Below are 57,671 nucleotides of genomic sequence, written 5' to 3'. Positions count from 1 at the left end.
GAAGACATTGTTCAAAGTGGTAATACCAGTTTCATGTTATGGAAAATCGATGAGTTGATAGAATATGTGTCAAAATATTTTACTTTAAAGATTGGAGATATTATCTTTACGGGCACTCCGGCAGGAGTTGGCAAAGTAATAACTAATGATAAACTAAAAGGATTTATAGAAAACAAAGAAATGTTTTCAATAACAATAAAATAAATGGAGCAACATTACAAACTATTTAGAGTAAGAGAGTTAGCAGATAATGACGAAGATTTTATAAAAACTTTAGCAGAGACTTTTTTAGAGGAAGTTCCAGAAGATGCCGAACGATTAAAAAAAGCAGTAGCTGAAGAAGATTATTATAACGCTTATCAAGCTGCTCATAAAATGAAACCAACAATTGACTTATTCGAATTAGGGATTCTTGATATTTTAATAGAAGTACAAGATTGGGGTAAATTTGAAAAAAGAGATTTAGATATAACGGCTCAATTAAATACCGTAATTACTGCAGTAGATCATGCTATTGCAGAATTAAAGGCAGATTTTAACTTATAATGCAGGCAGAAATAATCACTATTGGTGATGAGCTTCTTATTGGTCAGGTTATAGATACGAATTCAGCATTCATTGCAAAACAGCTTAATAAAATAGGGATATCCGTTTATCAAATAACATCAGTTCAAGATGATAAAAGACATATCCTAAAAGCATTAAAAGAAGCCGAAAGCAATGTAGATGTTGTTATTCTTACCGGTGGTCTAGGACCAACAAAAGACGATATTACTAAAAAAACCATAGCAGAATACTTTAATGATACTTTAGTTAAAGATGATGCCGTGTTAAAAAATATTGAATACATCTGGAGGAATTATGTAGGAGGAACACTTTTACAAGTAAATAAAGATCAGGCTCTGGTACCATCAATGGCGCAAATCTTAATGAATGAGCTTGGCACGGCGCCGGGTATGTGGTTAGAAAAAGATGATAAAACGTTTATATCGCTTCCGGGAGTACCTTATGAGATGAATGCCTTGATAGAAGAACAGGTTATTCCTAAGTTAAAGGAAAAATATAACTGTCCCTATATCTTACATAAAACATTATTGGTGTATGGTCTGGGGGAAAGCGCATTGGCAGATAGGATTGAATCTTGGGAAGAAGCTTTACCAGAACATATTAAACTCGCATATTTACCAAATTTAGGTAAAATGAGATTACGCTTATCGGCAAAAGGAAGTAATGAGCAACAAGTTAAAGACGATGTTCAAAACGAGATCGATAAAGTAATCCCTTTAATAAAAGATGAATTTTTTGGTTTAGAAGATGAAGAAGGATCAGTTGAAATAATTATTTCCAAGCACTTAACCAAAATAGGTAAAACATTAGCTATTGCCGAAAGCTGTACAGGCGGTACGGTAGCAGAACGATTCACTGTAAATTCTGGAGCCTCAGCCTATTTTAATGGAGGTGTAGTAACCTATTCTACAGAATCTAAGATAAACGTATTAGGAGTTCCAAGAAATGAAATAGAAACAAACTCTGTAGTTAGTTCTCAGGTGGCAGAGTCTATGGCGAAAAATGCTTTGCAATTGTTTCATTCAGATTTTGCTGTAGCAACAACAGGAAACGCAGGGCCTACAAAAGGAGATTCGGACGAAGAAATAGGAACAGTTTTCATTGCTATAGCTACAAAAACGGGAGTTTATTCCGAAAAATTTAATTTCGGAAACCATCGCATAAAAGTGATAAATAAAGCCGTAAATAAAGCATTGGAGATGTTGCTAAAAGAAATTTTTAAAAATTGATTCGAATTAGGTTGCTGTAAACTAAAGAATTTGTATATTTGCACCTCGATTTTAAGCAACAAAAAAATTAAAGTTATATATCATGTCAAGAGTTTGTGAACTTACCGGGAAGAAGGCAATGGTTGGAAACAATGTTTCTCACGCATTAAACAGAACAAAACGTAAATTTAATGCGAATTTGTTAAAGAAACGTTTTTACATTCCAGAAGAAGACAAGTGGGTAACTTTAAAAGTTTCTGCATCTGCTTTAAAGACTATTAATAAAATAGGTATATCTGCAGCAATTAAAGAAGCAAAATCTAAAGGATTTTTAAAATAATAGCTGTACTTAAAAAGTAAAGAAATGGCAAAGAAAGGTAACAGAATACAAGTAATTTTAGAGTGTACAGAGCATAAAGAGTCTGGACAACCAGGAACTTCTAGATACATTACTACTAAGAATAAAAAGAATACGCCAGATAGAATGGAGATTAAAAAATTTAATCCTATTCTTAAACGTATGACAGTTCATAAAGAGATAAAATAATAAGTCATGGCAAAGAAAGCAGTAGCATCATTACAAACTGGATCTAAGAGATTAACAAAAGCTATTAAAATGGTGAAATCACCAAAAACAGGAGCTTATATGTTTGTTGAATCCATTATGAGTCCAGATCAAGTTAACGACTTTTTTAATAAAAAATAAAACAGTAACGTTTCACAATATTATAAGCTGCTTTCTTTTTAGAAAGCAGCTTTTTTATGTTTATATTTGAAAGGATTTCTGCCATAATTGCAGTAAAAATTTGTGGTGCGAAAATTGTCATGAATAAATTCGAGTCATGTTACTGTCTTTATACAAGAATAAGACAGGACATTAAAATTAAGCAATCATAGAATTAACTTAAAATATGAGTTTTTTTAAAAAAATATTTTCTTCAGAAAAAAAAGAGACCTTAGATAAAGGTTTAGAAAAATCAAAATCCAGTTTTTTTGGAAAACTAAGCAAAGCCGTAGCAGGAAAATCCAAGGTGGATGATGATGTTTTAGACGACCTTGAAGAAATATTGGTATCTAGCGACGTGGGTGTTAACACAACACTTAAAATTATAGAGCGTATAGAAGAACGCGTATCAAAAGATAAATATCTGGGAACAGAAGAACTTAATGTTATTCTTCGTGAAGAAATTGCAGGGCTATTAAGTGAAACCAACTTAGGAGAAGAAACAGACTTTGTTGTTCCGCAAGATAAAAAACCTCATGTTATTATGGTTGTAGGTGTTAATGGCGTAGGTAAAACAACGACCATTGGTAAATTAGCCTACCAGTTAAAAAAACAAGGTTTAAAAGTCGTTTTAGGTGCAGCAGATACGTTTAGAGCCGCAGCTATAGATCAGTTACAAGTTTGGGCAGATAGAGTAGATGTGCCTATTGTGAAGCAATCTATGGGGAGTGACCCAGCATCGGTGGCATTCGATACTTTAAAAAGTGCCGTGTCACAAGATGCAGATGTAGTTATTATAGATACAGCAGGTCGTTTGCACAATAAAGTAAACTTAATGAACGAGCTTACTAAGGTAAAGCGTGTTATGCAAAAAGTAGTGGACGATACGCCTAACGATGTGTTGTTGGTATTGGATGGATCCACAGGTCAAAACGCATTCGAACAAGCCAAACAATTTACTGCAGCCACAGAAGTAACATCATTAGCAGTTACAAAATTAGACGGAACTGCAAAAGGAGGTGTTGTAATAGGCATTTCAGACCAATTTCAGATTCCGGTAAAATATATAGGCGTAGGAGAAGGTATTGAGGATTTACAAGTGTTTAATAAATACGAGTTTGTGGATTCTTTTTTTAAATAAATATTAGTTATTCCCGCGGCATGTGCTGAACTGGTTTCAGTAAGACAGGAATCTTTACGTAATTACTTTGGATTTAACCAATAAGAAGACGCTTCGAATTTTTGTTATAATATCTGCAGTATATGCAGTGATGAGAATTCTAAGTTATTCAAGTACTCTTGTTCAATCATATTTTAAGCCAAATAACCCACTAATACCAAATTATCTAAATGATTATGTGAGGTTCCCTTTGTATTTCTTTATTCCAATATTTGGCTTGATTTTATGGTATTGTATTCAAAGCCTGATAAGTAAGAAATATGATAAAAACTTAGTTTACATCATTTTTTCATTTGTGATAATCTGTTATTTCTTTGAGCCTTATATTTTTAGTTTCGTTCAAAGTTTTAATCCCTATGGTAAATAATTAGTATATTTAGTCATATGAGCTACAATATCTACCATAACCTAATAATCAAAGTGTCTTCAAAAGCAGTTTTCGATGCCGTTTCATTACCAGAGCATCTAAATAATTGGTGGACACTAAAAAGTTCTGGAATCCCTGAGTTACATTCAGAATACAACTTAAACTTCACCGATGCCTATAATTGGTTTTGCAAAGTATCTGAAGTAAAAAAGAATAAATCCTTTTATTTAAAGATGACAAATTCAGACAAAGATTGGAACCCTACTACCTTTGGGTTTGATCTGGAGGCAAAAGAATCGAGTACCTTAGTTAAGTTTAGTCATGTTAATTGGAAAGAAGACAATCACGAATTTAGGAATTCTTCATTTTGCTGGGCCATGTTACTTAATGACTTAAAAAACTATCTGGAAAAAGGAACTATAGTTCCTTTCGATGAGCGAAACTAAGCAATCAAAAACAATCCTTTTTAATTAAACCATAACAAGTTATGGTATATAATTACCTGTTAAGCTAGGCTTAAATATGACACCTTTTTGTTAAGAAATCTTTATTAATCTAAGTTTTCTTTACAGTAATCTAATGTTTTGTTAATTGTAAGAATAAACCGTGTTTAATCATTAACTTTAAGTTTAATACCACTTTAAACCTAAAAAATATGAGACACATTTATTCGACAAAGAAGTATTTCTTTGTCATTGCAATTTCTTTTTTGTGCACTTTAGTCGCAAATTCACAGATTATTATTACCGGCGTTTTTGATGGCCCCTTGCCTGGAGGTTTACCGAAAGGCGTAGAACTTTATGTTACGGAAAATGTTCCAGATTTAAGTATTTATAGTATCGGATCTGCTAATAATGGAGGCGGAACAGATGGTGAAGAGTTTACCTTCCCGACTGTAGCAGCTAATTCAGGAGATTTTATTTATGTAGCATCGGAAGCAACAGCGTTTTTAAACTTTTTTGGATTCTCACCAGATTATACCAATAGTGCAGCTAATATTAATGGCGATGATGCCGTTGAGCTATTTAAATCTGGAGCAGTTATAGACGTTTTCGGAGATATAAATGTAGATGGATCTGGACAGCCATGGGAGTATTTAGATGGCTGGGCGTATAGAAATAATACAACAGGGCCAGACGGTATTACTTTTGTATTAGCCAATTGGTCTTTTAGCGGCACTAATGCGTTAGATGGGGAAACATCCAATACAGGCGCAACAATCCCTTTCCCCATAGGAAGCTATGGAGGTGGGGGAACAGGTGATACAGAAGCCCCTTCAACTCCTACAAACTTAACAGTTTCAAATACTACAACAACTTCTACAGATTTATCATGGTCTGCATCAACAGATAATGTTGGAGTATCAGGGTACCAAATTTTTAGTGGAGCAACTTTGGTAGCGTCTTCAACAGGAACAACCTTTACAGTTATAAATTTAACACCAAATACAGGCTATACCTTTTCAGTAAGAGCAGTAGATGCGGCAGGAAATGTATCATTAGCAAGTAACAGCGCTAATGTTACCACTTTAGTAGATGTAACACCACCGGCAACATCAGATTTAATAATATCGGGAGTTATTGACGGACCACTTTCTGGAGGCGTACCAAAGGCTATAGAGTTTTTTGCAGTTAACGATATAGCCGATTTAAGCATATACGGTTTCGGATCTGCAAATAATGGAGGTGGTACAGATGGACAAGAGTTTACATTTTCAGGTTCGGCTAGTGCCGGAGATTTTATATATGTAGCTTCCGAAGAAACTGGGTTTACAAACTTTTTTGGTTTTGCCCCTAATTTTACAAATAGTACCGCTGGTATAAACGGTGATGATGCTATTGAGTTGTTTTTAAACGGTACTGTAGTAGATGTTTTTGGAGATATAAATACAGACGGTTCAGGTCAACCATGGGAGTATTTAGATGGCTGGGCTTATAGGAATGACGATACTGGAGCAGATGGTAGTACATTTGTTATTGGTAATTGGACGTTTAGTGGTCCTAATGCTTTAGATGGTGCCATGACAAACAATACGGCCACAACACCTTTTCCATTAAAAGCTTATGGGCCAGATTTGGTTATTACTGGTGTTATTGACGGTCCTCTTTCTGGCGGTGTACCAAAAGCTATTGAGTTTTATGCAAAACAAGATATTGCAGATTTAAGTGCGTATGGTTTTGGATCGGCTAACAATGGCGGTGGTACCGATGGACAAGAGTTCGCATTTTCAGGATCGGCGAATAAAGGAGATTATATTTATGTAGCATCAGAAGCTGTCGGGTTTAATAGCTTCTTTGGGTTAGCACCTAATTTTACATCTGGTGCAGCCAACGTAAATGGTGACGATGCTGTAGAATTGTTTTTTAATGGGGACGTTATAGATGTTTTTGGAGATATAAACACCGATGGTTCTGGGCAACCGTGGGAGTATTTAGATGGATGGGCTTACAGGAATGATAACACTGGAGGAGATGGTAGTACATTTATAATAGGTAACTGGACTTTTAGTGGCCCTAACGCCTTAGATGGTACAACAGTAAATACAACATTTCCGATAGGTACTTATGGTACTGGTACTGGTGGTGGAAGTCAGCCGTCAGAGTTAATATCAATATTAGCAGCTCGAGGAGCAGACCAATTAGGAAAGCAAGTGAAAGTAACTGGAGTGCTTACGGTTTCAGATGAATTTTCAGGATCTGCATATTTACAAGATGCTACAGGTGCTATTGCTATTTTTGATGAACTGGTTCATGGCGATGGGGTATTTAATATAGGAGATTCAATAACTGTAACGGGAACAAGGAATGTTTTTAGAGATCAAGTTCAAATAAGTCCGGTGACAGAAGTTGTAAATAACGGGATTCCTAATCAGCCTATCCAGCCATTAGTTATAACCTTGAATGAATTGCCTAATCATCCGGCAGAATTGGTTAAGATTTTAAACCCTGCTTTCCCAAAGCCCGGCGATATTCTTTTTGGAGGTTCTAATTATATTTTAACCGATTTAAGCGGTACCGGAGAATTAAGAATAGATAATAATGTTGAAGCCATAGTTGGCTTGGGGCAACCTGAAACCTGTGGTGAGGTAATAGGTGTTGTAGGAAAGTATTTTGCATTATTTCAATTACTGCCTAGAATGGCTACCGATATGAGTTGTGCGGGACCATATATGCCTCCCGTGGCTCCAATAAACATCCCAAAGGAGCAAACTTTAGATGTTGTTACATGGAATATCGAATGGTTTGGAGATGAGAGCAATTCTCCAGCAGCAGGAAATCCAATGTCTGATGCTATTCAAAAGGATAGCGTTAAAACCGTTATAAATGCTTTAAAAGCAGATGTATTAGCCGTTCAGGAGATTGCAGACGATGCTCTGTTTGCACAAATGGTAAGTGAAATTCCTGGGTATGATTATATCCTTTCGCCAGCCGTATCAAGACCCAATGATCCTGGTGTTAAACAAAAAGTTGGATTTATATATAATACAGCGACGGTAAACGTAACAAATACTAAGGTATTACTTGAATCTATTCATCCTTTGTATAACGGCGGGGACGATTCGGCACTCGTTAATTACCCAAGTACCACAGATCGTTTTTACGCCAGCGGACGTTTACCTTTTTTAATGACGGCTGATGTTACTATTGATGGAAATACAGAACCATATAATTTTGTTGCCCTGCATGCTAGAGCCAACAGTGGTTCTGATGCTCAAGGTAGGTATGACATGAGAAAGTACGATGTAGAAGTGCTTAAAGATAGTTTAGATACTCATTATGCAGCAGCAAATATTGTATTGTTGGGAGATTATAATGACGATGTAGATGTTACTGTGGCAGATGTTTCAACTACTTTATCAAGTTATGATGACTACGTAACAGATACAACCAATTATAACATAGTTACAAGTGCTTTAAGTGCTGCTGGATTCAGATCATTTGTATCTAGAGAAAATATGATAGACCATATTGCTATTTCCAATGAGTTGAACGATAATTATATAAATCAATCGGAACGTGTGCATTACGAATTTTACGATAATGATTATACCAGAACAGCATCAGATCATTTTCCGGTATCTGCCAGACTACAATTAATACCATTAAGTGTAAATGCCATGACACAAACCGATGTTAGTTGTTTTGGAGCAACAGATGGTACGGCAACCATATCTGTTTCAGGAGGTATAGCACCTTATAGTTATGAATGGGATGGAAGTATTGGTTCTTCAAGTACCATGAGTGGTTTAAACAGCGGAAACCATACTGTAAAAATAACAGATGTTTTAGGGAATGCTATAACCAAAGCGTTTACCATTTTAGAATCACCAGCCTTAGAGCTTACCAGTACAGGTAACAAAACGGTATATTTAGGATATTCGTTAAAGGCTTGTACATTATTGGAAGTTACAGGTGTAACGGGAGGTGTGGCACCCTATACTTACGAGTGGAGTGCGGGTGAAACACAAGAAAGTATTGAGGTTTGTCCTGAAGAAACTACCAGATACAGCGTTACCGTTATGGATGCTAATGGTTGTACACAAACATCAACAATAGAAGTTGCGGTAACCGATGTGGTTTGTAAACCAAAAACAAACCCTAACAATAATTGGTGGGGACAGAGGCATGCCAATAAAGTGCAAGTTTGTTTTAAAGGGAGATCATTATGTATAAGTCAATATGCTGTAAAGACTCTTTTGGCTACAGGTGCTTATTTAGGGGCATGTAATGACCAAGATACTCTGCCGAAAGTTAGACTTAGGGTTTCACCAAATCCTTTTATAGATCATACCAATGTGACATTGGATAGTAATATTGAAGCCAATGTAGAATTAAATATTTACGATTTCTATGGTCAGCTTTTAAAAGCTTCATCACATCAAATTAATGCAGGGAAATCTAATATTCGATTAGAATTAAACGATTTAAGGTGCGGATTTTATTATTTAAAGGCTAAGGTTAATGGAAAGCAGTTTAAAACCAAGATCTTGGTAAAACGCTATTAGTGTTAGTAAATAACATAATACCCTGATATGATTTAAAACCGAGGAAAGCATTTCCTCGGTTTTTGTTTAAATGGTTCATTCCTGTGAATGCAGGAATCCTTTTTTCGAATAAATCAGTTCAGCACATGTCGTAAGAATGACACTAGCAATAAAATATGGCTGAATCGTTCTTGTTTGAGTTCTTGGGGACTATTCAATTAAAGCATTTATTTTCTCCCATAAATCATTATCGAAAGACGATAAGGCAAAATTTTCACTTTCCGCTGCATTACCCATTCTTACTACAACCAGTTTTTTACTGGGAACAACATAAATTTTTTGGTCGTTTTTACCAAGGGCTGCATACATATCTGCCGGAGCATTTGGGACTAGCTCACCGTTTAATTCTATTTGGCTACCGGGCAAACGGTAAGTCGATTTGCCGTTTAACCACCACAAATAACCATAAGAAGGATTTATATTTTGAGAGGAATTAGTGGCTTCATTTAAAAAGTTCTCAGGAATTATTTGGTCATTCTTCCATGCGCCATTAGCATAAATTAATAATCCGAAACGTGCCATACTTCTGGCATTACTCCAATAAACATTAAAATCGTTTGTATTTACCCAAATGCCACCCATGCCAATCCTGTCTCTTAACTTTGAATTAAAATAAACAGGCCATGTTTGGTTACTAGCTTCAGCAACGACATCTTGCATTTTTTTATAAACGTTATGGTAAGCCCATCGGGTACCAGCATCTGCGGTGTATTGCAGATTTTCTGGAGAAACATTGTCACCAATGCTGTCATCTAAGCCGGAACTCATGGATAACAGATGTTTGCAAGTAATCAGGTTTTCCTTCTCTAAGGTTGCACTTGTCCAACCTGTTCCTAAGTAATCCGAGACTTTATTATCAATATTAATTAAGCCTTCTTCTTGTGCAATGCCCGAAATGGCAGTAGTTAATGTTTTACCAGCACTGGCCCAGTACCATGCCGTAGTTGAGGTATGATTATCGAAATAAAGTTCAACAACAATTTTTCCCTCGTGGAGAATCATAAAACTTTTAGTGTTTTTAGCTTCTAAATAATCTACTAAGGGTCGCAGAGCAGTATTGTTCCATCCTAAATCGCCAATAGATTTGGTTTCCCATTCATTAGAATTTATTGGTGGAAAATAAAGGGTATCGTTTGAAAAATCATCAGGTGCCGGTGATTCATCACTAGAGCAACTAAAGAAAATCGCCAGAACAAAAAACGAAAGATAAGTTATGGTTTTCATAATGTAGGTTTAGTAATTTTAGACTTTCAAATATATGAAAGGTTTAATAAATATCTAAAATTCAAGCAAAAAGCAACGTTTTACAATTCATAAACCAACACGCATTTATCATAAATGATTCCTTATCTTTGCGCCCTAAATTAGTTATTGGTATTAATAAATAAGCCCTGTTTTCATGGGGAAATAGTATGCGCACAAAAACTCTTAAGAAAAACAAAATTAATGTTGTAACCCTAGGTTGCAGTAAAAATGTTTACGATAGTGAAGTGTTAATGGGACAGCTTAAAGCCAGTGGTAAAGACGTGGTGCATGAAGAGGAAGGGAACATTGTTGTTGTTAATACCTGTGGTTTTATTAATAATGCCAAGGAAGAAAGCGTGAATACGATTTTAGAATTCATGCAAAAGAAGGAGGCAGGGGAAGTTGATAAGGTATTTGTTACCGGCTGTTTAAGTGAACGTTACAAACCGGATTTGCAAAAGGAAATCCCTAATGTAGATGAGTATTTTGGAACTACCGAATTACCTCAATTGCTTAAAGCTCTAGGAGCTGATTATAAGCATGAATTAATAGGAGAGCGATTAACAACCACGCCAAAAAACTATGCCTATTTAAAGATTGCTGAAGGATGCGACAGACCTTGTAGTTTCTGCGCCATCCCTATTATGAGAGGGAAACATAGGAGTACGCCTATTGAAGAAATTGTTATCGAAGCAGAAAAACTAGCGGCTAAAGGTGTTAAAGAGCTTATTTTAATTGCACAGGATTTAACATATTACGGACTCGATATTTACAAAAAGCGAAACTTGGCAGAGTTACTGGAGGCTTTAGTAAAAGTTGATGGTGTAGAATGGATTCGTTTGCATTATGCATTTCCAACAGGTTTTCCAATGGATGTATTGGAGGTGATGAATCGTGAGCCGAAAATTTGTAATTATTTAGATATTCCGTTGCAACATATCTCAGACGCTATTTTAAAAAGCATGCGTCGTGGCACTACTAAAGAGAAAACAACCAAATTGCTTAAAGAGTTTAGAGCCGCTGTTCCGGAAATGACTATAAGAACAACGCTAATTGTTGGATACCCCGGAGAAACAGAAGAAGATTTTCAAACATTGAAACAATGGGTAACCGATATGCGTTTTGAGCGTTTAGGATGCTTTACATATTCTCATGAAGAAAATACACATGCCTACAATTTAGAAGATGATGTGCCGGAAGATGTTAAGATTGATAGAGCCAACCAGATTATGGAAATACAATCGCAGATTTCGTGGGAACTCAATCAAGAAAAAATAGGGAAGACTTTTAAAGTCGTTATCGATAGAAAGGAAGGAAACTATTTTGTTGGACGTACAGAATACGATTCTCCAGATGTTGATAACGAAGTACTTATTGATGCTACAAAAACTTATTTAAAAACGGGCGAATTTACTACCGTAAAAATTACTGAGGCCGAAGATTTTGATCTTTACGGCGAGGTGGTTGCTTAAGGTTGATAAGCGCTTTAAGTAAAAAATGCACCAGAGTTATATAAAAAACAAACTCTGGAATGTCTTTATGTTGTCAAACTTAAAATAAAAACCTCTACAGATAGTTTTATTTTTTAATCACTTTTTTAGTGAAATATGTTCCTTTATCGGTTAAAAATTTCATAATGTAAGGGCCATTTGCTAAACGGCTTAGGTTAATTTTTTTCACATCCTTATTATTAGTTTTTGACTCTAAAATAAATCTATTTGAGAAATCGAAAACCTGAATTGATGAGATTTTTATGCCGGACCGTTTGTTTATGTAGACATTATCCTTAGTTATACTTGGGTAAATATTAATATCGTTAATAGAATTGTTTTCTTCAATGTTAAGACCAGTGTCGTATTCAAAGTGCAAATCATCAATTACAGTTATAGATTGTGCTTGTTTAAGATAATAATCGGAGTCGATTACAAATTGTATGACCGCATAATCATAATCGATTCCGGAGGTAGCATATGCTTCTAGATCTATTTCAAAATCTGTGAAATTGGCTTTTGGCACTATTGTTTTAAATATTTTAGCATGAGTTGGGTAACTGTCTTTTTTGAAGAAATGAAACTTTTTAATTGGTAAAGTGTCCTTAGTTTTAGAAAAATGAGCTATAATACGAAGCGTATCTGTTATAGCAGAACTGCTTGATCCAGAAAACTTGTATCTGCCTTTTAACTTATAAGGTACAGAATTACACTTAAACCTAATAAACCCATTATTTTTATTGGTGTTAGCTTTTCTTAGAATAACGGCACTGTTATTGGCATCAGATCCACTGTATTTATAAAAAAAACCATGATTGTTGCCCGTTCGAAAAAAAACATTTACAACACTTTCCACCCAATCTTCAGGAAAATCATAAATTCTAGGATTACCTTCAATATCGGTACCGTTATCAATGACTTTCCAATTGTCAAAATTACCGTTCGGTATTTTGCATTGCGCTTCTAAAATTACTATTCCAAGTAGTAGAAAAGTGATTGTAATTATTTCTTTTTTCATTTTATGATATTTAGTGTGCTTTTCCGTTATCTATAATACATTGTTGTAATCTGTTTACTTTTTAATCACTTTTTGGGTGAAATGTTTTCCGTTTTCGGTTAAGAGTTTTATGATGTAATACCCGTTCGCCAGTTGGCTGAGGCTTATTTTTGTAGCTAAATAATTAGGGAAATATTTAATAGTCATAGGGTTGGGGTTTTAGACAAAACGAATAAGTAATTAAAAACCCTCTCAATTTTAAACCTTTTTATTTTATACCTTTTCAGGATTTAAAACATTATTTGAAGAAAAATGATAACCGTATGAGTAAATAATTATAGAAGCAGAATATTTATAAAATAAATGTTTTCTACTTTTGAAAAGACATCTTTAGTTTATGGCTTCAAATAATTTTTCAGATTTTCTTTCTTCTATTAGTAAAGAACCGCTTCAAGTATTGGATGCATCTATTCCAAAATCCAAATACGTGCTTTTAGACTTATCAGAATCTAATAAAGCACTACATAGTATCGATGTATCGTCATCATCAAAATTGGATACATATATTAATAATCACATTAAAAAACATAATGCCTCTGTGGCATATGGCGGGTATTTAGAGGTTAGAAATATATACAAGCGCAGTTTGCATTTTAACAAACAGGCTAATGATGGACGTAATATTCATATAGGAATCGATTTGTGGTGTCCAGCCAACACACCAATTTATACACCTCTTAATGCTGAGGTACACAGTTTTAAAAATAATACCAACTATGGCGATTATGGCCCGACCATTATTTTAAAACATACAATAAACAAGATTACGTTTTATACGCTTTATGGCCATTTAAGTTTGGCATCAATTAAAGATTTAAAAGTTAATCAGGTTTTTAAACAAGGAGAACCAATAGCTACTTTAGGAGATAGTAATGTAAATGGTGATTATCCGCCACATTTACATTTTCAAATTATAAGAGATTTGCAAAATTATGAGGGCGATTATCCCGGTGTTTGTAGTAAAAAGGATTTAAATTTCTATACTGGAAATTGTCCAGGTCCTAATACTTTGCTGAAGTATGAAGGATTTTGATGAAAAAAGAATAATTTATCACCTCTAAAAGAACTAAGAGTGCCTTAGCAGCAAATTCTATATGTTTAAATTGCAATTTCATTTATTCATATAAAACAGTATAACGTAATGTTTATTATCAAATCGGGTCGTTTTATTACAACCATTGCCTCTTTAGTTTTATTGATCGCATGTACCCAAAAAAAGGATACTGCGGTAATCTCTGAAAATTTAGAAAACACTTCAAAATATGATCCTACTTGGGAATCATTAGCAAAACATCAAGCTGTTCCGGAATGGTTACAAGATGCCAAATTGGGAATTTATTTTCATTGGGGAGTATATACGGTACCTGCGCACCATAGCGAATGGTATCCTTTTTATATGTATAGAGAAGGACATCATCATGGACCAGATGTAGCAAAATGGCATAGAGAAAAATATGGTAAAGATTTCAATTATCATGATTTCGTTCCTATGTTTAAAGCCGAGAAATTTGATGCGAAAGATTGGGCGAAATTATTTAAAGCATCTGGAGCTAAGTTTTCTGGGCCTGTTGCACAACATCACGATGGTTTTGCTATGTGGGATAGTAAAGTGAATCCATGGAATACAGTGGCTAAAGGACCTAAAAAGGACATTACCGGTTTACTTGCTAAAGAGATAAAAGCCAATGGGATGAAATTAATAACAACTTTTCATCACGCACGTAATTTGCAAAGAAATGCAGATAATCCAGAAAAGTGGAGGGCATACGATAGTCATTTTGCTTATCACCCCGATTTTGCAACATCATCTACAGATACCGTGATTTCAAAATTGTATGGTAATATGTCTGCAAAAGCGTTTAATACATATTGGTATGCACAATTAAAAGAAGTTATAGATCAATACTCACCAGATATAATATGGTTTGACTCTTGGTTAAATGCTATTCCGGAGCAGTATAGAAAAGAATTCGCAGCGTATTATTTAAATGAAGCAAAAAAGAAAAATCAGGATGTAGCGATCGTTATAAAGCAATATGATTTACCTCATAATATGGCTATGCTAGATATTGAGCAAGGAGGGAAAAGAGATTTATCTGAATCTCCTTGGATGACCGACGTTACTATAAGTCGAGGATCATGGTCTTATACAGATAATTTAAAGTATAAAGATGCAGCACTGGTATTGCGTAATATGATTGATGTTTGGAGTAAAAATGGTACTGTTTTACTAAATGTTTCCCCTACAAAAGAAGGAATAATTCCTAAAGAACAACGAGATGTTCTTTTAGAAATAGGAGGTTGGATGTCTAAATATGGCGAGGCTGTTTACAATACACGTCCATTTATTAAGTACGGTTTTGGAACTTCTAAAGCAGGAGCTGGTCATTTTGGAGGACAATCGGCAACAGTACAGTATTCAGCTGATGATGTACGTTTTACAATGTCTAAAGACAAAAAAGCGCTTTATATGTTTTTCTTGGGAGCTCCTGAAAAAGGAAGAGTGTTAGATCTGAAAAGTTTTGGTTTACACCGTTATCCAACACCAAGCCCTATTAAAAATATTACCGTTTTAGGAACTAATACGCCTGTTAAATTCGAACAAACAGAGAATGAGTTATTATTGACCATTCCTGATACGGATATGAATGAAATTGCAACTATATTTAAAATGGAATTGGAGTAAATGAATTATGTTAGCTTGTTTAATAAGGACTTTAGTTTGTAATCGCTTCTAGTTAAATAAAACCTTCATGAAAATTATAAAATTAGTTTTAATCATACCATTTCTATTGCTCTCTTGTAAGAACAAAGAAGCTAACACAGAAAAAAAATCGGCTATTGATATACAATTAGAAGCTGTAGAAAAACAGTTATCTTTATTATTAGACAAAGCAGTAGAAGAAAATAGAATTCCTAGAACAACCAACAAAGACGGAAGTATTTATTGGGCACCTTTAAAGTTTGATTGGACTGAAGGCTTTTTTCCTGGGACTTGTTGGTATTTGTATGAAGTTACAAAAGATGAAAAGTGGAAAAATGGAGCAGAGCAATTTCAAAAATTAATAGAAAGCCATAAAACGATTACCAGCAACCATGATCTTGGATTTATTTTTAACTGTTCTTTTGGAAATGGTTATCGATTAACGAAAAATAAAACATTTAAAGAGGTTTTGATTGCTTCTGGTAATTCTTTAATTACACGGTTTAATGAAAAGGTAGGTTGTATTCAAAGTTGGGATGTAGGACCGAATCACCGTTGGAGGTTTCCTGTAATTATTGATAATATGATGAATTTAGAACTCTTGTTTGAATTAACAGAGTTAACGGGCGATACGAAATATAAAGACATAGCCATTATTCATGCCGATACAACCATGAAGTATCATTTTAGAGATAATTACAGTTCTTACCATGTTATCGATTACGACCCAGAAACAGGCGAGGTAAGAAATAGAAATACGGCTCAAGGTTTTTCAGATGATAGCTCTTGGGCACGTGGACAGGCATGGGGTTTATATGGTTATACAGTCTGTTACAGGTATACTAAGGATGAAAAATATTTAGAGCAGGCACAAAAAATAGCAAATTACATAATAAATTCTATGCCAGAAGATGGTATTCCTTATTGGGATTATAACGCGCCAGACATTCCTAATGAAAAAAGGGATGTTTCGGCAGCTGCCATTGCTACATCTGCTTTAATTGAATTAGGTTGTTATACAGGAGAATCTTATATGTCTTTTATTAATAAATCTATTAAGGCTTTAGGGTCTGAGGCCTACAGTGCTAAATTTGGAGAAAATAACAATTTTGCATTGATGCATAGTGTAGGGAGTATTCCGCATAATGCAGAAGTGGATGTGCCTTTAAATTATGCAGATTATTACTATGTTGAAGCTTTACTTCGATTGAAGAGTTTAGAGTAAATAAGATACATACTAATCCCATACAAATTTCCAGCTACCGTCTTCTTGTCTTTTCCAAACCGTATGGAAAACCCCAGTGCTTTCTTTTCTGTTTCCTAACGAATCTGGATAGGTTAATATGAAATCTCCGTAAGTGTAAGCCATGTCCCCAGATTTACTTACATCAACAAAAGTTGGAGACCAGATTAGGGATTCATTTGGTCTAAAGTCGTTTTCGTACCATTTTTTAATAGCTCTTTTCCCTTCAATAACTTTTCTATTTCGTTTTATAACACCATCATTGGCAGCATAGAATTCGAAAGCCTTGGCGAGTCCCTCTTTTTGAGCCATGTCGTTAAAGGCCTTTTCTGCTTGAAAAACTTCCGATTTCCATGCGTCCATTTTTTTATCATTAAAGTCTTTGCATGCAAAAAATAGTAGGTATATAATTATAATATAGTTTGAATATTTTTTCATGATTTAATGTGTTTTTTTAGAATATACTTTAGTATAGTTTAGGCTTAGCTATTATCAGTTTGTTTAATTGACTAATTCTTGCCATGTGATGATCGTCGTGTTCTGCTACAAAAAGAAATAAATCCATTACCCGCATAGGAATTCTTAATCTCGGATGCAGTGCATGTTTGTATATTTCAGTTTCATTAAGTTTAATGAGACTATATAGGGTCTTTTGCCTAAGGCTTAAAAAGTCTGTTAAAAGTTTTTTAATTTTCTTTTCGTTATAACTTGCTAAATCAGTTTTATGATTTTCCAAATCTGCAGTCCTTCTCATAATCTCTGCATCATTCAAAATATCTTCAAGCCTACCAAGCCAGAGTGGTTCAAGATCGATTAGGTGACCAATGTTTTCTTGAATAGACCATTTTCCCTCAAACTTTAGGGTTAAATGTTCTTTTGCTATTTGGCTTACTTTATAATTGAGCCTGATGGAGGTACCTTCGAGCCTTTCTAATATGGATGGAAATATATTTTGTTCGAATGGGAATCTAAATTTTCGATCAAGCCATTTTGTCTGTTCCATTTTAATGTAACATTTTCAATTAGTAACAATACCCTGCAAATGCAGTTTTTCTTCTATAAATTATCGGAAGAAATAAGTCGGGGTTAGTAATTGATTGTAATGACTTGTTATTTAACTAAGTTAATTAGTTTTTTTGCTAAATCAAATTAATTTATAAAAAAAAACTGACATTTTTATGTCAGGTTTTTATGAGATTGATCTAAAATTGTATTTATATAATCGCTTCTTTGCCTCTGGTTCTGGTTCTTATTCTTATAGCATCTTCTACATCGTAAATAAAGATTTTACCATCACCAACTTGACCTTCTGAAGCGTTGTCTAATATAGTATCAATACATTTTTCTAAATTAGAGTTACTTACTATACACATAATCATAATACGGGTTTGCAAAATCATAGACTGTTCTGTACCTCTATAGCGTTCTGAGTAACTTTTTTGTAGCCCAGATCCTTTTACAGGAATTACTGTAAGACAAGGAATATCTGCTTCTTTTAACCCTTTTTGTACAGCTTTTAATTTTGAGGGTCTTATTATGGCTTCTATTTTTTTCATAAGAATATGTTTAATGTTTTTATTTATGTTTGATTATTCGAATGTAGTGTAAGCTTCTACACCAAATGATACGGCATCTATACCAGCAGTTTCTTCTCTACGAGATACTCGAACACCGATGGTTTTCTTCATAATTGTCATTATTATAAAAGTAATTAAAAAAGAAAACGAACCAATAACTAATACGCCTAATGCTTGTGTAATAAGTAAATCGCTTCCACCACCAAAGAAAAGTCCTTTTTCAGAGGCAAATAATCCTACGGCTATGGTACCGAATAATCCATTAATACCATGTACAGCAATAGCCCCCACAGGATCGTCAATTTTAATTTTATCAAAGAATATAACAGCAACGTCAACCAAAACACCAGCAATTAAACCGATAATAACAGCAGAGCTGGAATCTACAACATTACATCCGGCAGTAATGGCAACAAGTCCTGCCAATACACCATTAATTGTCATAGTTATATCTATTTGTCCGTATTTAAAATAGGTGTAAACCATGGTAGAAATACCACCAGCAGCTGATGCTAAGAATGTATTCGTTACTACAGTGCCTATTAATTCCCAATTTCCGACAGCAGATAATGTAGATCCTGGATTAAACCCAAACCATCCGAACCATAAAATAAAACCTCCTACGGCTGCTAATGGTAAATTGTGTCCTGGAATAGGATTAAGCTCACCGTTTTTTTGATATTTACCAATACGAGGCCCCAATACTATAGCTGCGGCTAAAGCTGCAAAACCACCCATAGCGTGCACAGCAGATGATCCGGCAAAATCATTAAATCCTCTTACTGCTAACCAGCCATCTGGGTTCCATACCCAATTGGCTACTAAAGGATACATAATAGCACAAAAGATAAATACAAATAAAGCGTAACTCCAAACTTTCATACGTTCTGCAACTGCTCCAGAAACAATAGATATGGCAGCAATAGCAAACCCTAATTGTATAAACCAAAACAATTTATTTGATACTGTAAGGCTTAACCCTAAATCATTATTTGTTATACCTGTATCGAAAGCAAACCATCCGTTTGAGTTACCATAAGCAATACCAAAACCAACTAAATAAAAGGCGATACCTCCAAAGGTGATGTCTATAATTACTTTGGCAATAATACTCATGGTGTTTTTCGCTCTTACAAAACCTGCTTCTAACAGTGCAAAGCCTCCTTCCATCAAAAAGATTATAGCAGCGCAGATAGCCACCCAAACTGTATCAATTGCATTAATAATTTCTGTTTGCTCAAGAGCAATTGTTGTTACTTCTTCCATTGGTTACTTGTTATTTAACTTTAAAATATTTAATATTTATTTCGCTTTTTTTTCAACAAAAAAATGGAAGATAGTAAATTAAGGTGTTAATTAATTTGGAATATGATAAAACAAATTGCTTTTTGAAAGGCATTCAATCATTTGATTAAAACGTCATATTTTTTATTGTATAAATTGGTTTTTATTGAAATTATTGCATAAAAAAATCCGTCATTAAAAACGACGGATTTATGATGCTAATTTTAAAATTAGGTAAAGGTTATTCGTCAACCAATACCCATTCACCTTTGGCGATTAATGGCTCGGCTTGTTTGTATTTAAGTGTTTTGTTTTCACCATTCATAACATGTTTAATGGTAACACGATCGTTACGACCAATTTTTGGTTTGTCTCGAACAACGGTTTCTATAACTTCTTGCTGACGTTGTGTGTTACCAGCAGCCCTGTTTTGAGCAGAACGTTCATCCAGATTAGGAATTTCGTCTTTTTGAGTTTTCAATTTTTCTCGCTTACGAGCACGTGCTTCTTGAATGGTATTTTGTGTTTCTTGTGGTAATTCTCCTTTGAATAGGAACGAAATAACATCTTTGTTAACCTGATCGATCATACCTTTAAACAGTTCGAAAGCCTCGAATTTGTATATAAGTAATGGATCTTTTTGCTCATGCACAGCTAATTGTACCGATTGTTTTAACTCGTCCATTTTACGTAAATGCGTTTTCCATGCATCGTCAATAATAGCGAGTGTGATGTTCTTTTCAAAATCGGTAATTAATTGTTTTCCGTTTGTTTCGTATGCTTTTTCAAGATCGGTAACAACATTTAAACTTTTAACTCCATCTGTAAATGGTACAACGATACGTTTAAATTTATCGCCTTGTGTTTCATATACATTCTTAATTACAGGGAATGCGATTTCGGCATTACGAGTCATTTTTTCTCTGTAATGATCGAAAGCAGCCTTATACACTTTAGATGCTATTTCTTGTACAGATAGTTTTCCGAATTCTTCTTCGGTAATTGGTGAGCCTAGTGAAAAATAACGAATCAATTCAAATTCGAAATTTTTATAATCGTTAGCGCCTTTATTGCTTTCTGCAACACCTTCGGAGGTATCGTAAATCATATTGGCTAAATCTACACGAAGACGTTCTCCAAATAAAGCATGATGACGACGTTTATAAACAACCTCACGTTGCGCATTCATTACATCGTCATATTCTAATAAACGCTTACGAACTCCAAAGTTGTTTTCTTCAACTTTTTTCTGAGCACGCTCAATAGATTTTGAAATCATGGAGTGTTGAATTACTTCACCTTCTTTTAACCCCATACGGTCCATCATTTTCGCAATACGCTCACTACCAAATAAACGCATTAAATTATCTTCTAGAGATACGTAGAATTGCGAGCTACCTGGATCTCCCTGACGACCAGCACGACCACGTAACTGTCTGTCTACACGACGAGAATCATGACGTTCGGTACCTACAATGGCCAAACCACCTGCAGCTTTTACTTCGTCGCTTAATTTAATGTCGGTACCACGACCTGCCATATTGGTTGCAATGGTTACCTGACCTGCATTACCTGCTTCTGCTACAATGTCGGCCTCTTTTTTATGTTGTTTTGCGTTTAATACGTTGTGCGATATTTTTCTAATGCTAAGCATTTTTCCTAGTAGCTCACTAATTTCAACCGATGTGGTACCGATTAAAACCGGGCGACCAGCTTGCGCCATTTGCGTCACTTCATCAATTACAGCATTATATTTTTCACGTTTTGTTTTATAAACTAAATCTTCTCTATCGTCTCTTGCAATTGGCCTGTTAGTTGGAATTTCTACAACATCCAATTTGTAGATTTCCCAGAACTCACCGGCTTCTGTTACTGCTGTACCCGTCATACCAGATAGTTTACGGTACATTCTAAAGTAATTTTGAAGTGTTACTGTAGCGAAAGTTTGGGTGGCATCTTCAATTTTTACATTTTCCTTAGCTTCAATCGCTTGGTGTAATCCGTCGCTATAACGACGACCATCCATAATACGACCTGTTTGCTCATCAACAATCATTACTTTATTGTCCATAACCACATACTGCGTGTCTTTTTCGAATAAAGCATAAGCTTTTAAAAGCTGATTAAGTGTATGTATACGTTCCGATTTTACTCCAAAGTCTTTAAATAACTCTTCTTTTAAATTTGCTTCTTCTTCTGGGGAAAGTTTTTGGTTTTCAATTTTCGCAATTTCCAATCCTATTTCTGGTAAGATGAAAAAGTCTGGGTTGTCTTTTCCTGAGAGATATTCAATTCCCTTATCGGTTAATTCTATTTGATTGTTCTTTTCTTCAATAACATAGTACAATTCGGCATCAACCTTTGGCATTTCACGGTTGTTGTCTTGCATGTAGAAGTTTTCCGTTTTTTGAAGCAGCATTTTTACACCTTCTTCACTTAAAAACTTAATAAGTGCTTTGTTTTTAGGAATACCACGGTATACGCGAAGTAATTGAAAACCACCTTCTTTTGTGTCGCCAGCTTTAATTAACTTCTTGGCTTCTGCTAACACCCCTGTTAAATATTTACGCTGGATGCTTACGATATCATCTACTTTAGGTTTTAATTCTGTAAATTCATGACGTTCTCCTTGTGGAATTGGTCCGGAAATGATTAATGGTGTACGGGCATCGTCTACTAAAACCGAATCGACCTCATCTACAATAGCGTAATTATGTGGACGTTGTACTAAATCGTCGGGCGAATTTGCCATATTATCACGTAGATAATCGAATCCAAATTCGTTATTTGTTCCGTAAGTGATATCTGCATTATAAGCTTTTTTACGAGCATCGGAATTTGGTTGGTGGTAGTCGATACAATCAACGCTTAAACCATGGAATTCGAAAATAGGAGCCATCCATGCGCTATCACGTTTTGCTAAGTAATCGTTTACTGTAACTAAGTGAACTCCTTTTCCAGCGAGTGCATTTAGGTATACGGGAAGGGTCGCTACCAGAGTTTTTCCTTCACCTGTTTGCATTTCTGCAATTTTACCTTGGTGCATGGCTATACCACCAATAAGCTGTACATCGTAATGAACCATATCCCAGACAACTGCTTTTCCGGCGGCATCCCATGAATTTGCCCAAAGCGCTTTGTCGTTATCTAAAACGACATATTCTTTTGTTCCAGATAATTCTCTATCGAAAGTATTTGCTGTTACTGTAATATTTGTATTGTTTACAAAACGTTTTGCTGTTTCTTTAATTACAGCGAAAGCCTCAGGTAGTATATCATTTAAAACAACCTCGGTAGCATCGTAAGCATCATCTTTTAGTTTATCAATATCTTGATAAATATCCTCTCGTCTGTCTATATCCTCGGTATTCTCTGCTTCTTCTACAAGAGCTGCTATTTTATCGTCTATGCTTTTATTGGCTTCTGCAATTTTATCTTTAAATTCAACGGTTTTACCACGTAATTCGTCATGCGATAGAGATTCAAGGGCAGCTTCAAAGGTTTTAACTTTATCTACAATAGGGTAGATGGCCTTTACGTCTTGTTTGGATTTGTCTCCAACAAATACTTTAAGTACAGAATTTAAAAAACTCATGTTTATATATTTTAATTTTTACTCAGAAATAATTCTATGAGTAGTAACTTTTGTTATGTTTAACTTATATGGCTTTTATAAAGCGTCTCAAAGATACATTTTGTTACGATGTTATGTAAAGATTAAGACAAAAAAAAAGTCTCAGATCGAGACTTTTTAACTATTCTTTATGCTTTTTACTAATATTCATCTTCGTTCCAGAGATAATCCTCATCGGTAGGATAATCTGACCAAATTTCTTCAATTGAATCATATGAATCTCCTTCATCTTCGATTGACTGTAAATTTTCAACAACTTCTAACGGCGCTCCCGTTCTAATAGCGTAATCTATTAACTCGTCTTTTGTTGCTGGCCAAGGTGCATCACTTAAATAAGATGCTAATTCTAATGTCCAATACATTTTCTATTTGTGTTTATTTTTTTGCAAAAATAATTTTTTAGTTTAAACAGGCAAGAAAAAAATGAATTATTTAATCGTTAATTTTAAGAACGTATCTTTTATTGCAATTTTAAACATTTGAAATTATCGTTGCTTTGTTACTATTTCAAGATTCTTTTTCTGGAATCCACTTAATTTCATTTGCTTGTAAATCGAATGACAACTTTCGTGCCAATACAAAAAGATAGTCAGAAAGACGGTTTAAATACATTAACGTGTTAGGCTCAACAGGCTCAATATCATTAAGTGAGGTGGCTAAACGCTCTGCTCTGCGACATACGCAGCGTGCTATGTGACAGAATGACACAGTTTGATGTCCGCCAGGAAGAACGAAATGTGTCATTGGCGGAAGTTCGGTATTCATAGCATCCATTTCTTTTTCTAGGCGTTCAATATTCTCGGTAGAAATTTTGGGAATATTTAAACGTTCTTTACCGCTTTTTAAAATAGCTTTTTCCGGATCGGTTGCTAAAATAGCTCCTACTGTAAAAAGCCGGTCTTGTATATGGATTAATAAGTCTTTGTATTGTTGGTGGATGTCCTGATCGCGAATTAAACCTAAATGCGAGTTCAATTCGTCAACAGTTCCGTAACTTTCAATACGAATATGATGTTTTGGTACGCGTGTGCCCCCAAACAACGCTGTGGTACCTTTATCTCCTGTTTTGGTATAGATTTTCATGCTACGCAAGTTAAAAGTTAAAAGTCAAAAGTTAAAAGTTTTTTTATAATGAATTTTAAAAATGTTTTTTGAGTTGTAAGCGAATGGAGTGTGTATGAGGTGTTTTTTTATTAGTATGCACCTACGCGCATCATAGATGTTGAAATTGAATATTGAGATTGTAACTGTTATCGTTTTTCTAGGAAAGGCATAAAGATAAAAAGGAGTTAGTATTTCAATAGTTCTTATGTTGTCAACTGCGCACTGCAAACTGAGCACTCCTAATCATATTCTAATTGTAAAGTGCTCTTTAGCTTGTTCTTTCCTGAAAAATGCAAATCCCCAGAAAAAAGTATCGATGGTTACGGTAACCTTAGGGTGTTGTTTTATCGTTTCCCAGGCTTCGGTCATGTCTTTAGACCAATAGATGTCATCAAAAATAAACACCGAATCGTTATGAGTTGTTTGTAAAAGTGTTTCGAAATATGCTAACGTAGCTTCTTTTTGATGGTTGCCATCAAAAAATATAAGATCGTAATTATTGGTAGTTGATTGATTTAAAACGTTTTTAAAATTACCAGTTTTTAGATCGATATTATTCAGGTGATGTTTTTTGAAATTTGCTTTTGAAAATTCCGAAATATTAGGGCAACCCTCAATGGTAGTAATTTTAGTTGCTTGGTTTGCTAAACTCATGGCGTGTGTTGCAATTCCTAGCGATGTGCCTAATTCTAAAACAGTATCAGGTTTAAAATAGTTTACCAATCGATAAATGAATTTTGCTCTTTTTATAGTTGATCCTGCATTTTTAGCCATTGATGAAATACGGCGTTCTTTTTGCTTCATCACTTGCGAACCTGCTCCTAAATCGGTTACTTTAATACAGGTCTTATTATTTAAAAGCGCTTTCTTATAGTTTGAAACCTGTTTGTATGCATCGTAATTCGTTTTATCATAAAAGCATTTGGTAACCAAATTATACACAAAGGGAGAGTGCACACCGTGTTGATTGGTAGACCTTACTAAAAATTTTATGTATTGAATGATTTGATACATTTTAGTGTTCAGTGTTCAGTGTTTGGTTTGCAGTATTCAGTATTCAGTATTCAGTGTTCAGTGTTCGGTATTCAGTGACGTTTCATGTCTTGGCGTTTTAGCGAGGATAAACTAAACCTTAGTGTGTCTCAGTGTTAACTCTTTGATTATCTGTGAAATAACTAAATCAATCTTCAAGTTTAGCAGACAACTCAAACCAACGTTCTTCTTTAGCTTCAATAGTATCTATAATTTTTTGTAATTCATCAGATAACTTATTTATGTCATCTTGTGTAAGATCTGGATTATTGAATTTATGTTCTAGTTCTTTCTTATCGAATGCCAACGATTTTAATTTACTTTCAATGTTTTTAAGCTCTTTTTCTTCGTTATATGATAGTTTGGACTCGTTTTTCTTCCAGGCATTTTTATCCTTTTTATCTTCCTGTACATTTGAAACGACAGGCTGACTATCTTCGTAAACTCTATAGTCTGTATAATTTCCTGGGAAATCCTCTATAACGCCTTCGCCTTTAAATACAAAAAGGTGGTCTACAACCTTATCCATAAAATAACGGTCGTGAGATACGACAATAACACAACCGGGAAAATCCAGAAGAAAACTTTCGAGTACATTAAGTGTTACGATATCTAAATCGTTAGTAGGCTCATCAAGAATCAAGAAGTTTGGATTCTGAATTAAAACAGTACATAAATACAGGCGTTTGCGTTCACCTCCGCTTAATTTTTCAACAAAATCGTATTGCTTTTTTCTACTGAATAAAAAACGTTCTAAAAGTTGCTGTGCGCTAATTTGTCTGCCCTTTTTTAGTGGAATATAGTCTCCGAACTCTCTAATAACGTCTATAACTTTTTGTTCGGGTTTTATAGTAATTCCATTTTGGGTGTAGTATCCGAACTTTACCGTATCTCCCTTTACTACTTTACCGGAATCTGGCTGTGCTGTTTGGGTTAATATATTTAGAAAGGTCGTTTTTCCTGTACCATTTTTACCTATTATACCGGCACGTTCTCCTTTTTGGAACGTGTATTCGAACTTGTCAAGTATGGTCTTGTCTTTAAATGCTTTTGATACTTTATGAAATTCTAAAATTTTACTGCCGAGACGTTCCATGTTTAATTCAAGTTGAACTTCATGATCGTTTCTACGTTGGTGGGCACGATGCTTTATATCTTTAAAATCGTCGATTCGAGATTTCGATTTGGTTGTTCTGGCTTTTGGCTGTCGGCGCATCCAGGACAATTCTTTTTTAAACAGTTGTTTTGCTTTGCCTAATTCAACAGATTCACGTTCTATTCTTGCTTCTCGTTTTTCTAGGTAATAGGAATAATTACCTTTATAACTGTATAGCTTGCCTTCGTCTAATTCTATAATTTCGTTGCAAACACGTTCTAAAAAATAGCGATCGTGTGTTACCATAAACAGTGTAATGTTTTCCTTGGCAAAAAAAGCTTCCAGCCACTCAATCATTTCCAGATCCAAATGGTTTGTAGGCTCGTCTAGTATTAACAAATCGGGTTTATTTATTAAGGCATTGGCAAGCGATAGTCGTTTTTTTTGTCCACCAGAAAGTGTGCTTACTTTTTGGCTTAAATTATCCAGTTTTAGTTTAAAAAGGATTTGTTTGTATAGTGTTTCAAAATCCCATGCCTGATGTTGTTCCATCTGTTCGAAAGCAGTTTGGTATGCATCAGTGTCATCTGGGTTTAAGAGTGCTTTTTCGTAATTGGCAATAACCTTTAAAATAGGGTTGTCGCTCGCAAAAATGGTTTCTTCAATAGTTAGCTTATCATCAAATTTAGGGTCTTGAGATAGAAACGATACGGCAATACCTTTTCTATAGACTACAGAGCCAGAATCGGATTCATCATCACCCGAAATAATATTTAAGATGGAGGTTTTGCCAGTTCCGTTTTTTGCAACAAAAGCAATTTTCTGATCTTTATGTACGCTAAAGGAAATGTCTTCAAAAAGTGTTAGCTCTCCGTAGGATTTTGATATGTTTTCAACTGTTAAATAATTCAAGAGATATTTTTCTTGCAAATAACGGATAAAAAACTAAAAAATAGATCATAAGTTTTGTTGTTCAGGACGAAAACTTATATTTGTGATAAATCAAATCACCTTTATGAAGAAATGCTTTTTTGTCACTATAATGGTTATAGGTGCAGTGTTAGTATCCTGTGTTCCATATAAAGATACTGTTTATTTTCAAAATAAAAGTAAAGCAACAGATTCTACCCAGGTTATTGTTGAAAAGCAAAAACCTTATCGTGTACAAATAAATGATATTCTAAATATTCGTATTAAAGCGGCCAAGCAAGAAACGGTTTCAATTTTTAACCCAATAGGAGAGGGAAATTTAAATGCGGATAGTCAGGAACGTGCCTATTTTGATGGTTTTACGGTTGATTTGCATGGAAATATTCGCCTTCCAAAATTAGGAAATATAAATGTATTAGGATTTACTACAGACGAAATTAAACAGATTGTTGAGAAAAAATTGTTAGAAACCGAGTACAAGGCGGCTAATGACATTTTTGTAACTGTAAAGCTTACAGGGTTGCAATATACAGCCACTGGAGAAGTAGGGAATAAAGGCACTAGCATTTTGTTTAAGGAACGTGTTAATGTTTTTGAAGCCTTGGCTAATTCGGGTGATATTTTGGATACAGGTGATAAAAAAGATGTTTTGATTATTAGGCAATTTCCTCAAGGGCAAAAGATATTTCATTTAGATTTAACTGATGTTGCTGTTATGAATTCGCCATATTATTACATTCAGCCGAATGATATGATTTATGTAAAGCCTATAAAACAGAAATCTTGGGGAACAGGAACCAATGCCCTACAAAATATTGGAGCATTGGCAACTGTTGTATCCTTGATAACTACCACCGTTTTATTATTGAACAGAATATAGCCTATGTCTTACAATGAATTAGAAGATATAAATCATTTAGAATCTAAAGGTGTTAATTTCGACATCAAGGGTCTTTTATTCAAAATATTAAAGTTTTGGAAACTATTTGTTTTATGTATAGGTGTGTCCTTTTTTGTCGCCTATTGGATTAATATTAGAAAACAAAATGTTTATAAGTTAAGTACGCTAATGTCTGTAGAGAATGATCAAAATCCGTTTTTTGCAGCAAATACTAGTATTTCTTTCAATTGGGGAGGTGTTTCTGGTAAAGTAGGAAAGATTATGATTGGCATAGGAACCAGAAATCATAATGAAAAAGCAGTTGACTCGCTACAATTTTACTTGCAGTATTTAAAACAAGGAAAGTACAGAAAAGTTGATATTTATAAAAAAGCTCCTTTTTATCTTGATATAAATAAGACTAAACCGCAGGTAATAAACAAACCTATTAGTATTCGTTTTATTAATGATTTTCAATATGAGCTTAGCGTTGATTTTGAAACCGAAAGCATACTCGGGCAAAAATATCATGACAAGTCGTTTGAACGTGTGGCGCTTTCTAAAAGAAGTTTTAAAGAAGTATATAATATTGGTCAGCTCGTAGAACTTCCTTTTGGAGCATTTACTTTGCATGCCAGGCCAGGTAGTAAGATTATTGCAGATTCGGAATATTTTATCCGATTTTTAAATTTTAATAGTGTCGTAAATCGTTATAAAAGAGCTGTTTCGGTTAAGCCTTATTCCAAAACGTCATCTTCCATATTAGTTTTATCCTTAACAGGAACCAACAAACAAAAAATTGCCGATTATTTAAATGCGAACACTCAAATATTGAGAAAAGCAGATTTAGAACGTAAAAATTTATATGCTACAAATACCATAAAGTTTATTGATAGCAGCCTTAGTATTGTAAGCGATACCTTAAAAGCAGCAAACTATACAATGAATTCTTTTAGAAAGAAAAATAAGGTGTTTGATGTAAATGATGAGATGACATTGGTCTCTGAAAAAATTAGCGAATTAGATTTAAAAAAAGAAGAGAACCAGACCAAGTTACAGTATTTAGATATTTTAGAAAACTATTTAAAAACAAAGAAGGATTATACAAATATTGCAGCACCAACTTCGGTAGGAGTAGAAGAGGGGAATATCGTTAATAGTGTTGCCAAAATTACGGATCTGGCTATAAAACGTCGAGAGTTAGAGCAGTTAGTACAGGAAGGGTCGTCGTCGCTAAGGGAATTAGATGGTAGTATAAATGCAGAAAAAAGTGTGCTTTTAGAAACCATAGCTTCAACAAAAAATACCATTCGTATTCAATTGCGAACTATTCAAACTAATAAAGCAAATCTAGAAAACCGTTTAAGTGGTTTACCTGAAGATCAGCAGGAATTCCTAAAAATACAACGGAAGTTAAACTTAAGTCAGGAATCGTATAATTTCTTCATGGATAAAAGGAGTGAGGCTGCTATTATTAAAGCGGCCAATATATCGGATATACTAGTTATTGAAGAAGCTAAAGATTCTGGTAATGGCCCCATTGGACCAAACAAGAATCTTAATTATATGATGGCGCTATTGATTGGCTTTTTTGGACCAATGGCTTTAGTGTTTGCTCTTTTTTTAATGGATAATACTGTTCATGGACCAGATGAAGTGAAGCGCTTATCTAAGATTCCTATTTTAGGGTTGATAGGTAAATATAAACATGATAACAACTTAGTCGTTTTTGAAAAGCCTAAATCGGCAGTGGCAGAGGCTTTTAGAGCAGTACGATCGAGTTTACAATTCTTTTATAAAAAATTAGATAAAAAAGGTGGTAAAACAATTATGATTACCTCGTCCGTTAGTGGTGAAGGAAAGACTTTTTGTTCTATTAATATAGCAAGTGCCTATGCTTTATCTGGAAAGAAAACGATTTTATTAGGATTAGATTTACGTAAGCCTAAGATTTTTGGTGATTTTGATTTAGATAACAGTATCGGAGTCACTAACTATTTAATCGGAGATAAAACATTAGAAGAGGTTACGTATAAAAGTCATATTGATAATTTGGATATTATAACATCGGGGCCAATACCGCCTAACCCTTCTGAATTATTAATGAGTGATACGATGCACGAGCTTGTTGATCGTTTAAGAAATACATACGATATTATTGTGTTAGATTCCCCTCCTTTAGGTTTAGTTACAGATGCATTAATATTATCTCAATATGCAGACGCATCTCTTTTCGTTATACGATTAGACTATACTAAAAAAGGCATGTTAGAACTTGTTAATGCTAAATATGCATCGGGAGAACTAAAAAATATAAGCTATATATTAAACTATTATAAAGCAAATCATAATTATGGCTATGGTTACGGTTACGGCTATGGTTATGGCTATGGTGCTTATGGTAATGCTTATCACGAATCGTACGAAAAAACAGGTTTGTTAAATAAGATAAAAAGCAAATTCAAGAGGAATTAGTTTTTAATTTAACCATGTAAACCCAACAAATTAAAGAATTTTGAAAGAAGAACAGTGGTTATATACAATCTCTTCCAAAAAGCGTTTGATTGATTTAAATTTCAATGAAATATGGAGGTATCGAGATTTATTGGTGTTGTTTGTAAAGAGAGATGTAATTACTGTATATAAACAAACCATTTTAGGACCTTTATGGTATTTTATTCAGCCATTATTTACCTCATTAATTTTTACACTAGTTTTTAATAATTTGGCCAATATACCTACAGGAGATGGGGTGCCAGATTTATTATTTAACTTGGCAGGCATTACTTCATGGAATTACTTTAGCGAGTGTTTAAAGGGAACAAGCGATACCTTTAAAAAGAATCAAAACATTTTTGGGAAAGTCTACTTTCCAAGGGTTATCATGCCAATGTCCGTCGTAGTTTCTAATCTTCTTAAGTTTGGAATTCAGCTATTAGTATTCATAACGTTTTACGTTTATTTTGTATTCTTTACTGACCATGCTGAAAATGCGATTCCTCAATTTGAGCTTTTATTATTCCCGCTTATAATTTTATTAATGGGACTTTTAGGTCTAGGCTTTGGAATGATAATTTCATCTATGACCACTAAATATAGAGATTTAACGTTTTTAGTGGGGTTTGGAATCCAATTACTTATGTATGCTTCGGCAGTTATGTATCCTTTGGATTTAATAAGAAGAAAAGTTGAAGAAGGAAAAATACCAGTGATCGCAGGACAGTTTATTGAATATAACCCAATGACAACTATTGTAGAATTATTTCGGTATATGACCTTAGGAATAGGCGACTATTCATTAGCAAAACTAATATATGTATCAGTTGTTAGTGTTGCTATATTTTTAGCCGGTTTAATTGTTTTTAACAAAACAGAAAAAAGCTTTATAGATAACGTATAATTAATTGGTTATGGGGATTAGATTGTTTTGGTGGCAAGGAAAAAGACAAGATGGAAGAGAGAATTATGGCGATTTGATGTCTAAATATCTTGTAGAAAAAATATCTAATGAAAAGGTGAAAACTGTTTTGAATCCCTCAAAGCGGCGTTATAAATATTTGCTGAAACATTATTTGTCTATTGGAAGTATTGTTTCATATGCTAATAAAAAATCTATTGTTTGGGGTAGTGGTATTATTAAAAATAACGATACTATTAGAAATGCTAAATTTTTGGCAGTAAGAGGCCCTTTAACAAGAGCTGGTATTATAGAAAAAGGCTTTAGTTGTCCCGAAATTTATGGAGATCCGGCTTTACTAATACCCTGCTACTATAATAAACAAGTTTCAAAAAAATATGCAATAGGTATTATTCCTCATTACGTAGATTATGAAGAGGTTAACAAGCGTTTTAAAGATAATGATGCAGTTAAAGTTATAGATTTGCTTACGTATGATGTTGAAAAAACAACAGACGAGATTTTAGAATGTGAACAAATTATTTCGTCTTCATTACATGGCGTAATAGTTTCTCATGCGTATCATATACCAGCATTATGGGTTAAGTTTTCTGATAAGCTTTTTGGGGACGATATTAAGTTTTATGATTATTTCGAATCGGTTGGTATCGCATTTAAAGAAACAATTAGTATTCCTGTAAAAGACTTAACGGTAGATACTATAGAAGCATTGTTTTTACAAAATAAATCTGTAATGACGATTAACCCAAGTTTATTAAAACAACGCCAAGAAGGCTTGTTAAAATCATGTCCGTTTAATTAATGAGTAATAACGATACCATATTAAAAGTAGAGAACTTATCTAAACAATATCGATTGGGATTGATAGGTACAGGTACTATTAGTCACGATCTTAATAGATGGTGGTATAAAATAAGAGGTAAAGAAGATCCTTATTTAAAGATTGGAGATGTAAATGATAGAAGCACAAAAGGAAATTCAGATTATGTATGGGCGTTAAAAGATATTGGTTTTGAAGTAAAAAAAGGGCAGGTTTTAGGTATTATTGGTAAAAATGGAGCGGGTAAATCTACGTTGCTAAAAATATTATCAAAGGTTACGAGTCCAACCACTGGAAAAATTAAAACCAGAGGCCGAATAGCCTCGTTGCTTGAGGTAGGAACCGGGTTTCATTCGGAAATGACAGGACGGGAAAACATCTTTTTAAATGGAGCTATTTTAGGAATGACCAAAAAGGAGATTCGTTCTAAAATCGAGGAAATCATTGCGTTTTCTGGTTGCGAGCGTTACATTGATACACCGGTAAAGCGATACTCGTCTGGGATGACAGTACGATTAGCATTTGCGGTAGCTGCGTTTTTAGAACCCGAAATATTAGTGATTGATGAGGTTTTGGCTGTTGGAGATGCAGAGTTCCAAAAAAAGGCTATTGGTAAGATGAAAGATATAGCTAAAGGGGAAGGGCGCACCGTACTTTTTGTAAGTCATAATATGTCGGCAATTAAAAGCTTGTGCACAGAAGCTATATTGATAGATAAAGGAAGGGTTATTTATAGAGGTACACCAGAAGATACAGTTGATGAATATTTAAAAACAGAGAAAAAATCGAATGTTTTAAATAAGGAATGGTCTATTGAAGAGGCTCCAGGAAGTGCCGATTGTAAATTGTTAGGAGTACGGGCAAATGTGCCAGAGAAGTCTTTATTTATTTCTAATGATTTGGAATTAGAGTTCAATATTGAAAATTTAAGCGATAAAGAAAGAGATTTAAATATTAGTATAGTATTTTACACAAGTTCTGAAACACCGGCATTTAATGTTATATCTGATGTTTATAAATGCAATACAGGAAAATTTACAATAACAGCTATAATTCCTAAAAACTTATTAAATGTAGATACTTATTCTGTTAGGGCTTTATTGGTTGAAGATACTTCTAAACCGTTATGTAACGAGTATAATGTATTACAATTATCCTTTTTAGAGGATAAAAGGGACGTATCCTGGTACGGCAAATGGATTGGAGCTGTAAGGCCACAAGAATTAATAACATGGCAAATCTCTCAACATAATGTTTAAAATTTTAAAAAAAATAAAGAGAAAAATTAAAAAACCTAGAGGGAGTTTCTCTTGCTCTGTTTGTGGAACCGATGCTGTTAATTTAATGCCATTACCGCAAAAATATTTAAGGTCGTTTGATAAATTTGGGTTTGTACACTCCATCTTTTTATTTGAGACATTAAACCTGTTTAACTATTCGTGCGAAAAGTGTAGTTCGGCAGATAGATCGAGGTTGATGGCTTTGTATTTAACAGATTACTTTAATAAAAACAATGCAGATAAAAGCCTGTCTTTATTAGATATAGCGCCAACAAAACATTTACAAGATTATTTTAAAAAACATATTGTTTCAGGAAAATATCGTACTGCAGATTTAGCCATGGAAGGTGTAGACGATAAAATCGATATACAGGACATGAAACTGTATGAAGATAATACCTGGGATGTTATTATTTGCTCTCATGTTCTAGAGCATGTAAAAAACGATCAAAAAGCCATTGACGAAATATATAGAGTGCTTAAAGAAGGAGGTATAGCAATCTTAATGGTGCCAATTATATTGGAAATTGATAAATCTGTTGAAGCAGATAAAAATAAAAGCTATACAGAGGCAGAACGTTGGAAATATTTTGGACAAGAAGACCATGAACGTCTTTATAGTAAATCTGATTTTATGGAGCGAATTACTAATTCTGGCTTTAAAATGAACGCACTAGACATCAACTATTTTGGAAAGGAAGTATATGAGAGGTTTGGAATTAGCAGAACGAGTGTTTTATATGTTGTAAAGAAATGATAAATGTAACCAAAACATTTTTGCCTCCACAAGAGGAATATAATGCTATTCTAAAACGGGCATGGGATAAATCATGGATAACTAACAGGGGCGAGTTGGTTTTAGAGTTAGAGGATAAATTAAAAAACCATCTAAAAACGAACGCACTTATATTGACTAATAATGGAACCATTCCATTACAAATAGCATTAAAGATCTTTGCAAATAAAGGAGAGGTTATTACAACGCCTTTTTCGTATGTAGCAACAGTGTCTTCAATTATTTGGGAAAATTGCAAACCTGTTTTTGTCGATATACATCCGGAATATTTTACTATAGATGAAACCAAAATCGAAGCTGCTATTACTGCTAAAACTACAGCGATTTTGGCAACTCACGTTTTTGGGAATCCATGTCATGTATCGGTTATTGAAAACATTGCAAAAAAGCATGGTCTTAAGGTAATATATGATGCAGCTCATTGTTTTGGTGTGTCTTACAAAGGAGAATCTGTCTTTAATTATGGTAATGTGAGTGCTTGTAGTTTCCATGCGACTAAGTTGTTTCAAACAGGAGAAGGAGGTGCTATATTTTGTAATGATGAAAGTTATGAGACCTTATTTTATAGTCATAATTTTGGGCATGACGGACCACTAGATTTTCATGGTTTAGGTATAAACGGTAAAATGTCCGAACTCCAGGCCGCTATGGGACTTGCTGTTTTTCCTTATATCGATCATATAATAATAGAGCGGAAAAAAGTAGTAGATTATTATAAGGACACATTGGCTAGCTTACCAATTCAATTTTTAAAAATACGTGAAGGAACTACATGGAATTATAGTTATTTTCCGGTGGTTTTTGAAAGTGAAGCCATACTATTAAAAGTTTTAGAACAGTTAAATGCCCTCGAAATTTATCCACGAAGGTATTTTTATCCTTCACTCAATAAATTGCCTTATATTAATACCCCGGAAATGCCAATATCGGAATCGATTGCTTCAAGAATACTATGTTTACCTGTTTATTTAGGATTAAAAAATGAGGACATTGATTTGATGGTAAATAAAATAAAACAAAATGTATCATGATTGTTGTAGGAGCTAAAGGTTTTGCCAAAGAAATACTTCACATGTTATTGGTTGATTTAAACTATAAAAAAGAAGATATATTCTTTTTTGATGATGTGTCACCTGAGCTAGATGAATCCTTAGCTTCAAACTATACCATAATAAGATCTTTAGAAGAGGTAAAACAACATATCAAAACTAAAAATAATAGTTTTATACTTGGACTGGGAAGCCCGAAATTGAGAAACAATTTATATAATAAATTTATCGACTTAGGGGGTGTTCCAAAATCAATACTATCAAAAAGCGCACAGATTAATGACCATGATGTAACCATTGGCTTAGGAACTTCGGTACTTTCAGGAGCAATCATATCAAGTAGTGCAAAACTGGGAATAGGATGTCTGGTTTACTACAATAGTGTCGTAACACATGATTGTCAGATAGGAGACTTTGTAGAAATATCGCCAAATGCGACTATTTTAGGCAGATGTAAAATAGGGAGTTACACCTCTATAGGAGCTGGGGCAATAATCTTACCAGATGTAGTATTGGGTGAACATGTCATTGTAGGAGCAGGGGCTGTAGTTTTAAAAGATGTACCGGATAATTGCACGATTGTAGGGGTTCCTGGTAGAATTATTAGTTAAAAAGGATGATATGATTACGGTTTCTGTTTGTATGATAACGTTTAATCATGAAAAGTATATTCATGAAGCGATACAAGGTGTGCTCAATCAAAAAACATCATTTAATGTTGAGTTTGTAATTTCTAATGATGCCTCTACAGATAAAACCAATGCCATAATAAATGAGTTTTTAGGAGTAGCCCATAAAAATGTGTCTTTCACATATTTTAACCATAAAGAAAATTTAGGCATGATGCCTAATTTTATTTTTGCGCTAAAACAATGTAAAGGAAAGTATATAGCGCTATGTGAAGGGGACGATTATTGGACAGATTCTTCAAAACTGCAAAAACAAATAGATTTTTTAGAATCTAATATAGAGTTTGCGGGGTGTTTCCATAATGTATTTGTAACTAATGAAATGTTGCCCGATTTTAAAAGCAAACCATGGAGATCGTATACTAAAGATGTATTTACATTAAAAGATACATTCTCAAAAACGGCATTATTTCATACATCTTCTATTGTGTTTAGAAGAGATTGCTTAGCATTTCCAGAATGGTTTAAGGACGTTAAAAGTGGCGATATGGCACTTTTCGCCTTAGTCGCTTCAAAAGGAAATTTAAAGCTTTTAGATGGGAACATGGGGGTATATAGAAAAAATGAAAATGGGGTTACCTCTAATTTAAAACTCATAGACTATCACAAAAGTAGAATGAGGTTAATGACATTTTTTATGTCTGAGTTTAAAGTACATATCAAACATTTGAAGTCTATAAAAAAGTATCATGGTTCAGAAATTTTAAACATCGGAAAAAATAAGATTAAAAGAGTATTAAAAAGAAGGTTAAATTAATATGCAAACTGTGAAAGAAAAACCAAATATAGCTATATTAACACCCAACCTTAATGCGTACTCTGAGACCTTTATACAGGCACATAAAACATTATTGCATGGTTGTGTTAAATATTACTACGGTTCTGCTAATAATCAACATTTAGAGGGTGAAGGCCTAATTTTTAAAGGCTTAGGAAGATACATAGGTAAAGCCATTAATGTTATAAAAAAACAACCCCTAAGAGCAGAAAGTAAAGCACTTGTAAAATCGTGGAAAAAAAATAAAATACAGGTTATATTAGCAGAATATGGCACTACTGCGGCGATGTATATAGATGCGATAAAAACTTCAAAATTGCCATTAATAATTCATTTTCATGGTTACGATGCCACAGTAACAGAGACCATAAATAGCTTTAAACCTCAGTATTTAGAGATGTTTAAATATGCAAAATATATTATTGTAGTTTCAGAAGTCATGAAAAAAAAGCTTATCGCTTTAGGATGTCCTGAGAGTAAGCTTGTAAAAAACATCTATGGACCAAATAATTTGTTTGCAGATGCCAAACCACAGTTTTTAAAACCTCAATTTATTGCAGCCGGGCGGTTTACAAACAAAAAAGCGCCATATTATACTATTTTAGCTTTTAATAACGTGTTAAAAGAGTTTCCAGAAGCCAAGCTGCTTATGGCTGGTAATGGGAATCTATTGGAAACCTGTAAAAATTTAGTTAACTATTTAAAAATAGAAAATTCCGTTAGTTTTCTAGGAGTTATAAAACCTCAGGAGTTCAAAGCTTATTTAGAAGAATCCATGGCTTTTGTACAACACTCTATTACAGCATCAAATGGTGATATGGAAGGAACACCCTTAGCCATTCTAGAATCAAGTATAGCGGGAGTACCAGTTATAACTTCTAAACATGCAGGCATACCAGAAGTTATTATTGATGGAAAAACAGGGTTGCTTTTTAAAGAACATGATGTGGATACCATGACGGAGCATATGATAACTATTTTACAAGACAAAAATTTAGCAATATCCTTAGGACAAGCAGGAAAGGAATTTATAAAAGCTAATTTTTTAATGGATAGGCATATTAATACAATAAACGGTTTAGTACAAAATATAATATAGTTGGAAGCATTAGTATCCATAATAATACCAGTATATAATAGAGAATCGCTTTTAGTAGAAACTTTAGAAAGTATACAGTGCCAGACTTATAAAAACTGGGAATGTGTTATTGTAGACGATCACTCAACAGATAATTCTATTAAACTTATTGAAAGATTTATTGAAGAAGACTCAAGATTTGTACTTTTTAAAAGACCCAATAACAAAATTAAAGGCGCAAATTCTTGTAGAAATTATGGGTTTGAAAAATGTAGAGGTAGTTATGTTAATTGGTTTGACAGTGACGATATCATGCATCCGGATTTTATAAAGAAAAAGGCAGAAGCATTTAAGGACAATATGGATGCTGTTATTTCTAAAACCAAAATGTTTTCAAATACAATAAATAACATTGTAGGTCAGGAAAATAGAACCACATTAACTAGTAATATTTTAGAAGACTTTTTAACCCTAAAAATTACTTGGTATTTACCAGATATTATGTGGAAAAAAAGCTTTTTAGAAAATAAAGTGCTGTTTGATGAAGATTTGTTGGCTGGACAGGATAGAGACTTTTATGCAAGGGTTTTATTAGATAATCCCAGTATGGTTGTTATAGATAACTACCTAACTTATTATAGATGGCATGATGCCAGTACAACCAAAGAGGTAGGAAATAAAAAGAATTTTTTATTAAGAAAATCGATATTAGCAAGTACATCAAAATATATTCATATTTTGATAACCAAAAAAAGAATAACCAATACACTAAGGCTGTTTTATTTTAAGACGATTATTAAATATTTACCTTTTCTGTACCATGATAAAGAAAGCGTTAATGCCTTGATAAAGGTCTTAAAAACACTTTCTTTTTTTAATATGAACATTGTAATTAATTGGGGAAAGTTTAGTTTAGCATACCTATCATTAAAACTAACCGGAAAAGGAGAAAAACTATTAAAATAAATTGATTAATGATTACTGTAGTGTATCCATATAGAGACAGGGATTTACGAAGAATTGAGAATTCTCTCGAATCTCTGGTATCTCAAACAAATACAGATTTTACAGTTCTTTTTATTGATTATGGTAGCAAACTAGAAATGGCCAAACAGGTTGAAATCTTGGTTTCTAAATATGATTTTGCCACCTATTATTATGCATATAATGTGTATCAACCATGGAATAAATCTAAAGCACTTAATTTTGCTTTAAACCTCGCAAAAACACCTTATTTTTTTGTTGCAGATATAGACATGATATTCCATCCGGAATTTATAAACACAAGTTTTAATTTGATTAAAACTTTTTCTAATGTTTATTTTAAGGTAGGGTTTTTATCAAAAGAAGAATCAATAAAGCAGAAGAAGTTTGAAGATTATAAAATTAAATTCGAATCAACAAACGAAGCTACCGGTATATCTCTGTTCAACACTAACGATTTAAGAAGCCTTAATGGATTTGATGAAAATTATCATTTTTGGGGAGCAGAAGACACCGATGTGCATGTTAGATTAAAACATGCAAAAAAAGATATTCATTTTTACAGCGATCAAGTGCTTATGCTGCATCAATGGCATGTAAATTATGTTAATAGCGAGCAAAAAGCATTAACAGCCAAATTACATATTAAGGGCATTGTACAACGTAATCATGACTACTTAAAGCAAGTTAGAGTTTCTGGAAAAATAAAGGCTAACGATCATGAAATAGGTAAAGTGATCGATAAAACAGCTTTTAACAAAATAATAGAATACGATAAGCCCATTATCATTTCAAACAAAAAGACAGAATTCGATAATTGGTTTTATAACGTATTATGCAGTAATGAGCTTAAAATCAATATTCATGTTGTTTTTAAAGAAGCCCCTTTTTTTAAATCGAAAAAGTACACATTAAAAAAAATGCTTGGTAAAAACATACCAGAATATATCACTTTAAAGACCATAAACGATAATGTGTTAAGTTATGTCGTATCTAACTTACATACATATAATTATGTTTATAAAATTTCGGATGATTTAAAATCTATAATGCTTAAAATATTAGTTTAGCAATAAATACAAGGTATGGCCAAAGTAATTTTAATATCCCAATTTTCTATCCCTTATCAAAAAATAGGAAGTTGGACTACTATGTACAAAAACTACCTTAGTAACAATCATTTAGTAGATTATATCATTTGTGAAACCCCAGAAACACATATTCCAGAGGTTACATACAAAACTATAGATGCCTCAATATCTTCCAAAATAAAAAAAAGAATTACGAAAAAACCATACGCCAACTATTTAAAAGCTTTAAGCGAGATAATAATTGACGGAGAGGACTATATTATTCAATTGGTTGACAATTTTGGTTTGGCAAAAGCACTAAAGGATTTTTTAGATGCATCTAATTACAAAAACCGGTTTTATATCCAGTTTTTTTATCATGGCTATCCTCCCTTTTTTGGCAATTTTGAAAGTAGATGGTTTTTTGAATTTATTGACGAAATGATAGTGCTAACACATGATTCTTATATAGCGCATAAAGAGACATATACCATTTTGCCATGTTTGTTTTCTGTGCTTCATAATGGCATAGATACTTCTAAATTTTATAAACTTGAAGCATCAGAAAAAAAAGCACTAAAGACGAAGCATAAAGTAGATGGTAAAACCATTTTTACATGGTGTTCAAAAGACAGACCTAAAAAAGGTCTGGGGCTTATATTAAATGCATGGAAACGCATATACAATAATGAATTAAACATAGAACTTTGGATTATTGGGGCTAAAAGAGATCAAGATATTGAAGGGGTGAAGTTTTTGGGACTTGTTCCTAATGGTGAATTACCAGAATATTATCAAATATCCGATTGTTATTTATTTCCAACCCTAACCCATGAAGGTTTTGGGTTAAGCTTAATAGAAGCATTACACTGTGGCAATTACTGTATCGCTTCAAACTTAGGAGGTGTTGCAGAAGTGTTACAAAATGGAAAGTATGGAAAGCTAATCGATAACCCACATTTTATAGAAGATTGGGTAAATGCCATTCAGGACTTTCTAAATAACAGATATAAAAAAGAACAACTACCAGCAGGGCTTTACAGTTCTAACCAATGGAATAAAGGCATGAATGCCATTATAAACAATGCTAAAATTAGCATAGACATAAATTAATGAAGAAGTACATTAAAAAAAGAATAAAGCATATAATAAATAAAAAGGGCTATAGAATTAGTTCTGTATCCTATTTTAATTTTTTAGAAAGTATTTTATATCAAAAGATAAAAAAAGAACATAAAATAAACTTTATACAAGTAGGAGCAAACGACGGTAAAAGATTTGACCCTATTTATGAATTTATAAAATATAACAGATTACATGTTAGCGGTTATGTTTTAGAACCTATCCAGGATTATTTTAATGATTTAAAAGAAACATACAAGGATTTTCCAAACATTAAACCAGTAAACTACGCTATTCATAATACCCTAACCGAAACGTCTATTTTTAAAGTAGCAAAACAGTATGAAGATAAATTGCCGGAGTTTGCATTAGGCATTGCCTCTTTCGATAAAGACCATCATAAAAAAACAAACATACCATCGCAATACATAACAGAAGAAAAAGTAAAATGTACAAGTTTAAGTGCGTTTATAAACGAGAATAATATCAAGCAATTAGATTTATTAGTTCTCGATGCCGAAGGTTATGATTATGATATTATAATGAATATGGATTTTGATAGTGTTTCACCTTCAATTATTCATTTCGAACATGGTTTTAGAACGGACAAGAAGGCTGCCGATCAATTCTCAGAAATTAGAGAATTATTAAGCAAGTACGATTATCAATTGCTTATAGATAAATCGGATGTAACTGCAATAAAAACAATGTTGTTGTATGAAAACTAACAAGTTAAATAAAACATTTGTTGTTATAATACCAGCAAGGGGAGGTTCAGAACGGTTACCTAAAAAAAATGTTTTACCTCTTAAAAACAAACCCTTAATTGAGTATAGTATCGATTTCGCAAAATCCAATTTAGATTATGTTGAAAAAATAGTCGTGACTACAGACGATCAGGAAATAAAAAGGATTGCATTAAAAAACAATGTACAGGTAATAGATAGACCCAAAGAAATATCGGGTAATAAAGCCTCTACGGTATCAGCCTTAAAGCATGCTTTGTTAACACTTAACGAAACATACGATTTTGTAATACTATTACAACCAACCAATCCTTTACGTCCCAAGAATCTATTAAAAAGTGCCTGTGATAAAATCATAGAAGAAGGCGCAGATAGTTTAATTACAGTTACAAAAAACCATCATAAACTAGGAAAAATAGTAAACAACACATACGAACCATTTTTATATAATATGGGGCAAAGAAGTCAGGATTTAGAGCCTTTATACTATGAAAATGGGTTGTTGTATATAACAAAGCGTGAGCTTATACTAGACGATAAAATCATTTCAAATAATAATATACCTGTCATCGTAGATCATGCATTTGCTAATGTAGACATAGATACTATGGATGATTTTAAACTAGCAGAATTTACTCTAGAACAACAAAAAGATGAATAACCCTTATATAGAAATTTCAGGAAGAAAAATAGGAATAGATTTTCCGCCATTAGTCATCGCCGAAATTGGAATTAACCACGAAGGATCGTTAACAGTTGCAAAAGAAATGGTTGATGCAGCGCATAGAGCAGGAGCTGAAATTATTAAGCATCAAACCCATATTGTAGAAGATGAAATGAGTGGTGAAGCCAAAAAGGTAATACCAGGAAATACAGATGTTTCCATTTACGAAGTCATGAAACGATGTGCGCTTAATGAATCTGATGAGATTGCGCTTAAAGAGTATGTTGAGCAAAAAGGCATGATATTTATTTCTACACCGTTTTCCAGAGCAGCAGCTAATAGGTTAAAAAGCATGGAAGTACCAGCCTATAAAATTGGTTCTGGCGAATGTAATAATTATCCATTATTGGAACATATTGCTAAGTTTGGCAAACCAGTAATTCTAAGTACTGGTATGAATACTATAGAAAGCGTAAAGAAAGCGGTTGATATTTTCGATAAACATGATGTTCCTGTAGTCTTATTGCATACAACAAACTTGTATCCAACACCTATACATTTAGTACGTTTTGGTGCCATGCAAGAATTACATGAGGCTTTTCCCGATAAGGTATTTGGCTTAAGTGATCACACCTTAAATAACAATGCTTGTTTAGGAGCAGTAGCATTGGGAGCTTCTGTTTTAGAACGTCATTTTACAGACCACATGCAACGTAAAGGACCGGATATTATATGCAGTATGGACGAAAAAGCATGTAAGGAACTTATAATAAATGCTAACGAAATAGCCCTAATGCGAGGCGGTAAAAAAGAACCAGCAAAAGAAGAGAAGATTACCATAGATTTTGCTTTTGCTACCGTTTGCAGCATAAAAGAAATAAAAAAAGGAGATGTTTTTACAAAAGACAATATATGGGTTAAACGTCCGGGAACTGGGCCTATTTTAGCCGAACATTTTAATAATGTTATTGGAAAAATAGCAACAAGAGATGTAAAAAACGATACCCATTTATCTCCAAACGATATTGAAGGTTATAATTAATTTAGAATAGTATTTAATGCCAAAAAGAATAGTTTTTTTAACAGGCACAAGAGCAGATTTTGGTAAAATTAAATCATTGATTCAAGTTATTGAAAATGATGCAAATTTTGAATCGCATGTTTTTGTAACAGGGATGCACATGTTAGAAGAATATGGGTATACATTAATAGAAGTGCAACGCTGCGGGTATAAGAATATTGAAACATTTAACAATCATACCGACGAAGCAACAATGGATCTAACCTTAGGGAAGACCATTCAAGGCTTTTCTTCTTTTATAAATAAAATAAAACCAGACTTAATAGTTGTTCATGGCGATAGAGTAGAAGCTTTGGCAGGAGCTATTGTTGGATCGTTAAATAATATATTGGTAGCGCACATAGAAGGCGGGGAGGTTACCGGAACCATTGATGAATTAATAAGACATTCAACGTCTAAAATGAGCCACATACATTTTGTTGCCAATGAATTAGCGAAAAAGAGGCTCATACAAATGGGAGAATTACCCCATTCCATAGAAATTATTGGGTCTCCGGATTTAGATATCATGTTTTCAAATGTATTGCCATCGCTAGATGTTGTGAAACAATATTACGAAATAGATTTTGAGTCGTATGCTTTGGCAATGTACCATCCCGTAACGACAGAAATAGAAAGTATTAAAGAACATATCGATAATTTTATTGAAGCATTAACGCAAAGCAATAAAAACTACGTACTTATTTACCCTAACAACGATTTGGGGAGTAAAACAATAATAGAAGCGTACCAAAAACTTAAAAACAATAGAAATGTTAGAATCTTTCCTTCAATTAGATTTGAATACTTTTTAACACTATTGAAAAATTCTGAATTCATAATTGGTAACAGTAGTGCAGGCATAAGAGAAGCGCCTGCCTATAATATACCAACAATAAATATTGGTACCAGACAAGAAAACAGGACTACTAATAATCAAATTGTTAATGTTAATTATAATGCAAAAGAGATAGTGGATGCTATTTTTAAAATGCCAAAAACAATAAACAATACCGTATTAGATTATGGTAACGGGAATAGCGCCCAACATTTTTTTAGTTTTTTAAACTCCGAAAGATGTTGGAGTATAAATCATCAAAAACAATTTAAAGACTCTTAATGGATAAATTAAAGGTTCTAATACTATTGCCCGATGGAATAAGCTTAAAAAATTTCGCTTATTCTAACTTTTATAAAAAAGCGTTGAAAAGTGGTTTTGAAGCTTGTTTTTGGAATGCTACTCCTTTTGAATTAGGTGATTTGGGATTCAATGAAGTAAAACTTCCAAAACCTAAGCTTTATAAGTTAACAGATGTATACAAAACAGCAAGAAAACATATAGAACTTAATATATATAGAAAGAAGTTTTCCAATACAGCTTTCAGTACATACAAGTTTCCTTTCAATTATAGTACGCCCAAAAAGGCGTTTAAAAGCGCATTATGCAGGGCATTGATCTTTTTTAATAACTCAGAAAAAGGATTATTAAAGATAAGAACCAAAATCATTCAGTTTGAACGTAAAACATTATACTATAAGCAATGTTCAGACTGTTTAAAGGCAAATAAACCATCCATTTTATTTTGTACCAATCAAAGACCGGTTATTGCTATTGCTCCAATAACAGCCGCTAAAGATTTAGGAATACCAACAGCTACATTTATTTTTTCCTGGGATAACCTTCCTAAAGCAACCATGGTAGTAGAAACAGATTATTATATAGTCTGGAGCGATTATATGAAAGATGAACTTTTACGCTACTATCCATACATTGAAGAAGACAAAGTATACGTAACGGGAACGCCTCAATTTGAATCAATATTTGGAGAGCACATAACACCTAAAGATGCTTTTTTTGAGCAATATAAACTAGACCATTCAAAAAAATATATTTGTTACTCTGGCGATGATGTAACAACGAGTCCGGATGATCCACAGTATTTGGAAGATACTGCTAAAGCATTGCGGGAATTGAATACCAGAGGCCATAACTTGGGCTTGATCTTTAGAAGGTGTCCTGTAGATTTTTCTAACAGATACGATGCTGTACTAGAAAACTTCAAAGAGGTGATAACCCCAATAAATCCTAAATGGACCAAATTAAATGAACAATGGGATACCATTTTACCTAAAAAGGAAGATTTACATTTGCTAAAAGAAACCGTTTTGCATTCAGAAATGGTTATCAATCTTGGCTCTACTATGGTTTTTGACTATGTAATCGAAAATAAACCATGCGCCTATATAAACTATGATGTTGCAAACAAAAAGCTTCAAGATTGGTCTGTTAAAAAGATTTATAAGTATTTACACTTTGAGTCGATGCCAACCAAAGATTGTGTTGTTTGGCTAGACAATCCAAAAGAAATAGCACAAAAATTAGAACAAGCTTTAACGAATAACGAAGACCATATAAAAGCAGCCTCCGATTGGTTTAAAATAATAAACCAGCATCCAGTGGACGAAGCATCAAATAACATAGTTTTAGCTATTAAAGACATTATTAAAAGATGACAGTAGGTTTTATTACACCAGAATATCCACACCCTAGAGTAAAACTTGCTGCCGGTCTTGCAACAAGTACTAAAAATTTAATAACGCAATTAATTAAAAGTGACATAAAAGTAATTGTGTTTGTTTACCATCAAGATGAAGATGACGTGATATATGACAATGGAGTTGAAATTCACCTTATAAAATCTAAGTTTTATAAAGCTTTTGGATGGTATTTGTATAGAAAATATCTTAATAAATATATAAATAATATTGTTGAAAAAAATAAGATAGATCTACTTGAAGCGCCAGATTGGACGGGTATTACAGCTTTTATGACATTCAAAAAACCTTTAGTTATAAGGTTTCATGGTAGCGACGCTTATTTTTGTAAGCTAGAAAAACGAAAGCAGAAGTTTAAGAATTTTTTCTTTGAAAAACTGGCTTTAAAAAATGCCGATGCTTATATAGCTCCAACAAGATTTGCAGGAGAAGAAACCCAAAAGATTTTTGGTTTAAATAAGGATAAGATAAAAACGATTCATTATGGATTGAATTTAGAGGGCTTTGTAAATGAAACACCTCAAAAGTTTGAAGCTAATACGTTATTGTATATCGGTACTATTATAAGAAAAAAAGGAGTTTTTGAACTTGCCAAAACATTCAATAAAGTCATAGAATCTGTACCAGATGCCAAGCTTATTTTAATTGGAAGTGATTCAGGTGATTATAAAACAGGAAGCCATTCGACTTACGAATTAATGGAGCAAATATTTACGCCTCAAGCAAAAAAGCAAGCTTCCTATTTGGGTAAAGTACCATATGCCCAAATAAATGAGTATATAAAAAGTGCCAATGTATGCGCATTTCCATCTTTTGCAGAAACTTTAGGAATGGTAACTATTGAATCTATGGCATTGCAAAAACCTGTCGTAAACACTAATATTGGATGGGCTAAAGAATTGATTGACGATCAAATTAGCGGGTATTTAGTACACCCCGATAATATAGATTTGTATGCAGAAAGAATTGTTACCTTGTTTAACGATATTGATTTATGCACCAAAATAGGTAAGCACTCCAGAGAAAAGGTAAAGGCAGACTTTGATATTGATAAGCAGGTGAAAAAGAATATTAGTTATTATAAATCACTTATATGATTTTATTAACTCATAATGGAAAAACAATTGTAAACGTTACAAACCTTAATGAGGAAAACGCTGTTATTCCCATTAACGAAAAAAAAATATCTGTATCATTATTTGAAGTAGCAAAACTATTTCCGAATGAAATTATTATATGGTGTAATGAAGCGCACAAAGACAATTTAAATATTAAGGGTATTTTAGAGTCATTTCATCTACAAAATATAATGGTATCGTATGCTTGTTCAGAAAAGAATTATTTTCCAGAACAAATAGGATATGTAGAAGATACGTCTCCGTTTATAAAAGTTAATAAACAAGTAAAGTACCCCACATGGATAATGAGTAGTCAAATAGGTGCTATTTATGGGACTGCTTTATTAAAATTCAAAGGTCAGATATCATTAAACAATTCGTTTGATTATGTGTTAAATTCTATTGCTAAACTAGGAATAGCAAAAGGATTGTTTTGTTATTCGAATCCGAATTTGATAAACAAAAAGACAATAGATGAAGTAAACGAACAAAGTTCTATAGTAACATTGTTCAAATTTGTTAAACAGCATTACAAATATTCATGGATAATCATGCTGTTTATAAATTATTTTAGACATGAAAAAAAGATACCATTACGAGCTCTAATAAATGCCTTGTTTTATTCTAAAGTAAGATTTCAAAACAATTTTAAAATTGAAACTGTTAACTTTTCTAAAATTGAAAACGAATCCCCTTCAATTGATGTTATTATACCGACAATAGGTAGAAAAAAATACCTGTATAATGTTCTAGAAGATCTGTCAAAGCAAACCTTAAAACCTCAAAAAGTAATTATAGTAGAACAAGACCCGGTTCAAAATAGTAAGACAGAATTAAACTATATAGAATCTAAAACATGGCCCTTTAAGATAATTCATAAATTCATTCACCAAACCGGAGCATGTAATGCTAGAAATCTGGCATTAAAAGAGGTTACGGCAGATTATGTGTATCTGGCAGACGACGATAATGAATTTCATAATGATTTATTGCATAATGTTATTAATACTTTAGAAACCTACAAATTGGGTTGCATTACCATGTCCTATCTCCAGAAGGATGAAAAGGAAACTCAAAACGAACCCATACAATGGTATACATTTGGAGCTGGTAGTAGTGTTTTAAAATCAGAATATTTAAAAAGTGTAGCATTCAATATGGTGTTAGAACATGGTTATGGCGAAGATGTAGATTTTGGTATGCAATTACGTAATATTGGTGTTGATGTTATATATTTCCCGAACATTAAGATTTTACACTTAAAAGCACCAGTAGGAGGGTTTAGAACAACTATTGAACATATTTGGAGTAACGATAGTATACAGCCAAAACCTTCGCCTACCGTTATGTTCAATAGGTTAAACAACACAACCGAGCATCAACTTTTAGGATATCAAACAAGACTATTAATAGAATATTATAAGTACCAAAACATTAAAAACCCTTTAAGATATTTTAAAGTGTTTTTAAAACAGTGGCAACGAAGCAAATATTGGGCAAACGAACTAAAAAACAATAATAAGAATTAATGTATTTTTCGTTAATTATATGCACTTATATGAGGGACGAACCTCTGTTGAAATTATTAATTTCAGTAGAAAAACAATCCTTATATCCAGATGAAATTTTAATTATCGATGGTTCTAAAGACGATAAAACCCAAGAACTGTTAGAAAATAAAAACTTTAAAAAATTAAGCTATTTTAAAGTAGATGAAAAAAATAGGGGCTTAACCAAACAACGTAATTTTGGAATCAACCTGGTTAACGAAGCTTCAGAAATTATATGCTTTTTAGACGATGACATAGTTTTAAAAAGTGATTACTTCGAAAATATTTTAAAAACATATAAAATAAAAAGTGATGCGCTTGCTGTTGGCGGATATATTGTAAACGATAGTTTATGGAAAGAAACAGACAACTCCCAAAATAAAAACAAGTTTTATTTTGATAATTGGATGCGTAATGAGCCATCACGGTTTAAATTGCGAAGATTATTTGGATTATTACCAGATGCCGCTCCAGGTTTTTCACCAACGTTTTCCCATGGCAGATCCGTTAGTTTTTTACCCCCATCAAGAAAAATTTATGAAGTAGAACAAATTATGGGAGGCGTTTCCTCTTATAAAAAAGAAGTATTTAATAAATTAAACTTTTCTACCTATTTTGAAGGGTACGGTCTGTACGAAGATGCCGATTTTTCTTTACGCCTTTCTAAAATAGGAAACTTGTATCTTAATACAGCAGCACAGTTATATCATTACCATGATGATTCCGGTAGACCAAATAAGTATAAATACGGAAAAATGGTAGTTAGAAACGGTTGGTATGTTTGGCGGATTAAATATCCTAAGCCAAATTTAAAAGCAAGATTTAAATGGAATATGACATCTTTGTTATTAACAATTATTAGATTTTCTAATACTATTAATACCAATAAAAGAAAAGAAGCATTAACCGAGGGCCTAGGAAGGACTATAGGTTGGTTTTCGTTAATTTTTAACAGACCAAAAATACAAAAATGAGGTTTTTAATCATTTCACATGCATTACATAAGCAATTAGGAAATTCACTCTATGCCTATGCACCTTATGTACGAGAAATGAACTTATGGTTAAACCATGTTGATGAGGTAGAAGTAATAGCACCAGAATTTAAGCACTCAATCACTAATTTAGAGATGGCATATACTCGCGAAGACATAATTTTTAATACGATTCCTTCAATAGCTTTTACTTCAGTAATAAAAAGCTTGAATTCAATAATTAAAATACCTGTAATTCTTATTTCAATTTTTAAAGCATGTCGTAAAGCAGATCATATACATTTACGTTGTCCTGGGAATATTGCTTTGCTAGGATGTTTAATCCAAATCTTTTTTCCAAAAAAAACAAAAACTGCTAAATATGCAGGGAATTGGGACCCTAATAGTAAGCAACCATTAAGCTATAGGTTTCAAAAATTAATTTTGAGCAACACATTTTTAAGTAAAAATATAAAAGTGTTGGTGTATGGCGCTTGGAAAAATCAATCAAAAAATATAAAAGCTTTTTTTACAGCAAGTTTTAGTGAGGATGATGTTGTAACTCCTTTAAAGCGTGATTATAATAATGAAATTCGTTTCGTTTTTATTGGAAGTTTAGTTAAAGGGAAAAATCCTTTGTTAGCTATTAAAATTGTTGAAGCTATACAAGAAAATAAGAAAGCTGTACTGGAATTGTATGGAGATGGTATTTTAAAAGATGAATTACAACAGTATATTGCTGATAATAATTTAGAAGCTACAATTCATTTAAAAGGAAGCCAGACAAAAGAGGTTATACAAGAGGTATTAAAAACATCGCATTTTTTAATATTACCATCAAAATCTGAAGGATGGCCAAAAGCCGTAGCAGAAGCTATGTTTTTTGGAGTAATTCCAATTGCTACAAAAATATCATGCGTACCTTTTATGTTAGATTATGGAAAAAGAGGAATTTTAATAGAACCTAATATAGATACTGCAGTTGAAAGTATAAAGGATCAGTTGAAAAACAAGAATAATTTGGAAACCATGTCTAAATTTGCAAGTAGATGGTCTCACAATTATACGTTAGAGGCCTTTGAAAAAGAGATAGTTAAATTACTTAATCAATAATGAGAGTTTTACAATTAATAGATTCTTTACAAATTGGAGGAGCTGAAAGTATTGCGGTTAATTATGCCAATTTGTTAACCAAAGAAATTGAAGGTGTATTTTTATGTACTACAAGAGAAGAAGGGCCTTTAAAAAAATCTCTTCATGAAAAAGTAAAGTATTTGTTTTTAAAAAAGAAATCCTCTGTAGATTTTACAGCTATTAAAACTTTAAATAAGTTCATTAAGGAAAATAAAATTACGATTATTCATGCACATGCGACGTCTTATTTTTTTGCTACATTATTAAAGTTTTTTAATTGGAAAATAAAAATTGTGTGGCATGACCATAATGGAAATAGAAGTTCGTCAAATTTATATGCTAATAGTGTATTAAAATTTTGTTCCCGTTTTTTTTATAAAGCCATAGTGGTAAATATTGATTTAAAGCTTTGGGCAGAAAATACCTTGTATGTAAAAGATGTTTATTATTTGCCAAATTTTTCAGTTTTAAAAGAAAAAGAAGAGGAACGAAAAACTATAATGGAAGGAGTTGAGGGTAAACGTATAGTTTGTTTGGCAAATTTAAGAAATCCAAAAAATCATATACTGTTACTTAAAGCTTTTTCTAATATAAGTAATGCTTTTAAAGATTGGACTTTACACTTAATTGGAGAAGATTTTAACGATGAATACTCAGAAAATCTAAATAAATTTATACAGGAGAATTCTTTAGAGAAGAGAGTATTCCTGTATGGTTTAAAACAAGATATTAAACAAATATTAGAACAAAGTGATATAGGAGTATTGTCTTCAACTTCTGAAGGGTTACCTTTGGCTATTATAGAATATGGGCTAGCCAAATTAGCAGTTATCGCTACAGATGTAGGAGATTGCAATAAAGTAATTAGAGATCGAAAAGAAGGCGTATTAGTAGCATCGAATGATGAAAGTGCTTTTTCGGAAGCTTTATCAAATTATATTAATAATAAAACTTTAAGAGTGTCCTCTGGAGAAATGCTTTATAAAAATATAGAAGATAATTTTAGCGCGCAAAATTCCATTAACCAATTAATTTCAATTTACACAAAAGAGTGAAACAGTATAGTTACATAGTGCAGATAATTATACACGTATTAATTGGTGTTTGTATTTACTTTTTTGAGTCTTTATCTAAAGTTTATTTTATTGCAATATTGGTACTATGTACTTACAATATATTCAACGCTTCTCCCCAAAAAAGATACTTATCCGTATTAATATCGTGTGCTTATATAGTAGGTTCTGAGGTTTTTTTAAGAATGACAGGTGGTAACCTTATATATGAGGCATCTAAATATTTCGTTATTCTTTTTTTATTAATAGGAATGATTCTTGGGGACGGTGCAGGAAAAAAATCATTTATATATGTTGTTTATTTATTAGTATTAATACCAGGGATTATTGTAGCGTCCAATACTCTAGGATATGAAACTAATGTAAGAACAGCCATTGCTTTTAATTTAAGTGGCCCTGTTTGTTTAGGAATTGTTGCCGTGTATTGTTTTGAAAGAAACGTAACAATAAAGCAATTGCAGGAAATATTATTAGCAACGATATTGCCAATTATGACAACCACTGTCTATTTATTTTTGTATAATCCGAGCATTAAAGATGTTTTATCTGGAACGCAATCAAACTTTGCAGCTTCTGGGGGCTTTGGTCCAAATCAAGTATCTACAGTATTAGGGTTAGGTGTTTTCTTGTTGGCAGGTAGATTGTTTTTACAATCTAAGGCGTTATTTTTAAAAGTTTTAAATATTATAATTTTAGCCTTAATGGCTTATAGAGCTATTGTGACTTTTAGTAGAGGAGGTGTTTTTGTTGCAATAATAATAATTTTTGCTTTTGTAGTTCTATTATATTTTAAATCAACGTCTATAACAAGAAACAGAATGTTATTTTCGGGTTTTATTTTTTGTTTTGGTGTGCTTCTTACTTGGTATATAAGTTCATTAAATACAGGAGGGTTAATAGATAAAAGATATAGTAATCAAGATGCGTTAGGGAGAGAAAAAAGTGATATTACTACAGGAAGAACAGATTTATTTGCCAATGAATTAAAAGAGTTTTTTGAAAACCCTTTTCTGGGTGTTGGTGTTGGTAAGCTTAAGGAATTAAGATTTGAAAAGGAAGGAATAACAGCCGCTTCTCATAATGAAATGAGTCGAATAGTCGGCGAACATGGGGTTTTTGGTATTGTAGCTTTTTCGATATTATTATTTACCCCATTGTTTTTAAGATTTAGAAATAAAAAAAATGTGTATTTCTACTCATTTTATTTGTTTTGGTTTCTAACAATTAGCCATTCGTCTATGCGTATTGCAGCGCCAGCTTTTGTTTATGGGCTATGTTTATTAAATATACATTATGAAAAACCTATTATACATAGGAAACCAATTATCAAATAAGGGTAAAAATAAAGCCTCAATTGAAATTTTAAGCAAGCTATTAAAGGCTGAAGGTTTTATTGTTAAAACATCTTCAAGTAAATCAAATAAATTGCTTAGAATGTTTGATATGATGTACAGTGTTCTTAAATTCAAAAACAAGGCAGACTTTGTTTTAATTGATACCTATAGCACATTAAATTTTTATTACGCTTATTTCGTAAGTCAACTATGTAGACTTCTTAAACTAAAATATATTCCTATTCTTCATGGAGGTAACCTACCGGTTCGATTAAAACAATCACCCAAATTGTCTAGGGCAATATTTAATAATGCATATAAGAATGTTGCACCATCAGAATATATACAATCGAATTTTAAAGATTTAGGGTATCATAATATCGTTTGTATTCCAAATTCAATAGAACTTAATTATTATCCATTCAAAAAAAGATCTATTGATAAAGTAAGGTTGTTATGGGTACGATCTTTTTCGAAGATATATAACCCTATATTAGCAATTAAGCTTTTAAAGAGTTTAAAAGATTTAGAGATAGAAGCTGAGCTTTGTATGGTAGGGCCAGATAGTGACGGAAGTATGGACACAGTAATGAACTACGCAAAGGAGTTGGATGTAGATGTTACTTTTACGGGAAAATTATCGAAACAAGAATGGATAGAAATCTCAAAGAAGTACAACATTTTTATTAATACCACGAATTTTGATAATATGCCTGTTAGTGTTATTGAAGCTATGGCTTTAGGCTTACCGGTTATTTCTACGAACGTAGGAGGGATGCCCTTTCTAATTGATAATGATGTTACAGGTATTTTGGTAGAGCCAGATTCGGAAAAAGCATTTGTTATAGCTGTTAAGAAGCTGTTGAATTCACCAGAAGCATCCAATACTATAGCTATAAATGCGAGAGAAAAGATAGAACAGTTTGATTGGAATGTAATTAGAAATCAATGGAATAAAGTTTTAGAATAAGTTTTAACAAATGAATTTACTTGTTATCTTTAAGGTCTCTCAATAAAACTATAAATGACTAACCAAAGCATTCATTTCAACCTGTCTGAGCGTAAAATTTTATTACGCATTTTAGATATTTTTTCAATACTATTGGTGCTTTATTTTGTGGGCAACACCTTTGATTTTGATTATTTTACGATCAAAAAAGAAAACTGGACTTGGATTCTTATTCTTGTTTTATACATTTGGATATTCGGTACTATCTTTGAACTTTATGATTTACAGAAGTCCAGTAAGATTGATAAGATCTTCACCAGTATTGTTTTTACGGTGTCTATAACCGTTCTATTTTACTTTTTAACACCATTTTTTACGCCAGTATTACCAGATAATCGTTTACAAATCTTGTATTTTTATTTTGCAATATTCATAGCTCTATTTCTATGGAGGCTTGCCTATATAACTTTTATCATCTCGCCTAGATTTTATAAAAAAGTACTCATAATTGGAGAAACGTCTAATATTGAAACTATTGTTGAAGCATTTAATAATTCGGATCCTAATTATAAAATAAAAGGGTTTATTAACTGCGAGTTAAACAGTATGGAATCTGTTAAATTTAATGCAATACCAGAATATAAGCCCAGTCAAATACGACAGGTAATTAAGGATGAAAACATATCAGAAATTGTAGTGGCAAGCTATAATTCAGAATCTATTACTTCAGAGATTTATTATTCGCTTATATCACTTCTGGAAGAAGGTTTTCCAATAAAAGAATATACACAAGTGTATGAGGAATTAGCACAGCGTATTCCTGTACAATTTGTTGGGAAGGATTTTTATAAATATTTCCCATTTAGTAGAAGTAACCAAAATAAATTGTATCTATTTTTTCATCGTTTTTTCGACATTTTTGTTTCCATAGTTGGAGTTTTTGTAGGGATATTTTTCCTACCACTCATTTTGTTAGGGAATATTATTGCGAATCGAGGTCCTCTAATTTACTCTCAAGAGAGAATAGGCAAAAACGGCAAGGTTTTTAAGATTCTGAAATACAGAACCATGATTAAAAACGCAGAAAAATCAGGTGCAGTTTGGGCTAAAAAAGGAGATAAAAGAATTACTTCCTTTGGTAAGTTTTTAAGATATTCGAGAATAGATGAAATGCCTCAATTCATTAACGTACTAAAAGGGGAAATGAGTTTAATTGGCCCTAGACCAGAACGTCCATATTTTGTTAAAGAATTGTCGCAAATGCTACCTTTTTATGAAACACGTCATATCGTTAAACCAGGTCTTACAGGTTGGGCACAGGTTAAAACCAGATATGGTTCCTCTGTTGATGATAGCTTACTAAAATTACAGTACGATCTGTACTACATAAAACGTAAAAGCTTCTTTTTAGATTTAAACATTTTGGTAAAAACGATAAGTACCATGATTTACTTTAGAGGGCAGTAGTTTAGTGTTCAGTGTTCGGTGTTCAGTGTTTTTCAGTTATCAGTATAAATAAATCAGTTGATTTGCTCATGATTGGTACAATGATCTTAGCGCCTTTGCGAGATTATAAAGTATTCAGTTTTCAGCAATCAGTATTCAGTATGAGAGAATCGGTTGATTTACAGATGAGGGCTATTATAAGCTTCGCGTCTTGCATCTTAGCAAGGTCATAAAATATTCATGATTATAGCTTACTCACGAGACTTCTGCATTATCTCCTATTGTAATAAGAAATCAAATAAATATATCTAATAAAGAGAGCTATTAACAAAGGAATTGCCCCAATTGCAAATACCTGAACTCCTATAATCCAATGCAATGTTAATAGACATAGCAAGATTACTAAAAACTTCAAATACTTAATAAACCAAGGTTTTATTGCCTTTCTAAACAATTGAGGAATAACCAGAATATTTAAAGCACACGCCCAAAGCAAATTATAATTTTGATGCGTTCCTTTATGATCGGTTGCAAACCAAAGTAGTAATAACATAATCCCTATAAGACCAGTGATGCTAAAAAGAGCAGCATCCAGCCATACACTCTGTTTGTTCTTTTTTAAGTCTCTATAAGTTATAAAAAGGATTAAAGCGCCTATAATACCTAGAATAAAAAGCGGACTGGTAAAAAATGTATTTGGTTTTGAGGTGTCTCTTTTAGTATATAAAACTTGACTCTTTTTAACCAAAGGTTTGTTGTTTATTGTGGCAATAGCAAAAAAATGATAGATGTTTTCAGGTAAAAACATATGCTCCTCAGCAGTTGCATTTTTATCAATAACAGAACCCAAAGCGAGGTCAATACCAAAACTTCCCCACGAATTTCTGTTAAGGTTATTTTGAATTAAAGTCCTAAATGTAGCTTCCTTTTGATCTTCGGGAGTATTAAAAACAATGGTATTATTTAAACTAATATTAGCAACATCCTTAATTTTTGTAGCACAATTATCAAAAAAGAAATCGTATAAATACCTTCTGTTTTCTGGTTTAATATTGTTTAGTAAATAATCAAACAGTATTTGTTTTTCTTTTTCAGTTAAGTTTAAAACTTGTTCTTTAATGGTTCTGTTTTGAGCTGTATAGCTTCCATAAAAATCTGCATAGCGATCAACTCCTATGAGGTAGTTCAATTTTCCCTGGGCGAATTTTAATATAAAATAAGGCGCTTCGAAATCATAAACACCATAATTAAAAACTACATCAATACCACTCGAATCTTTTATTCTAAAGGCACTATGCCCAAAAGCGTCATTCAAAGAGGTGCCTGGACCAATAGTAAGCACGCTAATTTCAGCATTGGGAGATAATGTGTTTTTTTGCGCGATGGCGCTTATTTCGACAAATAAAAAAAGAAATAAAAAGAGTAGAGTTTTATGCATCTAAAATAAAATTATCTAAAGATACTAAAATCGAGTTTTAGTGAAAACACATTAGAATATAAGGCTACACTTTGGTCTCCAATATCGGTAAACGCATAATCAATTTGTACCCCATTGTATTTAAAGCCAACACCAAAACTAGGTTGAAAGCTTAGCTGTTCCGAATTGTCAATTTGCAAT

The 57,671-nt window shown here is 32.9% G+C and carries 53 protein-coding genes (2 of these 53 running past the window's edge); 39 read left to right on the top strand and 14 right to left on the bottom strand.

Features of this window, described 5'->3' with window-relative positions:
• The 9 genes from C1H87_RS05555 to C1H87_RS23530 form a co-directional block, all read left to right on the top strand.
• On the top strand, window positions 1–204 hold the end of the coding sequence (locus tag C1H87_RS05555; RefSeq protein ID WP_102754867.1) for a fumarylacetoacetate hydrolase family protein. Its footprint begins 408 nt before the window's first position; only the last 204 of its 612 coding nucleotides appear in the window; its start codon lies beyond the left edge, outside the window; its stop codon occupies window positions 202–204.
• Window positions 205–546: an Hpt domain-containing protein gene (locus C1H87_RS05550; RefSeq protein ID WP_102754866.1), complete on the top strand. Its 342-nt coding sequence runs from the start codon at window positions 205–207 to the stop codon at window positions 544–546.
• Window positions 546–1,796, top strand: coding sequence for a competence/damage-inducible protein A (locus C1H87_RS05545; RefSeq protein WP_102754865.1), 1,251 nt, complete (start codon window positions 546–548; stop codon window positions 1,794–1,796). The genes C1H87_RS05550 and C1H87_RS05545 overlap by 1 nt, the downstream gene beginning before the upstream one ends.
• Before the next feature lie 82 nt (window positions 1,797–1,878).
• The gene (rpmB, locus tag C1H87_RS05540; RefSeq protein WP_102754864.1) at window positions 1,879–2,115 is read left to right on the top strand and encodes a 50S ribosomal protein L28; all 237 of its coding nucleotides are present in this window, start codon (window positions 1,879–1,881) and stop codon (window positions 2,113–2,115) included.
• Between the two features lie 24 nt (window positions 2,116–2,139).
• Window positions 2,140–2,322, top strand: a complete 183-nt coding sequence (gene rpmG, locus C1H87_RS05535) for a 50S ribosomal protein L33 (RefSeq protein WP_007648529.1) — start codon at window positions 2,140–2,142, stop codon at window positions 2,320–2,322.
• Between the two features lie 6 nt (window positions 2,323–2,328).
• On the top strand, window positions 2,329–2,481 hold the full coding sequence (locus C1H87_RS05530; protein WP_102754863.1) for a DUF4295 domain-containing protein: 153 nt from the start codon (window positions 2,329–2,331) through the stop codon (window positions 2,479–2,481).
• A 205-nt stretch (window positions 2,482–2,686) separates the two neighbouring features.
• Complete coding sequence (ftsY, locus tag C1H87_RS05525) at window positions 2,687–3,640, top strand: signal recognition particle-docking protein FtsY (protein WP_102754862.1); 954 nt, start codon at window positions 2,687–2,689, stop codon at window positions 3,638–3,640.
• A 423-nt stretch (window positions 3,641–4,063) separates the two neighbouring features.
• A complete protein-coding gene (locus C1H87_RS05520; RefSeq protein ID WP_102754861.1) occupies window positions 4,064–4,492 on the top strand; it encodes an SRPBCC family protein in 429 nt (142 codons plus the stop codon).
• Window positions 4,493–4,701: 209 nt separating this feature from the next.
• Window positions 4,702–9,051 (top strand): fibronectin type III domain-containing protein, encoded by a 4,350-nt coding sequence (locus tag C1H87_RS23530; RefSeq protein WP_102754860.1) that lies wholly within the window; start codon window positions 4,702–4,704, stop codon window positions 9,049–9,051.
• Window positions 9,052–9,240: 189 nt separating this feature from the next.
• On the opposite strand, the gene C1H87_RS05510 is transcribed toward C1H87_RS23530, so the two are convergent.
• On the bottom strand, window positions 9,241–10,314 hold the full coding sequence (locus tag C1H87_RS05510; protein WP_102754859.1) for a serine hydrolase domain-containing protein: 1,074 nt from the start codon (window positions 10,312–10,314) through the stop codon (window positions 9,241–9,243).
• Between the two features lie 188 nt (window positions 10,315–10,502).
• Between C1H87_RS05510 and rimO the strand changes: the two genes are divergently transcribed.
• Window positions 10,503–11,807 carry a 30S ribosomal protein S12 methylthiotransferase RimO gene (gene rimO, locus C1H87_RS05505; protein WP_102754858.1) on the top strand — a complete coding sequence of 435 codons (1,305 nt, stop codon included), beginning with the start codon at window positions 10,503–10,505 and terminating at the stop codon, window positions 11,805–11,807.
• A 106-nt stretch (window positions 11,808–11,913) separates the two neighbouring features.
• On the opposite strand, the gene C1H87_RS05500 is transcribed toward rimO, so the two are convergent.
• A complete protein-coding gene (locus C1H87_RS05500; protein WP_102754857.1) occupies window positions 11,914–12,843 on the bottom strand; it encodes a T9SS type A sorting domain-containing protein in 930 nt (309 codons plus the stop codon).
• Window positions 12,844–12,897: 54 nt separating this feature from the next.
• A complete protein-coding gene (locus C1H87_RS23715) occupies window positions 12,898–13,029 on the bottom strand; it encodes a T9SS type A sorting domain-containing protein (protein WP_158655131.1) in 132 nt (43 codons plus the stop codon).
• 190 nt (window positions 13,030–13,219) lie between these two features.
• Between C1H87_RS23715 and C1H87_RS05495 the strand changes: the two genes are divergently transcribed.
• The 3 genes from C1H87_RS05495 to C1H87_RS05485 all read left to right on the top strand — a co-directional run bounded on the left by C1H87_RS05495 (window position 13,220) and on the right by C1H87_RS05485 (window position 16,811).
• The gene (locus C1H87_RS05495; RefSeq protein WP_102754856.1) at window positions 13,220–13,915 is read left to right on the top strand and encodes a peptidoglycan DD-metalloendopeptidase family protein; all 696 of its coding nucleotides are present in this window, start codon (window positions 13,220–13,222) and stop codon (window positions 13,913–13,915) included.
• Window positions 13,916–14,023: 108 nt separating this feature from the next.
• Window positions 14,024–15,568: an alpha-L-fucosidase gene (locus C1H87_RS05490; RefSeq protein ID WP_102754855.1), complete on the top strand. Its 1,545-nt coding sequence runs from the start codon at window positions 14,024–14,026 to the stop codon at window positions 15,566–15,568.
• 67 nt (window positions 15,569–15,635) lie between these two features.
• Window positions 15,636–16,811, top strand: coding sequence for a glycoside hydrolase family 88 protein (locus tag C1H87_RS05485; protein ID WP_102754854.1), 1,176 nt, complete (start codon window positions 15,636–15,638; stop codon window positions 16,809–16,811).
• Between the two features lie 12 nt (window positions 16,812–16,823).
• Here the strand turns inward: C1H87_RS05485 and C1H87_RS05480 are convergent, their stop codons facing one another.
• The 9 genes from C1H87_RS05480 to C1H87_RS05440 form a co-directional block, all read right to left on the bottom strand.
• Entirely contained in the window at window positions 16,824–17,267 is a 444-nt protein-coding gene (locus C1H87_RS05480) for a YybH family protein (RefSeq protein WP_102754853.1), read from the bottom strand.
• Window positions 17,268–17,295: 28 nt separating this feature from the next.
• Complete coding sequence (locus C1H87_RS05475) at window positions 17,296–17,832, bottom strand: DinB family protein (RefSeq protein ID WP_102754852.1); 537 nt, start codon at window positions 17,830–17,832, stop codon at window positions 17,296–17,298.
• 211 nt (window positions 17,833–18,043) lie between these two features.
• A complete protein-coding gene (locus C1H87_RS05470) occupies window positions 18,044–18,385 on the bottom strand; it encodes a P-II family nitrogen regulator (protein WP_102754851.1) in 342 nt (113 codons plus the stop codon).
• A gap of 33 nt (window positions 18,386–18,418) precedes the next feature.
• A complete protein-coding gene (locus tag C1H87_RS05465) occupies window positions 18,419–19,672 on the bottom strand; it encodes an ammonium transporter (RefSeq protein ID WP_102754850.1) in 1,254 nt (417 codons plus the stop codon).
• Window positions 19,673–19,931: 259 nt separating this feature from the next.
• Window positions 19,932–23,285 (bottom strand): preprotein translocase subunit SecA, encoded by a 3,354-nt coding sequence (gene secA / locus C1H87_RS05460; RefSeq protein WP_102754849.1) that lies wholly within the window; start codon window positions 23,283–23,285, stop codon window positions 19,932–19,934.
• A gap of 179 nt (window positions 23,286–23,464) precedes the next feature.
• The gene (locus tag C1H87_RS05455; RefSeq protein WP_019387375.1) at window positions 23,465–23,686 is read right to left on the bottom strand and encodes a DUF2795 domain-containing protein; all 222 of its coding nucleotides are present in this window, start codon (window positions 23,684–23,686) and stop codon (window positions 23,465–23,467) included.
• Window positions 23,687–23,831: 145 nt separating this feature from the next.
• A complete protein-coding gene (locus tag C1H87_RS05450; protein ID WP_102754848.1) occupies window positions 23,832–24,407 on the bottom strand; it encodes a cob(I)yrinic acid a,c-diamide adenosyltransferase in 576 nt (191 codons plus the stop codon).
• Between the two features lie 264 nt (window positions 24,408–24,671).
• On the bottom strand, window positions 24,672–25,442 hold the full coding sequence (locus C1H87_RS05445) for an O-methyltransferase (RefSeq protein ID WP_102754847.1): 771 nt from the start codon (window positions 25,440–25,442) through the stop codon (window positions 24,672–24,674).
• A 166-nt stretch (window positions 25,443–25,608) separates the two neighbouring features.
• Window positions 25,609–27,468, bottom strand: a complete 1,860-nt coding sequence (locus C1H87_RS05440; protein WP_102754846.1) for an ABC-F family ATP-binding cassette domain-containing protein — start codon at window positions 27,466–27,468, stop codon at window positions 25,609–25,611.
• A 103-nt stretch (window positions 27,469–27,571) separates the two neighbouring features.
• On the opposite strand from C1H87_RS05440, the gene C1H87_RS05435 reads away from it, so the two are divergent.
• From C1H87_RS05435 to C1H87_RS05310, 26 genes are all read left to right on the top strand, one after another.
• Window positions 27,572–28,366 (top strand): polysaccharide biosynthesis/export family protein, encoded by a 795-nt coding sequence (locus C1H87_RS05435; RefSeq protein WP_102754845.1) that lies wholly within the window; start codon window positions 27,572–27,574, stop codon window positions 28,364–28,366.
• A 3-nt stretch (window positions 28,367–28,369) separates the two neighbouring features.
• Window positions 28,370–30,841 (top strand): GumC family protein, encoded by a 2,472-nt coding sequence (locus C1H87_RS05430; protein ID WP_102754844.1) that lies wholly within the window; start codon window positions 28,370–28,372, stop codon window positions 30,839–30,841.
• Between the two features lie 40 nt (window positions 30,842–30,881).
• Window positions 30,882–31,766 (top strand): ABC transporter permease, encoded by an 885-nt coding sequence (locus C1H87_RS05425; protein WP_233783361.1) that lies wholly within the window; start codon window positions 30,882–30,884, stop codon window positions 31,764–31,766.
• A 10-nt stretch (window positions 31,767–31,776) separates the two neighbouring features.
• Complete coding sequence (locus C1H87_RS05420) at window positions 31,777–32,586, top strand: polysaccharide pyruvyl transferase family protein (protein WP_102754842.1); 810 nt, start codon at window positions 31,777–31,779, stop codon at window positions 32,584–32,586.
• Window positions 32,586–33,863 (top strand): ABC transporter ATP-binding protein, encoded by a 1,278-nt coding sequence (locus tag C1H87_RS05415; protein ID WP_102754841.1) that lies wholly within the window; start codon window positions 32,586–32,588, stop codon window positions 33,861–33,863. Before C1H87_RS05420 ends, C1H87_RS05415 begins: the two co-directional genes overlap by 1 nt.
• The gene (locus C1H87_RS05410; RefSeq protein ID WP_102754840.1) at window positions 33,856–34,641 is read left to right on the top strand and encodes a class I SAM-dependent methyltransferase; all 786 of its coding nucleotides are present in this window, start codon (window positions 33,856–33,858) and stop codon (window positions 34,639–34,641) included. Before C1H87_RS05415 ends, C1H87_RS05410 begins: the two co-directional genes overlap by 8 nt.
• Window positions 34,638–35,711 carry a DegT/DnrJ/EryC1/StrS family aminotransferase gene (locus tag C1H87_RS05405; RefSeq protein ID WP_102754839.1) on the top strand — a complete coding sequence of 358 codons (1,074 nt, stop codon included), beginning with the start codon at window positions 34,638–34,640 and terminating at the stop codon, window positions 35,709–35,711. The genes C1H87_RS05410 and C1H87_RS05405 overlap by 4 nt, the downstream gene beginning before the upstream one ends.
• On the top strand, window positions 35,708–36,340 hold the full coding sequence (locus tag C1H87_RS05400) for an acetyltransferase (protein ID WP_102754838.1): 633 nt from the start codon (window positions 35,708–35,710) through the stop codon (window positions 36,338–36,340). Before C1H87_RS05405 ends, C1H87_RS05400 begins: the two co-directional genes overlap by 4 nt.
• Before the next feature lie 10 nt (window positions 36,341–36,350).
• Window positions 36,351–37,175, top strand: coding sequence for a glycosyltransferase family 2 protein (locus C1H87_RS05395; RefSeq protein WP_102754837.1), 825 nt, complete (start codon window positions 36,351–36,353; stop codon window positions 37,173–37,175).
• Between the two features lie 10 nt (window positions 37,176–37,185).
• Complete coding sequence (locus tag C1H87_RS05390) at window positions 37,186–38,295, top strand: glycosyltransferase (RefSeq protein WP_158655130.1); 1,110 nt, start codon at window positions 37,186–37,188, stop codon at window positions 38,293–38,295.
• Window positions 38,296–39,240, top strand: a complete 945-nt coding sequence (locus C1H87_RS05385; protein ID WP_102754835.1) for a glycosyltransferase family 2 protein — start codon at window positions 38,296–38,298, stop codon at window positions 39,238–39,240.
• An 8-nt stretch (window positions 39,241–39,248) separates the two neighbouring features.
• Window positions 39,249–40,328, top strand: a complete 1,080-nt coding sequence (locus tag C1H87_RS05380; protein WP_102754834.1) for a glycosyltransferase family 2 protein — start codon at window positions 39,249–39,251, stop codon at window positions 40,326–40,328.
• Between the two features lie 15 nt (window positions 40,329–40,343).
• Complete coding sequence (locus tag C1H87_RS05375; RefSeq protein ID WP_102754833.1) at window positions 40,344–41,441, top strand: glycosyltransferase family 4 protein; 1,098 nt, start codon at window positions 40,344–40,346, stop codon at window positions 41,439–41,441.
• Window positions 41,441–42,178, top strand: coding sequence for an FkbM family methyltransferase (locus C1H87_RS05370; RefSeq protein ID WP_102754832.1), 738 nt, complete (start codon window positions 41,441–41,443; stop codon window positions 42,176–42,178). Before C1H87_RS05375 ends, C1H87_RS05370 begins: the two co-directional genes overlap by 1 nt.
• The gene (locus C1H87_RS05365) at window positions 42,168–42,857 is read left to right on the top strand and encodes an acylneuraminate cytidylyltransferase family protein (RefSeq protein ID WP_102754831.1); all 690 of its coding nucleotides are present in this window, start codon (window positions 42,168–42,170) and stop codon (window positions 42,855–42,857) included. Before C1H87_RS05370 ends, C1H87_RS05365 begins: the two co-directional genes overlap by 11 nt.
• Window positions 42,850–43,902 carry an N-acetylneuraminate synthase gene (neuB, locus tag C1H87_RS05360; RefSeq protein WP_102754830.1) on the top strand — a complete coding sequence of 351 codons (1,053 nt, stop codon included), beginning with the start codon at window positions 42,850–42,852 and terminating at the stop codon, window positions 43,900–43,902. The genes C1H87_RS05365 and neuB overlap by 8 nt, the downstream gene beginning before the upstream one ends.
• Before the next feature lie 16 nt (window positions 43,903–43,918).
• Window positions 43,919–45,040 (top strand): UDP-N-acetylglucosamine 2-epimerase, encoded by a 1,122-nt coding sequence (gene neuC / locus C1H87_RS05355; RefSeq protein WP_102754829.1) that lies wholly within the window; start codon window positions 43,919–43,921, stop codon window positions 45,038–45,040.
• Window positions 45,040–46,434 (top strand): UDP-glycosyltransferase, encoded by a 1,395-nt coding sequence (locus C1H87_RS05350; RefSeq protein ID WP_102754828.1) that lies wholly within the window; start codon window positions 45,040–45,042, stop codon window positions 46,432–46,434. The genes neuC and C1H87_RS05350 overlap by 1 nt, the downstream gene beginning before the upstream one ends.
• The gene (locus C1H87_RS05345; RefSeq protein WP_102754827.1) at window positions 46,431–47,573 is read left to right on the top strand and encodes a glycosyltransferase family 4 protein; all 1,143 of its coding nucleotides are present in this window, start codon (window positions 46,431–46,433) and stop codon (window positions 47,571–47,573) included. The genes C1H87_RS05350 and C1H87_RS05345 overlap by 4 nt, the downstream gene beginning before the upstream one ends.
• The gene (locus tag C1H87_RS05340) at window positions 47,570–49,123 is read left to right on the top strand and encodes a glycosyltransferase family 2 protein (RefSeq protein ID WP_102754826.1); all 1,554 of its coding nucleotides are present in this window, start codon (window positions 47,570–47,572) and stop codon (window positions 49,121–49,123) included. The genes C1H87_RS05345 and C1H87_RS05340 overlap by 4 nt, the downstream gene beginning before the upstream one ends.
• Entirely contained in the window at window positions 49,123–50,118 is a 996-nt protein-coding gene (locus tag C1H87_RS05335; protein WP_102754825.1) for a glycosyltransferase family 2 protein, read from the top strand. Before C1H87_RS05340 ends, C1H87_RS05335 begins: the two co-directional genes overlap by 1 nt.
• A complete protein-coding gene (locus C1H87_RS05330) occupies window positions 50,115–51,230 on the top strand; it encodes a glycosyltransferase family 4 protein (protein WP_102754824.1) in 1,116 nt (371 codons plus the stop codon). Before C1H87_RS05335 ends, C1H87_RS05330 begins: the two co-directional genes overlap by 4 nt.
• Window positions 51,230–52,306 carry a glycosyltransferase gene (locus C1H87_RS05325; protein ID WP_102754823.1) on the top strand — a complete coding sequence of 359 codons (1,077 nt, stop codon included), beginning with the start codon at window positions 51,230–51,232 and terminating at the stop codon, window positions 52,304–52,306. The genes C1H87_RS05330 and C1H87_RS05325 overlap by 1 nt, the downstream gene beginning before the upstream one ends.
• 203 nt (window positions 52,307–52,509) lie before the next feature.
• Window positions 52,510–53,658 (top strand): O-antigen ligase family protein, encoded by a 1,149-nt coding sequence (locus tag C1H87_RS05320; RefSeq protein ID WP_233783357.1) that lies wholly within the window; start codon window positions 52,510–52,512, stop codon window positions 53,656–53,658.
• A complete protein-coding gene (locus tag C1H87_RS05315; RefSeq protein WP_102754822.1) occupies window positions 53,618–54,628 on the top strand; it encodes a glycosyltransferase family 4 protein in 1,011 nt (336 codons plus the stop codon). Before C1H87_RS05320 ends, C1H87_RS05315 begins: the two co-directional genes overlap by 41 nt.
• A gap of 54 nt (window positions 54,629–54,682) precedes the next feature.
• Window positions 54,683–56,074, top strand: coding sequence for a sugar transferase (locus tag C1H87_RS05310; RefSeq protein WP_102754821.1), 1,392 nt, complete (start codon window positions 54,683–54,685; stop codon window positions 56,072–56,074).
• 250 nt (window positions 56,075–56,324) lie between these two features.
• Here the strand turns inward: C1H87_RS05310 and C1H87_RS05305 are convergent, their stop codons facing one another.
• Together C1H87_RS05305 and C1H87_RS05300 are read right to left on the bottom strand one after the other, a co-directional pair.
• Complete coding sequence (locus tag C1H87_RS05305) at window positions 56,325–57,491, bottom strand: lipoprotein N-acyltransferase Lnb domain-containing protein (RefSeq protein WP_102754820.1); 1,167 nt, start codon at window positions 57,489–57,491, stop codon at window positions 56,325–56,327.
• Window positions 57,492–57,502: 11 nt separating this feature from the next.
• Window positions 57,503–57,671, bottom strand: the end of a protein-coding gene (locus C1H87_RS05300; protein ID WP_233783355.1) for a putative type IX sorting system protein PorV2. The gene runs 902 nt beyond the window's last position; only the last 169 of its 1,071 coding nucleotides appear in the window; the start codon falls outside the window, past its right edge; it ends in the stop codon at window positions 57,503–57,505.

The sequence above is a fragment of the Flavivirga eckloniae genome, from assembly GCF_002886045.1.
GTDB lineage: Bacteria > Bacteroidota > Bacteroidia > Flavobacteriales > Flavobacteriaceae > Flavivirga > Flavivirga eckloniae.
Note: the sequence above shows the minus strand (reverse complement) of the source record. Positions and strands in the feature narration are given on the sequence as shown.

Coding starts and splice junctions, on each gene's coding strand:
- C1H87_RS05550 (WP_102754866.1), top strand. CDS start 205: ATGGAGCAACATTACAAACTATTTAGAGTAAGAGAGTTAGCAGATAAT.
- C1H87_RS05545 (WP_102754865.1), top strand. CDS start 546: ATGCAGGCAGAAATAATCACTATTGGTGATGAGCTTCTTATTGGTCAG.
- rpmB (WP_102754864.1), top strand. CDS start 1,879: ATGTCAAGAGTTTGTGAACTTACCGGGAAGAAGGCAATGGTTGGAAAC.
- rpmG (WP_007648529.1), top strand. CDS start 2,140: ATGGCAAAGAAAGGTAACAGAATACAAGTAATTTTAGAGTGTACAGAG.
- C1H87_RS05530 (WP_102754863.1), top strand. CDS start 2,329: ATGGCAAAGAAAGCAGTAGCATCATTACAAACTGGATCTAAGAGATTA.
- ftsY (WP_102754862.1), top strand. CDS start 2,687: ATGAGTTTTTTTAAAAAAATATTTTCTTCAGAAAAAAAAGAGACCTTA.
- C1H87_RS05520 (WP_102754861.1), top strand. CDS start 4,064: ATGAGCTACAATATCTACCATAACCTAATAATCAAAGTGTCTTCAAAA.
- C1H87_RS23530 (WP_102754860.1), top strand. CDS start 4,702: ATGAGACACATTTATTCGACAAAGAAGTATTTCTTTGTCATTGCAATT.
- C1H87_RS05510 (WP_102754859.1), bottom strand. CDS start 10,314: ATGAAAACCATAACTTATCTTTCGTTTTTTGTTCTGGCGATTTTCTTT.
- rimO (WP_102754858.1), top strand. CDS start 10,503: ATGCGCACAAAAACTCTTAAGAAAAACAAAATTAATGTTGTAACCCTA.
- C1H87_RS05500 (WP_102754857.1), bottom strand. CDS start 12,843: ATGAAAAAAGAAATAATTACAATCACTTTTCTACTACTTGGAATAGTA.
- C1H87_RS23715 (WP_158655131.1), bottom strand. CDS start 13,029: ATGACTATTAAATATTTCCCTAATTATTTAGCTACAAAAATAAGCCTC.
- C1H87_RS05495 (WP_102754856.1), top strand. CDS start 13,220: ATGGCTTCAAATAATTTTTCAGATTTTCTTTCTTCTATTAGTAAAGAA.
- C1H87_RS05490 (WP_102754855.1), top strand. CDS start 14,024: ATGTTTATTATCAAATCGGGTCGTTTTATTACAACCATTGCCTCTTTA.
- C1H87_RS05485 (WP_102754854.1), top strand. CDS start 15,636: ATGAAAATTATAAAATTAGTTTTAATCATACCATTTCTATTGCTCTCT.
- C1H87_RS05480 (WP_102754853.1), bottom strand. CDS start 17,267: ATGAAAAAATATTCAAACTATATTATAATTATATACCTACTATTTTTT.
- C1H87_RS05475 (WP_102754852.1), bottom strand. CDS start 17,832: ATGGAACAGACAAAATGGCTTGATCGAAAATTTAGATTCCCATTCGAA.
- C1H87_RS05470 (WP_102754851.1), bottom strand. CDS start 18,385: ATGAAAAAAATAGAAGCCATAATAAGACCCTCAAAATTAAAAGCTGTA.
- C1H87_RS05465 (WP_102754850.1), bottom strand. CDS start 19,672: ATGGAAGAAGTAACAACAATTGCTCTTGAGCAAACAGAAATTATTAAT.
- secA (WP_102754849.1), bottom strand. CDS start 23,285: ATGAGTTTTTTAAATTCTGTACTTAAAGTATTTGTTGGAGACAAATCC.
- C1H87_RS05455 (WP_019387375.1), bottom strand. CDS start 23,686: ATGTATTGGACATTAGAATTAGCATCTTATTTAAGTGATGCACCTTGG.
- C1H87_RS05450 (WP_102754848.1), bottom strand. CDS start 24,407: ATGAAAATCTATACCAAAACAGGAGATAAAGGTACCACAGCGTTGTTT.
- C1H87_RS05445 (WP_102754847.1), bottom strand. CDS start 25,442: ATGTATCAAATCATTCAATACATAAAATTTTTAGTAAGGTCTACCAAT.
- C1H87_RS05435 (WP_102754845.1), top strand. CDS start 27,572: ATGAAGAAATGCTTTTTTGTCACTATAATGGTTATAGGTGCAGTGTTA.
- C1H87_RS05430 (WP_102754844.1), top strand. CDS start 28,370: ATGTCTTACAATGAATTAGAAGATATAAATCATTTAGAATCTAAAGGT.
- C1H87_RS05420 (WP_102754842.1), top strand. CDS start 31,777: ATGGGGATTAGATTGTTTTGGTGGCAAGGAAAAAGACAAGATGGAAGA.
- C1H87_RS05415 (WP_102754841.1), top strand. CDS start 32,586: ATGAGTAATAACGATACCATATTAAAAGTAGAGAACTTATCTAAACAA.
- C1H87_RS05410 (WP_102754840.1), top strand. CDS start 33,856: ATGTTTAAAATTTTAAAAAAAATAAAGAGAAAAATTAAAAAACCTAGA.
- C1H87_RS05405 (WP_102754839.1), top strand. CDS start 34,638: ATGATAAATGTAACCAAAACATTTTTGCCTCCACAAGAGGAATATAAT.
- C1H87_RS05400 (WP_102754838.1), top strand. CDS start 35,708: ATGATTGTTGTAGGAGCTAAAGGTTTTGCCAAAGAAATACTTCACATG.
- C1H87_RS05395 (WP_102754837.1), top strand. CDS start 36,351: ATGATTACGGTTTCTGTTTGTATGATAACGTTTAATCATGAAAAGTAT.
- C1H87_RS05380 (WP_102754834.1), top strand. CDS start 39,249: ATGATTACTGTAGTGTATCCATATAGAGACAGGGATTTACGAAGAATT.
- C1H87_RS05375 (WP_102754833.1), top strand. CDS start 40,344: ATGGCCAAAGTAATTTTAATATCCCAATTTTCTATCCCTTATCAAAAA.
- C1H87_RS05370 (WP_102754832.1), top strand. CDS start 41,441: ATGAAGAAGTACATTAAAAAAAGAATAAAGCATATAATAAATAAAAAG.
- C1H87_RS05365 (WP_102754831.1), top strand. CDS start 42,168: ATGAAAACTAACAAGTTAAATAAAACATTTGTTGTTATAATACCAGCA.
- neuB (WP_102754830.1), top strand. CDS start 42,850: ATGAATAACCCTTATATAGAAATTTCAGGAAGAAAAATAGGAATAGAT.
- neuC (WP_102754829.1), top strand. CDS start 43,919: ATGCCAAAAAGAATAGTTTTTTTAACAGGCACAAGAGCAGATTTTGGT.
- C1H87_RS05350 (WP_102754828.1), top strand. CDS start 45,040: ATGGATAAATTAAAGGTTCTAATACTATTGCCCGATGGAATAAGCTTA.
- C1H87_RS05345 (WP_102754827.1), top strand. CDS start 46,431: ATGACAGTAGGTTTTATTACACCAGAATATCCACACCCTAGAGTAAAA.
- C1H87_RS05340 (WP_102754826.1), top strand. CDS start 47,570: ATGATTTTATTAACTCATAATGGAAAAACAATTGTAAACGTTACAAAC.
- C1H87_RS05335 (WP_102754825.1), top strand. CDS start 49,123: ATGTATTTTTCGTTAATTATATGCACTTATATGAGGGACGAACCTCTG.
- C1H87_RS05330 (WP_102754824.1), top strand. CDS start 50,115: ATGAGGTTTTTAATCATTTCACATGCATTACATAAGCAATTAGGAAAT.
- C1H87_RS05325 (WP_102754823.1), top strand. CDS start 51,230: ATGAGAGTTTTACAATTAATAGATTCTTTACAAATTGGAGGAGCTGAA.
- C1H87_RS05320 (WP_233783357.1), top strand. CDS start 52,510: ATGACAGGTGGTAACCTTATATATGAGGCATCTAAATATTTCGTTATT.
- C1H87_RS05315 (WP_102754822.1), top strand. CDS start 53,618: ATGAAAAACCTATTATACATAGGAAACCAATTATCAAATAAGGGTAAA.
- C1H87_RS05310 (WP_102754821.1), top strand. CDS start 54,683: ATGACTAACCAAAGCATTCATTTCAACCTGTCTGAGCGTAAAATTTTA.
- C1H87_RS05305 (WP_102754820.1), bottom strand. CDS start 57,491: ATGCATAAAACTCTACTCTTTTTATTTCTTTTTTTATTTGTCGAAATA.